Origin of the sequence: Shimazuella kribbensis DSM 45090 (genome assembly GCF_000428065.1) — a bacterium.
Classification (GTDB): Bacteria; Bacillota; Bacilli; order Thermoactinomycetales; family Thermoactinomycetaceae; genus Shimazuella; species Shimazuella kribbensis.
The window spans coordinates 1-40,940 of record NZ_ATZF01000021.1; the positions used below are offsets into that span (position 1 = coordinate 1).

The 40,940-nt window shown below is 36.7% G+C and carries 45 protein-coding genes, 2 tRNA genes, 1 rRNA gene and 1 other RNA gene; 16 read left to right on the forward strand and 33 right to left on the reverse strand.

Going from position 1 to position 40,940, the window contains the following annotated elements; genetic code table 11:
* From A3GQ_RS0119365 to ffs, 7 genes are all read right to left on the reverse strand, one after another.
* A 16S ribosomal RNA gene (locus tag A3GQ_RS0119365) occupies positions 1 to 117 on the reverse strand; the annotation flags it as partial.
* 454 nt (positions 118 to 571) lie between these two features.
* The gene (locus A3GQ_RS0119370; RefSeq protein ID WP_028778469.1) at positions 572 to 844 is read right to left on the reverse strand and encodes a pro-sigmaK processing inhibitor BofA family protein; all 273 of its coding nucleotides are present in this window, start codon (positions 842 to 844) and stop codon (positions 572 to 574) included.
* Between the two features lie 136 nt (positions 845 to 980).
* Positions 981 to 1,577: a recombination mediator RecR gene (gene recR / locus A3GQ_RS0119375; protein ID WP_028778470.1), complete on the reverse strand. Its 597-nt coding sequence runs from the start codon at positions 1,575 to 1,577 to the stop codon at positions 981 to 983.
* A 14-nt stretch (positions 1,578 to 1,591) separates the two neighbouring features.
* The gene (locus A3GQ_RS0119380) at positions 1,592 to 1,903 is read right to left on the reverse strand and encodes a YbaB/EbfC family nucleoid-associated protein (protein ID WP_028778471.1); all 312 of its coding nucleotides are present in this window, start codon (positions 1,901 to 1,903) and stop codon (positions 1,592 to 1,594) included.
* Between the two features lie 21 nt (positions 1,904 to 1,924).
* A complete protein-coding gene (dnaX, locus tag A3GQ_RS0119385) occupies positions 1,925 to 3,520 on the reverse strand; it encodes a DNA polymerase III subunit gamma/tau (protein WP_028778472.1) in 1,596 nt (531 codons plus the stop codon).
* An 81-nt stretch (positions 3,521 to 3,601) separates the two neighbouring features.
* Positions 3,602 to 4,756, reverse strand: coding sequence for a two-component system sensor histidine kinase NtrB (locus tag A3GQ_RS25015; protein WP_169818314.1), 1,155 nt, complete (start codon positions 4,754 to 4,756; stop codon positions 3,602 to 3,604).
* Positions 4,757 to 5,043: 287 nt separating this feature from the next.
* Positions 5,044 to 5,309, reverse strand: an RNA gene (gene ffs, locus A3GQ_RS26395) — signal recognition particle sRNA large type.
* 132 nt (positions 5,310 to 5,441) lie between these two features.
* Here ffs and A3GQ_RS0119395 point away from each other — a divergent pair.
* Genes A3GQ_RS0119395 through A3GQ_RS0119405 form a run of 3 tightly spaced genes read left to right on the forward strand, consistent with a single transcriptional unit; the run spans position 5,442 to position 6,886 of the window.
* Positions 5,442 to 6,050, forward strand: a complete 609-nt coding sequence (locus A3GQ_RS0119395) for an ArsR/SmtB family transcription factor (RefSeq protein ID WP_028778473.1) — start codon at positions 5,442 to 5,444, stop codon at positions 6,048 to 6,050.
* Positions 6,040 to 6,264 (forward strand): hypothetical protein, encoded by a 225-nt coding sequence (locus A3GQ_RS0119400; RefSeq protein WP_028778474.1) that lies wholly within the window; start codon positions 6,040 to 6,042, stop codon positions 6,262 to 6,264. Before A3GQ_RS0119395 ends, A3GQ_RS0119400 begins: the two co-directional genes overlap by 11 nt.
* Before the next feature lie 28 nt (positions 6,265 to 6,292).
* Positions 6,293 to 6,886, forward strand: a complete 594-nt coding sequence (locus tag A3GQ_RS0119405) for an ATP-dependent Clp protease proteolytic subunit (RefSeq protein WP_028778475.1) — start codon at positions 6,293 to 6,295, stop codon at positions 6,884 to 6,886.
* Between the two features lie 28 nt (positions 6,887 to 6,914).
* Here A3GQ_RS0119405 and A3GQ_RS0119410 read toward each other — a convergent pair whose 3' ends face one another.
* The gene (locus tag A3GQ_RS0119410; RefSeq protein WP_037465583.1) at positions 6,915 to 7,607 is read right to left on the reverse strand and encodes a TetR/AcrR family transcriptional regulator C-terminal domain-containing protein; all 693 of its coding nucleotides are present in this window, start codon (positions 7,605 to 7,607) and stop codon (positions 6,915 to 6,917) included.
* Positions 7,608 to 7,707: 100 nt separating this feature from the next.
* Between A3GQ_RS0119410 and A3GQ_RS0119415 the strand changes: the two genes are divergently transcribed.
* Together A3GQ_RS0119415 and A3GQ_RS0119420 are read left to right on the forward strand one after the other, a co-directional pair.
* Positions 7,708 to 8,505, forward strand: coding sequence for an N-acyl homoserine lactonase family protein (locus A3GQ_RS0119415; RefSeq protein WP_028778477.1), 798 nt, complete (start codon positions 7,708 to 7,710; stop codon positions 8,503 to 8,505).
* A gap of 18 nt (positions 8,506 to 8,523) precedes the next feature.
* The gene (locus A3GQ_RS0119420) at positions 8,524 to 9,225 is read left to right on the forward strand and encodes a DUF6022 family protein (protein WP_037465586.1); all 702 of its coding nucleotides are present in this window, start codon (positions 8,524 to 8,526) and stop codon (positions 9,223 to 9,225) included.
* A gap of 58 nt (positions 9,226 to 9,283) precedes the next feature.
* Here the strand turns inward: A3GQ_RS0119420 and A3GQ_RS0119425 are convergent.
* The 9 genes from A3GQ_RS0119425 to gltX all read right to left on the reverse strand — a co-directional run bounded on the left by A3GQ_RS0119425 (position 9,284) and on the right by gltX (position 15,708).
* Positions 9,284 to 9,373: transfer RNA gene (locus A3GQ_RS0119425), tRNA-Ser, on the reverse strand.
* 43 nt (positions 9,374 to 9,416) lie between these two features.
* Complete coding sequence (gene tadA, locus A3GQ_RS0119430; RefSeq protein WP_028778479.1) at positions 9,417 to 9,905, reverse strand: tRNA adenosine(34) deaminase TadA; 489 nt, start codon at positions 9,903 to 9,905, stop codon at positions 9,417 to 9,419.
* A 14-nt stretch (positions 9,906 to 9,919) separates the two neighbouring features.
* Positions 9,920 to 10,336: a Fur family transcriptional regulator gene (locus A3GQ_RS0119435; protein WP_028778480.1), complete on the reverse strand. Its 417-nt coding sequence runs from the start codon at positions 10,334 to 10,336 to the stop codon at positions 9,920 to 9,922.
* The gene (locus tag A3GQ_RS0119440; RefSeq protein WP_028778481.1) at positions 10,336 to 11,205 is read right to left on the reverse strand and encodes a metal ABC transporter permease; all 870 of its coding nucleotides are present in this window, start codon (positions 11,203 to 11,205) and stop codon (positions 10,336 to 10,338) included. Before A3GQ_RS0119440 ends, A3GQ_RS0119435 begins: the two co-directional genes overlap by 1 nt.
* Before the next feature lie 11 nt (positions 11,206 to 11,216).
* Positions 11,217 to 11,972: a metal ABC transporter ATP-binding protein gene (locus tag A3GQ_RS0119445; protein WP_028778482.1), complete on the reverse strand. Its 756-nt coding sequence runs from the start codon at positions 11,970 to 11,972 to the stop codon at positions 11,217 to 11,219.
* Positions 11,965 to 12,876: a metal ABC transporter solute-binding protein, Zn/Mn family gene (locus A3GQ_RS0119450; RefSeq protein WP_051272122.1), complete on the reverse strand. Its 912-nt coding sequence runs from the start codon at positions 12,874 to 12,876 to the stop codon at positions 11,965 to 11,967. The genes A3GQ_RS0119445 and A3GQ_RS0119450 overlap by 8 nt, the downstream gene beginning before the upstream one ends.
* 181 nt (positions 12,877 to 13,057) lie before the next feature.
* Positions 13,058 to 13,133 (reverse strand) — tRNA-Arg (locus A3GQ_RS0119455).
* A gap of 189 nt (positions 13,134 to 13,322) precedes the next feature.
* The gene (locus A3GQ_RS0119460; RefSeq protein WP_028778484.1) at positions 13,323 to 14,096 is read right to left on the reverse strand and encodes a hypothetical protein; all 774 of its coding nucleotides are present in this window, start codon (positions 14,094 to 14,096) and stop codon (positions 13,323 to 13,325) included.
* A gap of 121 nt (positions 14,097 to 14,217) precedes the next feature.
* A complete protein-coding gene (gene gltX / locus A3GQ_RS0119465) occupies positions 14,218 to 15,708 on the reverse strand; it encodes a glutamate--tRNA ligase (protein ID WP_028778485.1) in 1,491 nt (496 codons plus the stop codon).
* Positions 15,709 to 15,819: 111 nt separating this feature from the next.
* Here gltX and A3GQ_RS27370 point away from each other — a divergent pair, with 111 nt between their 5' ends.
* Entirely contained in the window at positions 15,820 to 16,044 is a 225-nt protein-coding gene (locus A3GQ_RS27370; protein ID WP_156877822.1) for a hypothetical protein, read from the forward strand.
* Between the two features lie 35 nt (positions 16,045 to 16,079).
* On the opposite strand, the gene asnB is transcribed toward A3GQ_RS27370, so the two are convergent.
* On the reverse strand, positions 16,080 to 17,924 hold the full coding sequence (gene asnB, locus A3GQ_RS0119470; RefSeq protein ID WP_028778486.1) for an asparagine synthase (glutamine-hydrolyzing): 1,845 nt from the start codon (positions 17,922 to 17,924) through the stop codon (positions 16,080 to 16,082).
* A gap of 303 nt (positions 17,925 to 18,227) precedes the next feature.
* On the opposite strand from asnB, the gene A3GQ_RS0119475 reads away from it, so the two are divergent.
* Entirely contained in the window at positions 18,228 to 18,542 is a 315-nt protein-coding gene (locus tag A3GQ_RS0119475; RefSeq protein WP_028778487.1) for a DUF3817 domain-containing protein, read from the forward strand.
* Between the two features lie 96 nt (positions 18,543 to 18,638).
* Here A3GQ_RS0119475 and A3GQ_RS0119480 read toward each other — a convergent pair whose 3' ends face one another.
* The 4 genes from A3GQ_RS0119480 to A3GQ_RS0119495 are packed head-to-tail and all read right to left on the reverse strand — an operon-like array spanning position 18,639 to position 21,897.
* A complete protein-coding gene (locus A3GQ_RS0119480; protein ID WP_028778488.1) occupies positions 18,639 to 19,271 on the reverse strand; it encodes a response regulator transcription factor in 633 nt (210 codons plus the stop codon).
* Between the two features lie 15 nt (positions 19,272 to 19,286).
* Positions 19,287 to 20,315, reverse strand: coding sequence for a sensor histidine kinase (locus A3GQ_RS0119485; protein ID WP_028778489.1), 1,029 nt, complete (start codon positions 20,313 to 20,315; stop codon positions 19,287 to 19,289).
* The gene (gene liaF, locus A3GQ_RS25855) at positions 20,315 to 21,010 is read right to left on the reverse strand and encodes a cell wall-active antibiotics response protein LiaF (RefSeq protein WP_051272125.1); all 696 of its coding nucleotides are present in this window, start codon (positions 21,008 to 21,010) and stop codon (positions 20,315 to 20,317) included. The genes A3GQ_RS0119485 and liaF overlap by 1 nt, the downstream gene beginning before the upstream one ends.
* 14 nt (positions 21,011 to 21,024) lie before the next feature.
* Positions 21,025 to 21,897: a DUF4097 family beta strand repeat-containing protein gene (locus A3GQ_RS0119495; protein ID WP_028778490.1), complete on the reverse strand. Its 873-nt coding sequence runs from the start codon at positions 21,895 to 21,897 to the stop codon at positions 21,025 to 21,027.
* Between the two features lie 143 nt (positions 21,898 to 22,040).
* Between A3GQ_RS0119495 and A3GQ_RS0119500 the strand changes: the two genes are divergently transcribed.
* On the forward strand, positions 22,041 to 22,424 hold the full coding sequence (locus A3GQ_RS0119500; protein ID WP_028778491.1) for a fluoride efflux transporter FluC: 384 nt from the start codon (positions 22,041 to 22,043) through the stop codon (positions 22,422 to 22,424).
* Positions 22,421 to 22,780 (forward strand): fluoride efflux transporter CrcB, encoded by a 360-nt coding sequence (crcB, locus tag A3GQ_RS0119505; protein ID WP_051272131.1) that lies wholly within the window; start codon positions 22,421 to 22,423, stop codon positions 22,778 to 22,780. Before A3GQ_RS0119500 ends, crcB begins: the two co-directional genes overlap by 4 nt.
* 111 nt (positions 22,781 to 22,891) lie before the next feature.
* Here crcB and A3GQ_RS0119510 read toward each other — a convergent pair whose 3' ends face one another.
* From A3GQ_RS0119510 to A3GQ_RS25025, 4 genes are all read right to left on the reverse strand, one after another.
* Positions 22,892 to 24,082 carry a Ger(x)C family spore germination protein gene (locus A3GQ_RS0119510; RefSeq protein WP_028778493.1) on the reverse strand — a complete coding sequence of 397 codons (1,191 nt, stop codon included), beginning with the start codon at positions 24,080 to 24,082 and terminating at the stop codon, positions 22,892 to 22,894.
* Positions 24,066 to 25,166 (reverse strand): GerAB/ArcD/ProY family transporter, encoded by a 1,101-nt coding sequence (locus A3GQ_RS0119515; RefSeq protein ID WP_028778494.1) that lies wholly within the window; start codon positions 25,164 to 25,166, stop codon positions 24,066 to 24,068. The genes A3GQ_RS0119510 and A3GQ_RS0119515 overlap by 17 nt, the downstream gene beginning before the upstream one ends.
* Before the next feature lie 5 nt (positions 25,167 to 25,171).
* A complete protein-coding gene (locus tag A3GQ_RS0119520; RefSeq protein WP_028778495.1) occupies positions 25,172 to 26,779 on the reverse strand; it encodes a spore germination protein in 1,608 nt (535 codons plus the stop codon).
* Positions 26,780 to 27,307: 528 nt separating this feature from the next.
* Positions 27,308 to 28,849, reverse strand: coding sequence for a class I adenylate-forming enzyme family protein (locus A3GQ_RS25025; protein ID WP_051272134.1), 1,542 nt, complete (start codon positions 28,847 to 28,849; stop codon positions 27,308 to 27,310).
* Positions 28,850 to 29,126: 277 nt separating this feature from the next.
* Here A3GQ_RS25025 and A3GQ_RS0119530 point away from each other — a divergent pair, with 277 nt between their 5' ends.
* The 4 genes from A3GQ_RS0119530 (at position 29,127) to A3GQ_RS0119545 (ending at position 31,799) form a co-directional block, all read left to right on the forward strand.
* Positions 29,127 to 29,936: an AraC family transcriptional regulator gene (locus tag A3GQ_RS0119530; RefSeq protein ID WP_028778496.1), complete on the forward strand. Its 810-nt coding sequence runs from the start codon at positions 29,127 to 29,129 to the stop codon at positions 29,934 to 29,936.
* A gap of 76 nt (positions 29,937 to 30,012) precedes the next feature.
* Positions 30,013 to 30,402, forward strand: coding sequence for a VOC family protein (locus A3GQ_RS0119535; RefSeq protein WP_028778497.1), 390 nt, complete (start codon positions 30,013 to 30,015; stop codon positions 30,400 to 30,402).
* An 11-nt stretch (positions 30,403 to 30,413) separates the two neighbouring features.
* Positions 30,414 to 30,806: an SRPBCC family protein gene (locus A3GQ_RS0119540; protein ID WP_028778498.1), complete on the forward strand. Its 393-nt coding sequence runs from the start codon at positions 30,414 to 30,416 to the stop codon at positions 30,804 to 30,806.
* 276 nt (positions 30,807 to 31,082) lie between these two features.
* Complete coding sequence (locus A3GQ_RS0119545; RefSeq protein ID WP_028778499.1) at positions 31,083 to 31,799, forward strand: hypothetical protein; 717 nt, start codon at positions 31,083 to 31,085, stop codon at positions 31,797 to 31,799.
* 207 nt (positions 31,800 to 32,006) lie between these two features.
* Here the strand turns inward: A3GQ_RS0119545 and A3GQ_RS0119550 are convergent, their stop codons facing one another.
* The 3 genes from A3GQ_RS0119550 to A3GQ_RS0119560 form a co-directional block, all read right to left on the reverse strand.
* Positions 32,007 to 32,918 carry a CPBP family intramembrane glutamic endopeptidase gene (locus A3GQ_RS0119550; protein ID WP_051272137.1) on the reverse strand — a complete coding sequence of 304 codons (912 nt, stop codon included), beginning with the start codon at positions 32,916 to 32,918 and terminating at the stop codon, positions 32,007 to 32,009.
* Between the two features lie 9 nt (positions 32,919 to 32,927).
* On the reverse strand, positions 32,928 to 33,695 hold the full coding sequence (locus A3GQ_RS0119555; RefSeq protein WP_028778501.1) for a MerR family transcriptional regulator: 768 nt from the start codon (positions 33,693 to 33,695) through the stop codon (positions 32,928 to 32,930).
* A gap of 597 nt (positions 33,696 to 34,292) precedes the next feature.
* Entirely contained in the window at positions 34,293 to 35,243 is a 951-nt protein-coding gene (locus tag A3GQ_RS0119560; protein WP_037465591.1) for a helix-turn-helix transcriptional regulator, read from the reverse strand.
* A gap of 104 nt (positions 35,244 to 35,347) precedes the next feature.
* Here A3GQ_RS0119560 and A3GQ_RS25030 point away from each other — a divergent pair, with 104 nt between their 5' ends.
* Complete coding sequence (locus A3GQ_RS25030; protein WP_245596820.1) at positions 35,348 to 35,731, forward strand: ester cyclase; 384 nt, start codon at positions 35,348 to 35,350, stop codon at positions 35,729 to 35,731.
* Positions 35,732 to 35,756: 25 nt separating this feature from the next.
* Positions 35,757 to 36,158 (forward strand): ester cyclase, encoded by a 402-nt coding sequence (locus A3GQ_RS0119570; protein WP_028778503.1) that lies wholly within the window; start codon positions 35,757 to 35,759, stop codon positions 36,156 to 36,158.
* A gap of 893 nt (positions 36,159 to 37,051) precedes the next feature.
* Here A3GQ_RS0119570 and A3GQ_RS25035 read toward each other — a convergent pair.
* The 3 genes from A3GQ_RS25035 to A3GQ_RS0119585 are packed head-to-tail and all read right to left on the reverse strand — an operon-like array spanning position 37,052 to position 38,994.
* The gene (locus A3GQ_RS25035) at positions 37,052 to 37,714 is read right to left on the reverse strand and encodes a hypothetical protein (RefSeq protein WP_037465594.1); all 663 of its coding nucleotides are present in this window, start codon (positions 37,712 to 37,714) and stop codon (positions 37,052 to 37,054) included.
* Positions 37,715 to 37,738: 24 nt separating this feature from the next.
* Positions 37,739 to 38,398 (reverse strand): GNAT family N-acetyltransferase, encoded by a 660-nt coding sequence (locus A3GQ_RS0119580; protein WP_037465596.1) that lies wholly within the window; start codon positions 38,396 to 38,398, stop codon positions 37,739 to 37,741.
* On the reverse strand, positions 38,398 to 38,994 hold the full coding sequence (locus A3GQ_RS0119585) for a TetR/AcrR family transcriptional regulator (protein ID WP_028778505.1): 597 nt from the start codon (positions 38,992 to 38,994) through the stop codon (positions 38,398 to 38,400). The genes A3GQ_RS0119580 and A3GQ_RS0119585 overlap by 1 nt, the downstream gene beginning before the upstream one ends.
* Before the next feature lie 438 nt (positions 38,995 to 39,432).
* On the opposite strand from A3GQ_RS0119585, the gene A3GQ_RS0119590 reads away from it, so the two are divergent.
* Positions 39,433 to 40,482 (forward strand): oxidoreductase, encoded by a 1,050-nt coding sequence (locus A3GQ_RS0119590; protein ID WP_028778506.1) that lies wholly within the window; start codon positions 39,433 to 39,435, stop codon positions 40,480 to 40,482.
* Between the two features lie 218 nt (positions 40,483 to 40,700).
* On the opposite strand, the gene A3GQ_RS26400 is transcribed toward A3GQ_RS0119590, so the two are convergent.
* Positions 40,701 to 40,916, reverse strand: coding sequence for a zinc ribbon domain-containing protein (locus A3GQ_RS26400; protein ID WP_425423367.1), 216 nt, complete (start codon positions 40,914 to 40,916; stop codon positions 40,701 to 40,703).
* Positions 40,917 to 40,940 lie beyond the last annotated feature (24 nt).

Consider the following 40,940-nt stretch of genomic DNA (forward strand, 5'->3'; position numbering starts at 1 on the left):
GGTTGCCCACGTGTTACTCACCCGTTCGCCGCTAGGAACCGAAGTTCCTCGCTCGACTTGCATGTATTAGGCACGCCGCCAGCGTTCGTCCTGAGCCAGGATCAAACTCTCCATGTTAGAAAGCTTGTCTTGCTCATTTGCTATTGCTAGCTTGTTAAAAAAATTAACAGGTTTGTGATCTCACTCTTCAGTTTTCAAGGAACAACTTCTTTTTTTCTTGCGTCATCCGCATTGTCGCGGCGACAAGTAATAATATAGCATGGGTGATTGTCTAAAGTCAACACCTTTTTTTATTTTATTTCTCAATCATTTATTTCATACTAAATAGCTGGAATTCTAATCTAGTGTAAGATATTTATTTTTAGACTGATCTATTCGTTATACTTGTATGAAAACAAAGAACTGCCAAGTCATAAACGAACAATATAATATTTAAGAAACTACAATAGTATCAGATTTTCTATCCTGTATTGTAGTTTATCATGATACTACTTCGAGAAAACTTAAATATATAGAGATATCCCTCTCATCATCTGAATCAACAAACCCTGCCTAAAGGCAGGGACTTTTTTTAGGGCAAAATAAATAATTTTGTTGCTACAATATAAGCCAAACCAGGAAGTCTTAAAAATCCTACTGCTATTGCAGTAAGTATGTTAATAGGCAGGGTAAAGTGAAAAGATTGTCCTATAAAATTAATCAAAAAAATGACTAAACTTCCAATTGCGGAATAAAGTAATCCTTGCCACAACCAAATCAATGGTTGTTTCACTGATCTACTAATCAGCATAAAAAAAAGCACCCCACCAATACTTGCTATGATCCACCACTTTATGTCTAACAATTAACCCACCTCTTATCCCCATAATCTTGCTTTACTTAACAATATGGGACAAGATACAAATTCATTACTCCCCCTTTTCAATTTTTTATATAAAAAAAAGCGGAGTCTATCCCCGCTGATTTACATTTTATTTTATTTATACTTCTCGTCTTCCTTCTAACGCCTTAGTAAGTGTAACTTCATCGGCATATTCCAAATCACCACCAACAGGAAGACCATGTGCAATCCTTGTAACTTTTATGCCAAAGGGTCTTACAAGACGAGACAAATACATCGCTGTGGCTTCGCCTTCCATATTAGGATTGGTTGCTAGAATAAGCTCTTTTACTTTTTCATCCGACAATCGTTCTAACAGAGCAGGAATTTTAAGTTGTTCCGGACCAATTCCCTCAATAGGAGAAATGGCACCTCCAAGGACATGATACATGCCATTAAACTCTCTGGTTCTTTCCATGGCTATTAAATCTTTGGTCTCTTGGATTACACAAATAACCGAAGTATCTCTGCTCTTATCTTGACAAATTTGGCATATATCTTGATCCGATATATTTTGACAAACCGTACAAATTTTTAAATCCCTTTTTACTTGAATGAGAGCTTGAGCAAAATCAGCAACATCTTCGTCATCCATTTTTAAAATTGTAAAAGCTAGCCGCTGCGCAGTCTTGGCACCAATACCAGGAAGTCTTTGAAATCCGTCAATTAAATTTACAATCGGCTCAGGTAAATACAACGATATTCACCTACCTAAAAAAGCCCTGGAATATTTAATCCGCCAGTCAATTTACCAAGATCTTTCGAAGTTGCATCATCTACTTGCTTTTGAGCTTCATTAAATGCTGCTATGATCAAATCTTGTAACATCTCTACATCATCTGGATCTACTACATCTGGCTGAATGGATAGATCGACTAATTGTTTTTTGCCGTTAACTGTAACTTTTATTACTCCGCCACCAGCTGTACCTTCAAATTCTTTTGCTTCTAGCTCTTGCTGAGCCTTCATCAATTGATCTTGCATTTTTTTCATTTGTTTCATCATTTGATTCATTTGTTTCATATTATCTTTTCCTCTCAAAAATTATTTTTCCACAGTAACTAAATCTTCACCAAACAAAGAGATTGCTTTCTTTACTATATCATCAGGAGCCTCAGGTTCGGAGGGGGTTGCAACAGATATTTCATTCCTACCTCTTTGATTTTCCCATTCTTCTCGTGTACAAACTTTCAACTCATAAGCTTTATGTAAAACTTTTTCCAGTTCTTGTTCAATAAGCTGTTTATTCTCTGCTTTGAGTACGGTATCCCGATGAAAAGCACCTTTCATCGCAATAGTAATGGTATGATCTGTTGTCTCGACGATTTCGCCATCAGCTAACCAAGCGTGCAAAGTCACTCGTTGCTGTTTAATGGATTGGAGAATCCCTGGCCAAATTTGACTAACAGAAGAATGTACTACTACAGAACCTTGATCTGCATGAGGATCTATCTTTTTTGGTTCATTTTTTTGCTCTTGATTCATCTTCTTTTGTGGTATTTCTATTGTACTTGTATTTGTTCCTATATGTTGCATAGACACTTGCTCTTGTGTTACTTGAATGTTGTGGGGTGTGAATGTACTCGTTTGACGTATAATGAAGAGCTCTAATAAAACTTGAGGAAATTGAACCCATTTCAATTGTTGTTGGATCAATACTAATGCATCTATCCATTGCATCAATTGATCTGTTTCATACTGCTGCGTTTTATTTCGAATTGCTTCTGAAATACTAGCCTTTTCTACAGATGTTTTTGCTAATAAGATATCTCTTGTTATGAGTAATAAATCTTGTACCACTTGATCTACTTCGATGCCATAGGTGATAAAATCATCGATTTGCTGTAAGGCAGCAGATCTGTCTTTTGTTTGTAAATAACTAAGTAGCTGAAGCAAAGAGTGCTCCGAAACTCCTCCGATAATGGAGAGCACCACGTCTTCCGTCAAACCATTCTCTGAAAAAGAAATGGCCTGATCTAAAAGACTCAATGCATCCCGAAGTCCCCCATCAGCAACTCGAGCTATTTGCTCCAATGCAGCTAAATCTGCTGTTATTCCCTCTTGTTCTACTACAAACTGCAATCTCTGTACCACATGTTGATGCGGGATTCGCCGAAATGGGAATCGTTGGCATCGGGAAATAATGGTTGCTGGTAATTTGTGTGGCTCTGTTGTCGCTAGAATAAAAATAACATGAGCAGGCGGCTCTTCTAACGTTTTTAATAAAGCATTAAAGGCTTCCGTCGTCAACATATGAACTTCATCAATAATATAAACTTTGTAACGAACTTCTGTAGGTGCATATTTTACTTTATCTCGTAGATCACGTATTTCATCAACACCGCGATTGGATGCAGCATCAATTTCAATAACGTCTAATAATGTACCCTTCGTTATCGATTTACATGATTCACATTCATTACATGGCTCGGCGGCCGGTCCGTGTTTACAATTTACTGCTTTAGCAAATATCTTAGCTGCACTAGTTTTCCCTGTCCCTCTTGGACCACTAAACAAGTAAGCATGAGAGATATGTCCTCCAGTAAGTGAATTTGCTAAGGTAGTGGTAACATGTTCCTGACCTACTAAATCGCGAAAATGTTGCGGTCTCCAAACACGATATAACGCTCGATAGGACATCAGGGAAACACCATCCTATATTTTAAATTCAACCCTCATCATACTACAACTTGCGTTCTCTTTCCAAAAAAACAACCCATCTCACGAAGAGAGGGTTGCAAGTGGCAAATAGATATGAAAGGTTGTCCCATGTTCATTGGAGTGAACTTCCATTTTGCCATTCAGTTCTCTCAGGATTTGTTTACAGATGGGTAAACCGAGTCCTGTTCCATTTTCTTTGGTTGTATAGAAAGGATCAAATACTTTCTCCATCAAGCATACTGGAATGCCTGGACCTTGATCCGTAATTTCAACCATTGCATACTTTTGAAGTTCATCTTTCCTTATGGAAATCGATAATACTCCATCACTTATCATTGCTTCAATTGCATTTTTGCATAAGTTCAAAATCACTTGTTTGATCAGTTCACTGTCTGCTTTGATTTGCAAAAAACATTCTACTTCTTGATGGAATTTCAGCTCGATATTATGTAGGGTTGCTTCACTCTGTACGATAGGGAGAATCTCATCAATTGATTCTTGAAGCATAATCGTAGAGATTTGACGATTAACAAGACGAGGCTTACTCAGCAATAGAAACTCACTTACTAAGCTGTTGATGCGGTTAATTTCTTTTAACATGATATCAATATATGCCTGTTCTTTTTGTTGACCATTCTCTTTTAACTTATGGCCAATCACTTGTAAAAAACCACGTATAGAGGTGAGTGGATTTCGTATTTCATGTGCTGTTCCAGCAGCTATTTGGCCAATTGTTGCCAGTCTATTGCTTAATTGCGCCTGTTTTGTAAGTGAATCAAATTCGGTTTTATTTTCCATCATGAAGAGATCTCCATTGAAATCAGATTCATTATTGTGAATACGTCTCCTTCGTATAAGGAAAAGATGCCTCCCTTCCGAAGTTTCCCATTCAAGTTCCATTTCATTTTGCTGTGGATGTGTATTGGTTAGGAAAGAGATGAATTGTTTGTAATTAGGTTGTGAGGGATCGAGTTGTGAAATGACGTGGTCAACGGGACGATATAATACTTCATCACGGTCTAAGCCTAGATATCGACTTGAAATGCTGTTCCATTCTACCATAGAGCCTCGATGATCAATTAACCAAATTCCAATCTGCATTTGAGAAAACAAATCGGTCATATGCTCATAGTGTGGAAACGGGTAGGAATTTACCATCGAATAAGAAGTATGATCTTCCGATCTACGAACGATACTTGCATCTACATGGATCATTGATTCCACCACACTATCACTTTCCTTGAAACCATACAAAACAACCACCAGTCCAGAAAAGAAATTATTTATCATCTTACGATCAAATAGATCAATACAGGGGTGCAAATGGTACCAAGTTTATACTAGTTACATTCTCTTTTTTTCCTTTTCTTCCTTCTTTTTTGTATATTTTTTCCATTTAAAATCAGAAAAATCAGCTCAGTGAAATTTTGGTTCACTGAGCTGATTTTTTCCGTTTTATCACTATATACATAACATGTTTTTATTGTAATGAAATATGTAAGCCGTGCACCTATCTTTGACTTATCTGTCCAAGCGGTAACTTCCCTTCCAGCTCAAATCAGGCAACCCTACGGCACACGAGTGGTCAACCTTAGTGCTGCTTCCGTCAGGACCTGACACGGTTCAGAAGTACTCGTTGCGTAGGACCCAATCGTCAACACTGTCCAGAAAGGCCAAGCCTCACACAGAATAAGCCTCAGATAGGAATTCAACCCTGCTAAGGCGGATTGCAAGTTACAGGGCACCGCCACCTCCCCATCTAGCACGGCAAAAACTATCTTATCACAAATCGAGACAAACAACAACAGGAGAAACATATCGCTTTTTATTGACAAATTATTTTTTATGTAATAAATTATTTTTACGTAGTAATCATGTTTTAAAGAAGGTGACTTCAAATATGAACCAACCTATACAAGATACATATTTAGTTGAACTGCCAGAACAAGCGTCTGCATTAATTAATCCACTTCGTGCAGAAATTTTAGCTCAACTCAAACAACCTAGTTCAGCTACAGAAGTAGCCAAAAAGTTGAACGAGACACCTCAGCGGATCAACTATCATCTCAAAACGTTACAAAGAGTCGGGTTAGTGACAAAAGTCGGATCCCGTCAAGTAAGAAACTTAGTAGAAGTTCTTTACCAGAGCATAGCAAAAACTTTTCTACTTGCTGAAACCCTTTCCATAAGCAAAGAAACCATACAAAAGATAAAAGACCAAGGCTCCTTGCTCCATCTGATACACACCTCAGAACGTATGAAAAAAGATGCCCTTATGCTCATGGAACAATCCGATGAGAATGAAGTAATACCAAGTGCTTCCTTACAGATGCAGGTAAACCTTGCTCATGAATCCATCCGAGAACAGTTTGTCGAAGATTATGTTTCGTTAGTCAAAGATTTAGTAGAAAGATACCACTCAGAAAAACAAAAAACACATCCTTATCAAGTCGTACTATCTGTTTATCCTGATTTGAACCAAAGGAGTGATCGTAAAGATGAGAAATAAAAAAGATGGGTCAAAAAACGCAGAATCAACAGTGATTTGGAAAACAACTGTGAAACCAGAAGTAAAAGGAAATATCGTGCAATTTCCAACTCATCTCGAATCGACCTACCAAGAAATACCTGTTCATCACGAAAAGCAAGTAAGGTTAAAAATAGTTTCGTCTGGATTTGGCAGAAATAACACCTTATCTACTCGTATGCAGTTGGCGGCATAAGAAATTCACTCCAGAGAGGATGATAAAAATGCATGTGCCTTATATTGTAGAACAAACAAAGCATGGTGAAAGAACATACGATATTTACTCTAGAATGCTAAAAGATCGGATTATTTTTTTAGGATCAGAAATCAATGACCAAGTAGCAAATGCGATAATTGCACAATTGCTATTTCTCGCGGCAGAAGATGATGAAAAAGATATTCATATGTATATCAATTCACCAGGAGGCTCCGTCCCCGCAGGCCTTGCGATTTTTGATACGATGCAGTTTATTAAACCTGATGTATCCACAATTGCCGTAGGTTTTGCCGCTTCTATGGGAGCTACCATATTAGTTGGTGGTGCACTTGGAAAAAGGATGGCGTTACCAAATACAGAAGTCTTAATCCATCAGCCATGGGTACAACAAATCCATGGTCAAGCAAGTGATATTGAGATACGAGCCAAAAACATGTTAAAAACCAGAAATGTGTTAAATGGAATTTATGCAGAACGTTGTGGAAAATCAATCGAAGAGATTGAAAGAGATACGGATCGTGACAACTATTTGAGTGCAGAAGAAGCTTTAGCATATGGGATTATCGATAAAATAATAACACGGAAAGATTTGAAAGGATAAGAAAGCGGCTGAAAATAGCCGCTTTTTTTCATCTATGTAATTGAGCTGTAAGCCCATCTAATAACACACCAACCCCAAAATGAAATTCTTCATCCCAATCTGGTTTCGTTATATCCATTGCTAAACGAACAAGATGGGGAAATTGATTTTTTGGCAGTGTTTCGAAGAAAGTGGTAATCGCGTCATCCTCTTGTCCTTCTGTTTCATTTGTAAGTTTCTTAATACGAAACTCTTCTGCTACAAACCCAACAACATGATTTTTCAATATAGAGGAAACCCAAGGTATCTGTCTATCAGCAAAGCCTGCTTCCGCCAAAACCCCGTATAACCATTCGATTTGAAGTAATCGATGATAACTTGCCGCTATACTTGCTGTAAAAATCTCTACTGCACTAGGATAGGTTTTTAGAGCATTACGAAAAGCATTTGACCATGCTATAAGTTGATTTTGCCAAGAAAGTGATTTATCTAACCATTCTTCCCCCATCTGTATACTTATTTTATCTGCTAGTAATTGTAAAAGTTCTTCTTTGTTCTTCACATGATAGTACAATGCCGCCGCTTTAACTTCTAATTTATTCGCTATTTTTCGCATGCTTAGCTCTTTTAAGCTCATCTGTAGTAACAATTGCAGGGCTGCTTCTACTATTCGATCTTGACTCAAAGGATGTAAAGATTCTTCTTTTGGATAACCAATTATTTTTTTAATACTTTTAGACATTTTTAACTCCTTTTAGCTTGACAAATAATCTGTATTCCTTTATTCTAACATCGTTAAAACAATTTAACACTGTTAGAAAATGAATTGGTGGTAATTTATAATGAATAAATTTGTAAAAGTACATGTAATGCACTGTGGAGATGTAAAGGTTGATCGCCGCTTAGCGTATAAGGATTCTAATCTTGATCATATACCATTTGTTGAACAAAGATCAGAGGAGCATCAACTATGGCTACCAGTATCTTGTTACTTAATCGAACATCCAAACGGAACAGTTGTCATTGATGCTGGATGGAGCGAAGATGTTCGCACTAGACCAGAAGAACATTTAGGACATGCATATAAATTTTGTCACCCTCGCTTACCTTCTGGACAGTCAGTAAAGGAACATTTGGAGTCAAAAAAGATAGCTGTAAAAAATATCGACCATGTCGTAATCTCTCATCTTGATATTGATCACATCAGTGGTATTCACCTTCTTGGTGACGCGAAGTCATTCCTAGTTAGTGAGCCAGAATGGAACTCAGCAAAATCCTTTCAAAAAGCACGATGTGAAGGAATTACGTTTGAAACCTTCTCATTAGAACCTATCCCTTTTGGTCCTTATCATCTAGGAAAAGATCTATTCCTAGATGGACTTGTCTATCTTGTGTTTACACCTGGTCACACGGAAGGATTAATTTCTGTAGTCGCTCGTGTCAAGGATGGTTGGCTGCTTCTTACTTCTGATGCAGGATACTCAGAAAAATCTTGGAACCAACTTATACTCCCAGGTAATTCAACAAATGATCAACAAGCTTTAGAATCTTTAAAGTGGATTTCTAGTTTTTCAAAAAGGGATGACTGTGTTGCAGTTATCGCCAATCACGATCCCTCTGTTAAATATGGTATCTATTAAACTAAAGGAGTAATTATTATGCAAACATTAAAACAATTTCTCTCCGAAAAAGAAAACAACTTAAACAGTATCATTCGATACGCAAAACAGTATGGAAACGAAACATGGGGAGCTGTATTACACCATAATCAGGAAGATCTACAACAAATTTTTGCAAAATATGGGGACCGTGCTTATGGAGTTTACGTACAGAAGTTTATGGAACCCATCCAGAATCAATTATTAGATGCAGGTTTTATTGTAAAGACTGGTTTCAATATGGCCGATTCAATCGAAAACTGGGGACCACCAGAAGAGAGAGAAAGGTGCATCTGGTATGTCATCAAACAAAATGATGGAACACCGCTAGGAACATTAGTATTACAACTTTATCATTCTCATACCCAATTTTCTCTTCCTAAAGCTCCTCATATTTTTTCACTGGAAGTAACGGAACGAGATGAAATTATGGACATGTTTACCTATGCCTCTACCCGCATACACGATTGGACCAGTGAAGGTTATCAGAATGCATCTGAGGATGAAATTCAAAAATGGGAATATAGTGTAGATATTAGCTTAGGAGATTACTTAAAACCTCATCGTGGGCAAATCTATGGTAGTGCCGTTGACTATGCACTTGCCAGTTGGGGACGAAATGGATGGGAACTTGTATCCATTGTTCCCCACCAAGATCGTATAATCGCTTATTTCAAAAGACCCTTACACAAAAATGCTTAAATTACAAAAAAGGACTCTGCATGTTAGAGTCCTTTTTCTTATTGCTTTGTTATAAAATTGGCAGAGAGGGTGGGATTCGAACCCACGGTAGCTTTGAAACTACACTGGATTTCGAGGCCAGCTCCTTCGACCACTCGGACACCTCTCCATAATGGTATAACATAGATATTATACACAATTATGCACAAAATTCAAGGGGAAATAGTACCTAGCTGTTTGTTTCGTTTTTTAGAAGCACGAAGGGATCGAAAAAACGCACGTAACAGATCACTGCACACATCTGGTAGCACTCCATCAATAACAGATGTCTGGTGATTAAATCTTTGATCATCTAACAACTGATACAAACTATCTACACAACCTGCTTTTGGATCTTTTGCCCCATAAACCAATTGGGGTATTCGAGATTGCAAAATTGCTCCTGCACACATTGGACAGGGCTCGAGTGTAACATATAGTGTACACTCTTCCAATCGCCAACTGGCGAGATATTCTGAGGCTTCTCGAATAGCTATAACCTCTGCATGCAGAAGTGGGTTCTGCTTCTTCTCTCGAAGATTATACCCTCTGCCAATCACTTCGTCTTGGTATACAACAATTGCTCCAATTGGCACTTCACCAATCGCTGCTGCTTTGTTTGCTTCTTCAACCGCTAAGAGCATATAATCTTCATGATTCATTCCAAACAACACTCCTAGCTTTTCATGCACTCCCCACAATGTCCGTAAATCTCAAATTTGTGTCCAGTGATTTGAAAATCTTTTGGTTCCCCTAAAATAGCATTCATCGGGCACAAATCAATAGCTGTTGTTCGTCCACAATCCGTGCAAATTAAATGATGGTGATGACTATTAGGACTACAAGCAAGCCGATATTTTTTTTCACCTGACCAATCGGTAACTTCTACAATTCCAAACTGTTCGAACAGAGACAGATTTCGATAGACTGTATCAAAACTAAGTCCTGGATATTCTTGTTGCATATATTCCAGCATCTCTTTCGCGCTTAAATAACGACCTTCGCGCTCGAAGATGTGCACCATTTGTTCTCGCTTACCTGTATACTTATAGCCTTTTTTCTTTAACATTTGTAAGGCTGTTGATGTATCCATTAGCTTTCGCCTCGCACATTCGCTTTCCTATATTGTACCATAGAATATATTCGCTTTCCGCTAATTACAATCACCAATAGAGCAATGGAAACAAGAACTATCGCTCCACCAGAAGCGATATCTAACCAATATGCAAAAATCAGACCAGCAAGGATAGAGAACTCAGCAAATAAAATAGAGAACATAGCTGTTTTCCGAAAACTGAGCGACAACTGCATACTTGTCGCTACCGGCAGTGTCATCAATGCTGAAACCAGCAATATTCCTACGACACGAATAGCCACCGAGATTACCATTGCTACCATGATCATAAACAATAAATGAATCCATTTGCCACGAATACCTGATAAGACAGCATGTTCTTCATCAAAAGCCAGTGCAAACAATTCCTTAAAAAGGAAAAGGATAAAACAAATAACCAAAACAGCGACTACACCTATCAACCATAAATCTTGTTTGTTTATTGCTAAAATATTTCCAAAAAGCAGACCAGAAATATCCACACCAAATCCATTGCCAAGTCCGATTAAAACAACACCTACGGCTATACCGCCAGATAACAAAATAGGAATTGCTAGCTCTTGATAAGAACGATAAAATTGACGAATTTGCTCGACAAATACAGATCCCAGTACAGCAAAACTCATCCCTGCATACAAAGGGCTTATTCCAGCAAATAGTGCAAAATTTTTCTGTAAAAGGAGTCCTGCTGCCACCCCAGATAAAGTGATGTGGGATAAAGCTTCTGCTATCAATGATAACCTACGAACAACCAAAAAAATCCCTACTAGAGGAGAAACCAATCCAATTATTAAACCCGCAATGAGTGCATGTTGTAAAAAGGCATACTCAAAAAAATCACTTACCACTTTTTTCCCCCCTAGTGATGATGATCAATAACTTGTACATCATGATTGTAAGCTTTCGATAAAAGCTCCTTTTCTTTCTCCACAAACAAAGACCTTGTCCCATGAAAATACAATTTTTTATTTAGACAAGCTACTTGATCTACCAAACTGGAGACCACTCCAATATCGTGTGTAACCATAATTAAAGTTAAACCATGCTGTTTATGAAGATAGTTTAGTAAGTCGTAAAATTGTTTGGTCGAGTCACGATCAATACCAACCGTAGGTTCATCTAAAATTAATAGCTTTGGTTTGCTAATCAGAGCTCTTGCAATAAATACGCGTTGTTGCTGTCCCCCCGAAAGCTGACCAATATTTCGTTTTCTAAGATCTTGTATTCCAACCTGTTCCAATACTTCATCTACTAAAAGATAATCCTTTTTCATATACCTTCGAAGAATACCTTTTTTAGATGCTAGGCCGGCCGCTACTACTTCTTGCACAGTTGCAGGAAAATCTCGTTGAAAACTATTAGATTTCTGTGATACATAACCAATATTATAATTTTGCTTTTGATCTTTCATTGGACTACCAAACAACCATACTTTTCCTTTTTTTGGTTGTAACACACCTAGAGCTATTTTCAATAGAGTGGATTTTCCAGATCCATTAGGCCCAACAATTCCCAAAAATTGACCTTCTTCTACCGAAAGAGTTACGTTCTCCAATACAATCTGATGGTGATAAGAGTAAGAAACATCCTCCATTTGCAGTAAAACATTACCCATTTGCAACACCTAATGCTTTCTTGAGATTAGCTAAGTTAGTCATCATAACCGAAAAATAATCTTCATCATTGGCAATTTCATTTTTAGACAATCCTTCTAGAGGATTTAATACAGATGCTTCAGCATGTATCTCATTTTTAACCGTTTCAGCCAACTTGTTATTGACTAAAGTTTCAAAGAAAACAACTTTTGCTTGATGTTTGCGAAGTGTATCAACTAATTGCTTCACTTCTTTCGGACTTGGTTCATCTTCTGGGCTAAGACCAGAAATAGCAACTTGTGTCAGGTTGTACTCATCTGCTAAGTACTGAAACGCAGTATGAGAAGTTACAAATTCGCGGACAGGGCTACTTAAGAGAACCTTGTACGATTTTTGCAAAGTAAGAAATTGATTATTTAATTTCTGATAATTATCTGTATACTGTTTCTTATGATTGGGATCTATTTTTATAAGAGACTCATAGATTACTTTTGCTTGTTGCTGTGCCATATAAGGATTGAGCCAAAAATGCGGATCATACACTCTGTTTTTTACTTCTGAATTTTTCGCCTTCGCCAAAGTTATCTTCTTTGAAGTATTCACTACCAATGTTTGTTGTTGATCTATATTAGGTAAAGCGTGGTTTACCCAAGTCTCTAATCCAGCCCCATTGTATAGGAATAAATCAGCTTTGTTTAATTTAATCATGTCCTTTGGAGATGGCTCAAAGTCGTGTGGTTCTGTACCTGGGGGGACGATATTTACCACATCTATCAAATTTCCTCCGATTTTCTGTGCAAAATCCTGAAGGGGGTATAAGGAGACAATTACTTGAGGTTTGGAAGAGCTAGATTCTCTTCCACAACCAACTAACAATATCGCCACAAAAACGATGGCTAGAAGCGGAATTATTCTTCTTTTCATCATGGTCCTCCAAACATCTTTCTTATTATTTCCTAATCACATACAATTATAACGGTAACGTCATTAATTGTAAATCGTAAATATTACGTTTTAGATTTAAAATGATTATATTTCCATTTCATAAAAAAACAAAAAAAAGCAGCATTTCCGCTGCAATTATGAATCAGTTATATGAAAGTAATGGCGCACCCGAGAGGACTCGAACCTCCGACACATCGTTTAGGAAACGATTGCTCTATCCGCTGAGCTACGGGCGCATAGGAGACTATTATTATAAACGAAAACGAATAGGAAGGGAAGAGGTGATGAACTTCCATTTGGTCCTCCCCTCTTCCTTTTGTGATTCATAATACAAAGAAAAAATAAAACAAATAAGAGTAATACCGATAATGATACTCTCTTATTCCAATACAAAAATCATTAAATCTATTTCCACATCATCTGATTTATCCTAGTCGTCTGCGGTACATAAATAAGCAAAGTCCGAGAATAATCATACTTCCACCAGATACAACCCATGTAAGATTATTATTTGCTGTTGTTGGCAGTTCTCCACCTTTGCAAGTAGGCAAGTTCTTTATAGTAACAGGGTAGTCTTGGTCAATTGTCTGTACAATCCATTGCTCACCTGTTTTCGTACTAGGAAGTGGTGACAATACTTTTTTATGTGCTGAAACTGCACCAGGCTCTTGGCTAAATATTTCTCCATCCCTTACTCTTTTAAACGTAAATGTAATTTTTTCGTTACTATTGTTTTTGATTCTAAGGGCAATTGTTGATTGATCTACTCGGCATACTTGTGTGATCTCTAATACTTGTTTTTTTGGAGGCAGTTCTGGTGGCGTTACTGGTGTTGGAAGACATTTTGGCAAAGATTCGATCGTGATGGGATAATCCCTTGTTAGCGTATGGACAATCCATTTCTCCCCTTCTGCTTTGCTTGGTAAGGGGGACTCAAATTTTTGATGAGGACCCACTGCACCTTCTTCCCCAAATATTTTTCCATCGCTGACTCTTTTAAAATCAAATGCGATTTCTTTGTTTGTATGATTTTGAAGCTCGATTGTAATTCTAGAAGCATCATTGCGGCATATTTGGCGAATCGTTAGCTCGGCTTTATTGGATGATTGACTGGTAGCAAAGGATTGTAAAGGTAGAAAAGAAAAGAATAAAACGGAAAGGCAAAAAAGAACAACTAGACGTAACCTTTTCTTATTCATTAAAATTCCTCCTTAGTCTAAATGTATCCAATATAAAGAAACATGTAAATATTTTTACATGTTTTACACATTCATTTATTATGTTTGCATAATCTCGGTAAAAAAGCTCCCTGATGGGAGCTTAGGATACTACTTGTTTTTGTACGTTTTCGATTCGTTCGAGCACTTTTTCTTTACCAAGCAAATATAACGTTTGATTGAGATCCGGACCATGAACCTGGCCAGTAGCAGTGGCACGAATGGGCATAAAAAGTTGCTTTCCCTTAAAACCTGTTTCCTTTTGCACTGCTTTTAATGTTTTTTTGATTTCTGCTGGTGCGTAATCTGTCAGTTGCTCTATTTTTTTAGAAAAAGCAGCCAATACAACTGGGACTTGTTCTTGTGTTAAAACTTCATTTGCTTCATCGTCATATGTGGCTTCTTCTATTGTAAAGAGTTGAATCAATGTGTTAATATCGCTAATTTGATTCATTCCCGTTTGGAATAATGCAACTAACTCACGTGTACGCTCGCCGGCTTCTTCTCCATGGAGTTCGTTCTGTTTCAAATATGCTTGATAATCATTGTTTTTTTCTAAGTATGGTTTGGTTAGTTTAATTAGTTCGTCCAAACCCATTGCCTTGATATACTGACTATTTACCCAAGCTAGTTTATCTTGATTAAAAATAGCCCCAGCTTTGTTAATTCGATCAAGCGAAAAGAGTTCCACTAATTTATCCAAAGAAAAAATTTCTTCTTCAATATATTCCCCACCAGGAGACCAGCCTAATAATGCCAAATAGTTGTTAACCGCATCTGGTAAGTACCCAAGATCGTGATACTGTTCAATAAATTGCAAAATGGTTTCATCCCGCTTGGACAATTTTTTACCGTTTTCATTCAAAATGAGTGGGATATGAGCAAATTCAGGGACTGGCTGTCCAATTGCTTCGAATAACAATACATGTTTAGGAGTATTGGATAGATGCTCTTCGCCTCGAATGACATGCGTGATATCCATTAATGCATCATCAATGGTAACAGCAAAATGATACGTAGGAATACCATCTGATTTACAAATAACAAAATCTTCAATATCGGATCTTTGAAAACTCATATTTCCACGAATATGATCTTGGAACCCGATTTCCCGATTTCCTGTTACAGCAAACCGAATAGTATGTGGGATATTCCCTGTCATCTTTGATTGGCGTTCTTCGGCTGTTAGATGACGACATTTCCCTGAATATCTAGGTGTTTGTCCGTTTTTTTGTGCAGCCTCACGTTCTGCTTCTAGCTCCTCTTTGGTACAAAAACATGGATATGCTTTTTCTTCTGCTACTAATTTATCTAAAAATGGTTGATAACTATCCAATCGCTCCATGCTTCGATAAGGTCCATATTTGCCACCAATATCTGGTCCCTCATCCCACGTTAATCCTAACCATTGAAATGCTCGAATCAATTTTTCTTCAGCATCAGCCTTGTTACGACTTGTATCTGTGTCCTCAATTCTCAGTATGTAAGATCCACCCAAACGTTTGGCAAATAAATAGTTGAATAATGCGGTCCGCGCCCCACCAATATGCAAATGTCCCGTAGGACTAGGCGCAAAACGGACTCTTACAGTCATTCCATACCCCTGCTTTCTGCTCTATAAGTGGTAAAAGTATACCATTTTCATAACGGAAGTTCCAATATATATGAATACTCGCTCCACTTTACACTCTCATGAGTGTTAAAAGTGGGGGTTTCTAACGTACCAAACCAAAAATCGGATCGTTTCACATTAGTGGAGTTGACACATTGGCGGCCTACACACGCCCAGCCCCTCTATACCGTCTGTCATGAAATTCATGCATTCGGTACTTCTTTTACACCACTTTTGATTGTGGATTCCAAACGTTTACTGTTTGGATATCGAATCGTCCATCTTAGCAGTACCTTTCAGCTTAAACTGAACGGATAGAATAAACCCTCTCAAAGAGCAGAGGGTTAAGTGGATTATTTAATGGAAACACGATAAGAGATCAACCATTCATTTAACTGCAACCAATACGCTAACAAAGCTGGTACATTCATCAATTGCCCAAACCAAGGAAAATGTTGATTACGGAGATCCGTTTGGAGAAATTTCTTCACTTTCTCTCTGTCTAACAACTGAAAAATAGGAGCGTTGTTGTTCTCTACTATCGCCTGCATTTTTTGTGTAACAAAAGTGAGATAGCCTGGGTGGTGTGTCTTAGGGTAAGGACTTTTCTTTCTTTCCATCACTTCTTTTGGTAGTAAGTGTGATACTGCTTGACGAAGTAAGCCTTTCTCGCGATTCCCCATAAATTTCATAGACCAAGGTACATTCCAGACATACTCTACTAATCGATGATCACAAAATGGTACTCTTACCTCTAATCCTGCTGCCATACTCATTCTGTCTTTCCGATCTAATAATGTAGGCATCCACCGAGTTAAACTGAGATAAAATATTTCCCGAATCCTTGCATCTTTAGCACTTTCTTCTTGTAAACGTGGGACTTCTGATAATGCTTCTTGGTAACGATTATCGACATATTCTAATGGCTTAATGTGTTCTACCAACTCATTTGTTAAGAAAGGAACGCGAAGATGGGCAAGTCTAGCCCAAGGAAATGTATCTGCATTTACAAGCTCATCACGATGAAACCAAGGGTAACCGCCAAAAACTTCATCTGCACATTCACCAGATAAAATAACAGTCAGATCTTCTTTGATCGCTTTGGAAAAAAGAAGGAGAGAAGCATCTACATCAGCCATTCCAGGTAAATCCCTGGATCGCATTGCAGCCATCAATGTTTCATATAGTTGTTCATTATCTAAAATGACATTTTGGTGTTTGGAGCCAATATGTTCTGCCATTACTTTTACCCATGGTGCATCTGAGTTGGGCTGGAATTCATTCTGCTTAAAATATTTATCATTATCCGCATAGTCCACTGAGAAAGTAGAAAGAGTCCCTCGATTCTCTTGTCTGAAGACCTTCGCCGCATAAGCTGCAAGGGCACTAGAATCTAATCCTCCAGATAACATGGTACCAATCGGTACATCAGACACCAACTGCCTGCTTACTGCATCTTGAAATAATTCTCTAACTTTTGCAATTGTAGTTGATACATCATCTTGATGAAAGTCACTAACAAGTTCCCAATAAGGGTTAATAGTCAAACCATCTCGATTAAAGCGAAGCCAATGTCCAGGCTTTAATTCATGTATATTACGGAACACTCCTACACCTGGTGTACGGGCCGGCCCCATGATAAGTAATTCATTGAGCCCTTGTTCATCAATCTCCCTTGGAACATCAGGATGAGCGAGAATGGATTTCAGTTCTGAACCAAAGAGTAATGATTTCCCCACTATTGTATAAAATAAAGGCTTTACACCAATTCGATCTCTTGCAATAAACAGCTCTTCTTTCGATTCATCCCAAATCGCAAAACCAAAAATCCCATTTAATTCTTTTGGGGCATCCTCTCTCCAGGCAGAAAATGCAGCTGGAATAAGTTCTGTATCGCACTTTGTATTAAATTGATACCCTTTCGATAACAAAGAACTTCTCAATTCATCCATGTTATAAAGTTCACCATTGTATACAATTACATACTTACGTTCTCCTATTTGCTTTACCATTGGTTGAATCCCATTTTGAGGGTCAATAATAGATAAACGCCGATGTCCCAAAGCAACATGTTCTGCAATCCAAGTCCCTGTTGCATCTGGTCCTCGATGTTCCACTTGAAAATTCATCGCATCCAAAATTTCTTTATACTTGCTAATATCTTGCTCAAAATTTACCCAACCAGTTATTCCGCACATCTTTGTTCCCACCTTTCCCACTAGGCAAGTGTCTACTCCAGCGTATGAGGAGAAAAAGGGAATGGTGACGTTTTTTCCATTTTCGTTAACATAATAGAACTACTCTTTTATACAAAGTTTTCTTCCCATGAAAAAACAAAAAATCCTACAGCTGACAAACATAACTTATAAGGAATGGAACGAACCATTTTAAAATATGTCTAAAATAGCAACTTATTTACTCATCACATTTCCTCCAAAAAAATGTGTTACCATCCTAATAAAGTATGGAATATACATCTCACACGAACGGAGTATTCTATCATGCTAAATTCAGCCCTTCAAAGATTTCGAACTGCTGCATTTATTGAAGGCTTATCTTACCTAGTACTACTCTTTGTTGCTATGCCATTGAAGTATTTTGCGGATATGCCTATGGCTGTAACCATTGTAGGGGGTGCCCATGGGGCTTTATTCGTCGCCTACATGTTGACTCTTGCCCATGTTTATTCCAAGGATAAATGGACATTCGCACAAGGATTGTTTGCGTTTATCGTATCCCTTATTCCATTTGCAACGTTTTATATGGAGACACAACTGCGGAAATACAAAAAGCCTATTTTCGGAAATAAATATTGATAAACAACAAATAATTCATCAAAAAAGCCATCCCATGTTAGGGAAGGCTTTTTCTTTAGGAAATAAGCTTTATTTAGAAAAAATACTGAAAAAAATTTACTCTACCAAATTGTTACGATAGGCATAAATGGCAGCTTGGGTTCGATCATCTAACTCTAGTTTGGAAAGCAGATTGGTAATATGTGTTTTCACTGTTTTTACAGTGATGTACAATTTATCCGCTATATCTTGATTGGTATTACCATCTGCTATAAGTTGGAGCACTTCCATCTCACGAGCCGTCAAAGATTCATGTGGTTTCTCACGATCGGAGCTTCTCATTTTCGAGATTACTTTGCTAGTTACTTTTGCCTCTAATACCGATTCGCCTTTTGCCGCGCTGCGAATAGCAGATGCAATCTTATCCGCTCTGGAGGTTTTAAGCAAATAACTTAGAGCACCTGCCTCTAAGGCCGGGTAAACTTTATCATCATCCAGAAAACTTGTAAGAACAATAATTTTAGGATTTGGTAACACTTTTACGATTTCTCTCGTAGCAGTAATCCCATCCATGCCTTCCATTAATAAATCCATCAAGATAACATCTGGCTGCGTATCTACCGCTAATTGGACTCCTGCTTTCCCATCTGAAGCCTCTCCAACAATCTCTATATCGGATTGAGTTGCGAGATAAGCCGACAACCCCATACGTACCATCTCGTGATCATCGATTAATATTACACGTATCATCTTCTATCCTCCACATTACAAGATCGGTACTTTCACATTTATTTGTGTACCTTTGCCGGGAAGAGAAAGAACCTCACCGATCCCACCTATTTCACTAGCTCTTTCGGATATGGACTTTAATCCATAACTAGACATTTTCATCTGAGATTCTTCAAATCCAATTCCATCATCAATAATCTTCAGATGTAAAAATTTACCTCTTATTACTAACCGAATATGAACCTTTTTTGCTTTTGCATGTCGCAGCACATTTGATAATGCTTCTTGAACAATCCGAAACAAATGATCTTCAATCCCAAGAGTCAAAACAGGCAAATCTTCTATTTCCCATGTAACCTGTAAGGACTGTTTTTCTTGTAACTCAACAAGTAAGTCTTCTAATCCAGTTTTTAAATTTTTCCCTTCTAAAGTTACAGGACGAAGATGCATCAACAGCGCTCTCATCTCTTGCTGTGCTTCACCTGCTAGTTTTTCAATAAACCTTACTTTCTTGGCTACTTCAGTCGTATCATGAAGATCACTTGCGCCAATTGCAGAAGACATCATGGAGATCGCAAATAATTGTTGACTGATTGTATCATGGAGTTCCCTTGCTAATCGGCCTCTTTCTTCTGTTACTACTTCTTGTTTCATTTCTGCTTGCCATTCGGTACGTTCTGTCGATAGTTTTTGGAGAGATGCTACCTGTTTTTCTATCCTTAGCGCGGTTTGATTCACATGTAACGACATACTACCTATCTCATCTGATCCCATATCTTTAATCCGGTAGGAAAAGTTGCCTCTTTCCAATTGAACAAGTGCTTCTCGTAATGGAGATAAACGATGTACTATTTTTGTACCATATAAAAATCCTATCACAATAACAAAAAGAAGCATCACCAAGATAGGAAAAACAGACCATCCCAATGCTAATAATATATCAATACTCAATTGATAATGTAGTATTGTACCTACTACTACTGCTATCAGTACGAAAAGGGTTAAGCATAATGAATACATTGCTGTTGACCACTTAAGCGAATGCTTTGGATGTTCTTTGTTCATTACAAATACCTCACCTGCACGTCAGCTAATAAAAAGGAAATAGAAATCTTTACTTTTCGATTGGCTTCTACGTATTTTTGAGATGTAGCTTGCAATGAATTATGAAAGCCCATTTTCTTTTTATCAAATACTTCGGATTCGCCAAGTAGAACAGATGTAGATAAAGACACATCCAAATCTGGCGGGAGATACAAGAAAACACGACCCGCTACACCATTTAATGTAATCGTGGTCTCTCCTTCAGGGATAATTGCCCTTGATAAATCGAGATGTATGTGTTGTATCGCATTTGTGGCGTGTAAATCAAATAGTTCAAACTGCATGTCGCCCAAGCGAAATTTGCGATACAAAGCTTGATCGTATTTAGTAAAACTTTGTTCCCAATGGAGATTTAGATCGTCTCTTGCCGTTTCATTGTCTATTCCTACTCTTTTATCTTTATTGGACCAAAGTAATTTGTAACTGGTATAGAAAAGCACAACCGATAACAACAATGTCCACAGATCTACATCTATCAAAGCAAGACCGCCAAAGATAAGCAAAAAAATCGCTACCTTGCGATAATAAAATTGCCAGCAAATAAAACTAGCAAATATCAATACGACAGGACTTACTAAAAAATCATGGAGACCAATTGCAAAAAAAAGTAGGATAACCCCAATCGCAAAGAAGAATATTCCGCCTGCTCGACGCATTTTGTCACCACCTATCAATGGATAATAAAATCACCATTCACAATCTCCGTTTCTATTTGATAATCGCCTTTGCCGGATTTTGCAGTTGTTTGTCTCGGAGATGATTGCTTCAAATCAATCGGGTATGTAGAAGTTACTTTGCCAGATTGAAGGTCCGTCTTCAATATAAATGAAGAGGATGATGGCAAATACATATCCATATTTCCAGAAATCATTTTCGTACGCACATCCCCAATCAATTTATCCAATTGTATACGAATATTTCCACTTGTAGATGCTAGGTTTATAGCCCCTGTATAATGACTAATATTCATATTACCTGAGAAAGTTTCCATATTTGCTCGTCTTGTCTGTACGCGATTTACTATCACATCTGTTGCTGTACCATTATAATTCAATGTGTCTATCTGTAGATTATGCAACGTGCATGTACCAGAACTGACTTCTGCGTTTAAATTGGATATATTCCATTTTGAACCTTTATGATTACCTACTTGAATTACTCGCGATGCTGCTGTAATATGTAAATTTACAAATTTGTCTCTAGGTATATATACCAGCAACTTTAATTCGTTTTTATTGGAGAAGGAAAACCATTTGGGTCTTAATTCAATTTTAGCTTCATTATTATCTAGATCCGCGGAAAAATCCACCTGATTGAGATCCCTGCCATTGACTATCACTTTAAGGTTTTCACCATCTACAGGTAGAATCGTCAAATCTTCACTAGTAACATCTAATCGAATCGAATTAATATCTTCCATTGAAATATTTTCTTCTAAACTTTTAGCATTTGGTACAAAAAAGTTAAATGGACTCCACCAAATAGCATGAACAAACATAGCCATACCCAAAATAACAAGAAGAACCCCTGCTATTTTTTTCATAAAAGCCTCTCCCTATTTAAATTCTATCTACAGCATACACAAGTATCAAAAAAATCAACACAAACAATAGCAGGAAATCATATAAGACCAAAGTCGTATTCTAACACAAAAACTTATTTCTTTTATGTAGATGGGGTGTGAATTTGATATATGTAACTGTTGGAATTGCTGGAGCAATTGGTGCCCTTCTCCGATATACAATCGGACTTATTATTCCTTCCACTTCCTTCTTTCATTTTCCTATCAGTACACTTCTTATTAATTTAATCGGGTGTTTATGCTTAAGCTGGTTTTTCTCATGGATTCATCGTTATGCTTTTTTCCCAGCATGGGCACACACTGCTATTATTACAGGTCTTATTGGTTCATTTACAACTTTTTCTACTTTTCAACTAGAATTCATTCAATTAATCGAGAAAAACTATTTTTACTTTGCCTTTCTCTATCTATTTTTAAGTGGTATCGGGGGTTATGTTTTTAGTCTTCTAGGGATGTATCTAGCCAAAACCAGAGGGGATGTATCATGAATTTATGGGTTATTGCACTTGGAGGAGCACTTGGAGCATTATGCCGTTTTTTGATCAGTAGATTATTTCAAAATTCCAGTGGTCGATTTCCATTTGGTACTTTTATCGTCAATATAGCTGGTACTTTTGTACTTGGATTGATAACTGGTTATCCTACCAGTAGAGTTTGGTTACTCTTTTTAGGTACTGGATTTTGCGGTGCTTTTACTACTTTCTCCACCTTACATTGGGAAATGATTCAGCTAAAACAAAAGAAACAAACCCATACCATGTGGATTTATCTCTTATCTTCTTATATTTGCGGATTTATGATGGCTACTCTGGGCTATCTAATAGGAAAAACGTACTTCTCTTAATTTGGTTAGCAAACAGGGATAACCTACTGGCTATTTTAGCATGCAATAACTAATTGAATGAGCAATCTTTGTTACACCTATAAAAAAGTCTAATAAATCGTATCAAAAGCATTACTTTTTTTTCATTTTTGTGCCTTTAGTCTCATAATCGGTAATCGTTATTTTTACATTTACTTTTATAGGTGCTTGACTAAAATGCTGATCCCAATTGGACTTCATTTTCTTCCATTCTTTTGGATACTCAATGCGTAACTGCTCCCCAAACCCTGCCACATCCGTATGGTAATCTTTTTGAAGTTTATGAATGGTTTTCATAACTATATATTTTATTTGCTTTTCGATAAGTCGTTCTGCATGATGCAAAAATTTATTATCAAATGCATCTCCTGGAATAAACCAATCTTCTTCTAAACTTCCATTTGATTCAATATTTACATCAAAGGAGACTTTATCACCTTGAATATGTGGTCGTATTTTACTTTTTGCATTTTTAAAGTAGTAGCCAACTATCTTATTTTTCTCTGTATCTATAGCTTTTACTACACCGACTTCTGCTCGACTCGTTAGCCAGTTCAACCCCTCTATTTCTTTACGATTAAGAAAACCAACTAGTTTTCCCGTTTTCCCATTGATAATTGCCCCATTAGCAATTATCATTCTTTTATTTTTCGCCTCAACGGTTTGCAAAAGAAGGTTAGATTGACTAGCTAATTTAGCCTCTACTTGGGTTAAATTCATCTCAGGTGGAATTCGTGTGGAAACAGAATGGTTTTGGGAAAGTCCAATCAACTTGATAATAGGGACCTCAGTGGGGTTACTTGCTTCAAGTATGTCTTTGGCCTTCCCTTTCCCAATAAAAACCAGTAAACTCCCTCTGATCTCTGGAGCTCTGGAATATTCAATCAATAATTTTTGCATATTCACTTTTTTCACCAGTTTTTCTCCAAGAACAACTGCCTTTAAATGATAGCTTAAAAAAGGATGTTCCGTTTTAGAATAAATGTTATTAAATGTTTGAATCGCCGAGTTACCAATCGAAGTTAAGTTTTCATATGGCTTCTGCATGGTTGCCCCTGCGTTTTGCTGGCCGGATAGTCCCTTTGGTTTCACAGATTGTACCGTTAACTGAAGCCAGTCGCGATGAATCATATCTTTTTCTTGTTCAATAGGCTCTGCTAAATCGATGGATTGCCCAATAATCATGTGCAGATCTTCGACATCTTTGTAATCCCAACAACCTGTCAAGAAGAGATAAGACAAACAGAAAAGAAGTATCTGAATCCACTTAACCTTTCGATTCATGATGCATCCTCCTGAAATGAGCAATGATAAGTAAAATAATAGTAATACCCACAACACCATAAAAAATGTATTCCACTATATCTCCCAACGTAAAAACTTCATTTATATTCGTAGGTATGGTTGCTATAAGATATATCACAGGTAACAGACCATAGATAGAATAAGAAATCTTCTTCTGAGAAGTTTGGCTCAATCCCAACGCTGCAAAATAAAAGAAGGAGGTGAAAGTCGTGAAAATTTGTAAAATCCATATAGCGAATATAAAGGATTCATAACGTTCAAAGAGAATCCCTGTTGCTTCAAATGATTGAAAAAGCGTAATGGTCGGCCATATTTCTGTAACAACCCCATCTGCAGATAATGCTCCTACCACCATAACCACGGTAACCAAATAGAATACAATAGAAGCACCAATCCCAATCAGAACTGCTTTCTTAGCCTTTTTTGGTTCTGCCATAAATGCGGTTAAGATTAATATCGATTCATAACCGGTATAAGAAAAAGTAGTTGGTTGGATTCCTTTTAACACAGGCAAAAATCCATCTCCCATCACAGGGCGCAGATGATTTAATTCGAAAATTTTCAGACCCATCAAAAAAACAAGCAGAAAAATGACGATTGTTACGGGTAATAACAGTTCATACAAACGAGCCATGGGGTTAATGCCTCCAACCACTAAATAGACACATACACTCATGATCGCAATCATCGTTACTTCAATTGGAGTTTTTACTAGCAAATACATATTGGTTACTTCTGCTAAAACTCGTATTTCTAATCCAACACTTAAAAGAAAGTAAATGATCAAAACCAAATTGAATAATTTTCCTAAGCCCTTTCCAACAACTAATTGACTATACTCGTAAATAGTTTTCTCTGGGAACATTTGGCTCAATTTTGCCATAAAAATCCCGATGATCATTACAACCATACCGCCTAGAACTACAGATATCCAAGAATCAGGAGTACCAACTTCCTCAGTAACCGTTCGAGGCAAAGTTAAAATTCCGATCCCAATAATAATAGATGTGACAGCAACCGCAGTTTGTGGAGTAGTAATTCGATCATTTGTGTTTGTTAACACATCGCTCACTTCCTTCGACTTTGGCGCTTGGTATTTTTGGTAAATAGCATTTTCGGGCGAGAATTCATCTTGAAAATTGGTGCACGAAAGATAAAATCTTTCCAGTCACCTAAACGATATGGCGTTGCAGGGGTTGCATAAGGAACACCAAAACTTTTCAGCTTAACAAAATGGATGGCGATGATCAAGAAAAATAAAATGACTCCAAACAATCCCAAGAGGGCTGAAAAGAGCATTGCACCAAACCGGAGCAAACGTAAACTAATCCCTGCACTATATTGAGGAATTGCAAAAGAAGAGATCGCAGTCAAAGATACTACTATTACCATGATCGGACTGACAATGCCCGCCTGAACTGCTGCTTGGCCAATAACCAATCCTCCAACTAAGCCAACTGTCTGACCGACTGTTTTTGGCAAACGTAGTCCTGCTTCTCTCAGAATTTCAATTGCTACTTCCATAATTAAAGCCTCGATCACAGATGGAAATGGAACACTTTCACGAGTAGCGGAGATGGAAATAGCTAACTGTGTAGGAATTAACCCTTGGTGAAAAGAGACAAATGCAATGTATATAGAGGGTAAAAACAACGAAACCAATGCTGCAAAAAAACGTAATAAACGAATAAAAGAACTTGGAATCCATCTTTCATAATAATCTTCAGGAGTCTGCAAAAACATCGAAAACGTCGCAGGAACCATTAAGGAGAAGGGCGAACCATCCAGTAGAATCCCGACACGCCCTTCCATTAAAGAACTAATAAAACGATCTGGGCGTTCTGTGTCCTGTACTTGTGGAAATGGAGATAAGTAGTCATCTTCAATCAATTGTTCAATATATCCCGATCCAGCTACATCATCAATATCAATGTTTTTTATTCTTTTTTGAACTTCTCTCACCAATTCATCATTGGCAATATCTTTCATATATACAACAACCAAATCTTTATTTGTCCGACCAACTTTAAAGTGAGTCATGGTGAGCTGGGGATCTGAAACTCGCAAGCGTAATAAAGCTGTATTTTCGCTCAATGTCTCGTTGAAACCAATCCTTGGTCCTTTTACTGTTGCCTCTGTAATAGGTTCCTCTAATGGACGAGATTTTACTTTTTTCGCGCTAATCTTAAGGGCACTTGAAGCACCTTCCAAAAGCATAATAGTAAAACCTGCATAAACGGCTTGGATTACTTGTTCGAAAGTGGTTAACTCTTCCACTCCATCTCCTGTTAAAAAGGCACGTTTAGCGATACCAATGAAACAATCATTTTCCAGCTGCTCTTCCTTACTCTCCTTTTGTTCTGAATAATACAGTTTCAACGGTTTGATAACATAGTCATTAATGAAAGTAAGATCATTTAGTCCATCAATATAAACAAGAGCTACTTGCTTTTCTGTATTGCTTAATGGAAATTCACTAAATCGCACATCGGATTGATAGCCCATTTTCTCTTTTAAAACAGCAAGATTAGAAGATAAATCATCAGTCAAGCCATTATTTGGTAAGACGTTTTTGGAGTCTGGTACATTTTGATCCGCTGATGATTGCAGCTCATTGGGATGAGGCTTTTGTTTTAATGTTTCCAACTTCCTTGCTTGGAGCTTCTGAGGTTTCATTGTTTTCTTCGAATTTGTCATTTGATAGGTTCCTCTCTACGCGAATCCTCTGACATATAATAGAAATACTAAAGGGAATAAAAAAAGAGAGAAATGCTCCTATTAACTCTTTTGTATCGGGTAGATAAGTAACTATATTTCTCCACATTGTTATCACCACTAAATATTTTGCACATTGATATGCAGCTTCATGCAAAAAACACAAATGGAATAAACAAAAAAGATAAACTTTCGATGTCCACGCTATATCATCACAATAAAAATGAGTTTCGAAAATATTTTATCCTCCATCTTCTTTCTAAGAAAATGAATGCATTTATTATTCAGAAACAAATGAATAGAATGTGTTTAGCGGAAATAAAAAAGCCTGTTTGCCAGATATTCTAGCTCACAGACCTGTTGTGTAATTTATCATTATTGTTTCGTTTGTATGTCGTTTGGAAAGATCTTTCTTACTTTTATTCCCTTGTATTAGCACGGGGAGAATGAATAGATAATCTTTAGCCAATCATAAAAACAAAATAAACATTACTTCCTAGTTATGTTTTTATCTACAATAATCGTTGCGATTGATCGTAGATCAGATTTCATTATCTTTCCTGTAGCATTTCGTGGAAGTGCTTCTAAAAATTGTATTTGTTCCACATCCGTGAAATAAGGAATACGCTCTTGGCAATAATGCAAAACTTCTTGTTTTGTGAGTTTCGAATGCGATAGTTTCACGAGAAATGCCATGGGAACATGTCCCTTATTTTTATCTGGAGCTGCTACAACTGCTAATTCTAATACCCCATCTAAATTTAAAAGAATTCCTTCTATCTCCCCTGGATATAGATTTTCACCATTGCATACTATCATGTCTTTAAAACGGTCCACAATGAACAAATATCCATCCTGATCCAATTTTCCTAAATCACCTGAATAATACCAACCATTCCGTAGCACTTTATTTGTTTCTTCCCTATTCTTCCAATAGCCTAAGAACAACTGTGGACCTCGATATACAACCTCTCCTACCATACCATTTGGCAGTTCTTCGCCTGTTAGCGGATCTACGATCTTTAACTCTGTGAAAGGGAAAGGTTTACCAACGGTATGTCTTTTCTCATCACTCATTTGGTTTGTCCAACAAGTGGTTGTCCCTGAATACTCAGTACAGCCGTATCCGTGACATATATCGATTCCATAAAGTTTAAATTTCCTGATTAATTGAGGAGAAACGATATCAGCTCCACAAATGATATATCGCAGCGAATCAATATCTTTTTCTATCCAATCCGCCTCTTCGAGCATCAGTTTTAACATGGCTGGTACGGCCATAAACTGAGTAATTCGCTCTTTTTCAATGATTGTCCAAATAAGTTTGGGGTGGAACTTTGAAATAACCACAGTAGAGCCTCTCACTGCATTAGTCACCATAAACATACAACCACTTATATGAAACATAGGTGTAATGATCAAATTTCGATCTGTCGATCTCCAATCAAAATGATTTCCAAGTACGTAGCCACTCATCCATAAATTATGATGACTTATCATTACACCTTTTGACTTTCCTGTTGTTCCAGATGTATATATCAATAAAAATTGATCATCCCCTCCTGTAGTAATGGATTTTTCCTCTGTTGATTCTCCTTCTAAAATATCTGGAAATCTATATGTATCTGACGTATTTATACCACCAAGCTGAACTTTTGTTTTAATAGATCTTATCCTACCTAAATTTTTAACTATGTCTTCAGAGCTCTCGTCGTAAAACAAAATAGCAGGTAAACTTTCTTGTAATATAAGTCGATACTCTTCCATTCCTAAATTAACATTTAATGGAAGTGCTATTGCCCCTAATTTGGCTGTTGCATAGAGTATAGTCATCATAGAAATGCCATTTTGACATAAAATTGCTATTCTTTCTTTTGGCTTCACTTGTTTTTTTTCAAGCCAATGAACAAGTTGGTTAACCTGCTGATTTAACTGCAAATAAGTAATACGACTTCCTAAATCGACTGCCGCCTCCACATGGGGTGAATTATTCGCACGATGAGTGAGAAGCTGGCCGACATTTATTTTCATAATAATCACTCCATCTGTTCTTTTGGAAGAGATATCTCTTTTCCTTCAATTCCAAATACTATATTGTGGTATAAAATTAGGATATATTTGGTTTATTAGTTGGTAGGAGATTCATTAGAAACATCAGAGATTTACCCTTGTTTTATAATATTATAAATAAATAAGTTCTTTGTCTATTGAGTTGTTAAATCGTTAGGAAAAATTTTAATTTATACTATATTTGTATACAATTTACATTAAATAGAAAATTATATCTCTTAGAGAAAGGATAATCTATATGTCACTCTATCAACCATTGCAACCCCCTAAAATAGAAAACCGAATATTAAATAGCGACTATAATTATCAAGAATTCCCACCTTCAGAAGATCTAAAAAAATACATCTCTTGTTACTGGACAATGGACTATCATCCATCTGAAGTAAGGAAATTGCATCGGATCATTCCTGATGCTTGTGTAGATATTATATTCAATTTAAATTCAAACTCTGTTGCAGAGGCAGCTTTTCTTACAGGTTTGATGACGGAATTTGAAATCGTAAATCTAACCAATTCCTACTCTTTATTGGGAATTCGTATTTTTGCTGATACTGCGCATCATTTCCTAAAACATCCAATAGCAGAATGGAGTACAAGGCATGTCATGCTTGAGGACATATATGGGGATGCTATCCTTTCTACCATAGAAGAAATTGTAACAATCTCTAGCAGGTCAAAAATGATGGAAAAAATCGAGAATGAACTAAGAAAATGGTTACGTTACAACAAGCAAAAAGTTAATCATTTATTAAACATAAGTATTCAGTATATGTATGAATATCAAGGTAATCTTTCTATTTCTTCATTAGCAAAAAAGATAAATTATAGCGAAAGAAGTATAAGAAGAACATTTCAAGAATTGTTAGGGGTTTGTCCCAAAGAATTTATTAACATTATTCGTTTCCAAAACACGTTACGTGGTCTATATACAAATCCGACAAAAAGGCTTACTGATCTTGCTTCCACCTATGGATACTATGACCAATCGCACTTCATACACCATTTCAAGCGTTATTATGGTAAGTTGCCTACTCAGATTTCATCGTGAATAATGTCCGTTTTTTACAATGAAAAATCTTTTAATCTAGATATCATATGAATGAGTAAAGGGAGGCGGATAACCAATGGAAATCAAATTTGATATGGTAGGTATTGTAGTCGAAAATATGAACAAATCATTGGATTTTTATCGATTGCTCGGATTAGAAATTCCGAAGGAGGCAAACCAAGAACCCCATGTAGAAGTGAAGCAAGGTGAGTTGCGATTGGCATTTGATACACTTGAAACCATAAAATCCATTTATGGGGAATGGGAAAAACCGACGGGGCATCGATTGGAACTAGCATTTTTATGCGAGGATGTAGATCAGGTTTATCAAACTCTAATCAATAACGGATATATTGGCTTTCGTGAACCTTGGGATGCTTTTTGGGGGCAACGTTACGCTATCGTACAAGATCCCGACGATAATCTAATTAGTTTATTTGCCCCACTTTCAAGTACTCATGAATAGGAGGGTATCACATGATAGCGAAAACATTAAGTATTACTATTGGACATCCTCCTGAAAAAGTATATGAATTTATAATGGACCCGATCAATTTTACAAAATGGACCACTTCTTTTACCCACTCCATCCAAAAAATCAAGGATGAATGGATTGTGGAAACAACCGATGGACAATTAAAACTAAGATTCATCGAAAAGAATACATTTGGAGTGGCAGATCATTATGTAACAACGGAAGCAGGAATAGAAATCTCGAACCACATTCGAGTGATTCCAAACGATTCTGGATCTGAACTAACTTTCACATTATTTCAAATCGATGGTATGTCTGATGCACAATTCTCTAATGATTATCATAATGTAGAAAGCGATTTAAAAATTTTGAAGTCCGTACTGGAAAAGAAATAGCACACAAAATGTATGTTATTTTGACTAAAACAAAAAATACTGAAAAACAGCAGCGATATCGCTGCTGTTTTTTTACATTCTTACAGAATTATAGTAGGCTGCAAGTTAACCAACAGTGGGACTAAGTCAAAAACATATCAACCTAATGATCACTATTTGTTATTTAAAAACTAATCCCCTACTTATGAATACATTCTATGATTAAAACGAAAAAAACTTTATAATTTAATACAAAGCAGAACTGATCATCTTTTTATAATTTAGAGAGGGGATAGCATGTCTCACATGAAAAAAACATCTATCTTTATTTTGATTAGTATGATCCTTCTTTCGGGTTGTTCAATTTCCACAGAAAAACACCCTCCTACAAAAGAAGTTCATACCGAACATCAAGACATAAAACGGATCACAAATGACCAACTACCAAAAGAACTAGATAAATTTATTAAAGCATTAAACGAACACAATACGAAGTTTTTTTATTTGTCTGCACCCTATATAGAAATTAATCAAATTGATTCCAAATTAAGAGAGAGCATAGCTCAAAGCAATAAAATCAATCCAGATGATGTGAAACAAATTCTTCATTTGCTAGGGATGATTCAAACCAATATTGTATCAAGTAAAACGAGTATCCAAAATACTAGTAAACAAGCAGAAGATTTAAAATCTCGAATAAATCTAATGAAAGACAGTCAACATAAAGATTCTGCATTAAAATTTATGGATGATACCATTCATAACTTGAACACACAAAAAAAATACCTAGAAAATGCGGTGAAAATCGTCCCTATCGATAAAACGTTCTACGAAACCTTTCTGCAAAACGGCTACTCCAAACGCCCTTTAGAGTATCAACAACTAGCAAATCAAGACCGCGAGCTACTCACCCTAGCCAAGCAAGAAGTCATGAATTTGAATGCTTATTGGAAACAGATCAACAAAACTATTTTTTTACGTAAAAATGAGCAAGTGATCTTCGTATTTGTTTAATTTAGGATAATTATATTTTCTTTCCATGTAATCGTATAACAATCCCATCGTTTCATTCTACACCTATCTATTTTTATTTATTTGTTGATGTAAATTCAACCTGAAATCCTTTAGCCTCCTATTCGATACAGTAGGAGGCTTTTTCTTATAGAGAAAGACCAGATGACTACTATAATGGAAATAAAATCAATGGAGAAATGCATTAAATCAGTTCCACGTATTCCATAGTTCCAGCAGTGATTGTGGAGGTGCATTGATAATCCCATGGATTAGGATTAAAATCCATACATTACGAAAACGAGCCCAAAGATAACCCAAAAAAATACCAGTTACCCCTTGATTAGATATAACAGTAGCAAGATCTGTATTCCATTGACCCGTCCCTTGGATCGTTATATGCCAGATTGCCCATAGAATCGATGTGAATAATATAGCAGGCCAAGTACCTATTAGAAGCTCTAAACGTGTTTGTAACCACACACGATAAAATAGCTCTTCTAATAAACTATTAATGAGAAAACTGAATGACAATATGATAATAAATGTTATCGGATCTGCTATTGAATTTGTACTTGTACTCTTAGTAGAGAATACCGAAAAGTAGGATAAATAAATCCATACAACCGTAATGAGTAATGGACTAACCCATATCCATCGCTTTAAAGAATGAGGCCGGCCTCGCTTCAGACCAATAGTTGGTTCCGTTTTAAATATACGAATCATCACCCATGGAATGATAAGCAAAAAAGCAAGTTTGATTCCAACATACCAAAGTTGAAAGGAAGGACTCTTGTCGTCAACTAACAATAGAGAAATAGGAAACAGAATTGCTCCTGTCAAAAATATGACGGATGAAACAGTCAGTTGTTGTTTGGGAAAATCACTGATCGGATTATAGTCCGGAAGATAAAAGGGAATGATCCGAATAAGCAAGATACAAACGAATGATGGAACCCATATATTCCATATTGGAATGGTATCTTGATGATCAGCTGAATATCGTATACTTGTTTCTCCATTCCACACTAACCATCCTATTGCCACAATTATGGTCATCACACTGACCAGTCCAATCACCTGTCCCCAACCTCGGTATAAAACCATTTTCTTCGAATTCATCTATTTGTTTCACTCCTGTTGTTGGTAATAAAACTCAAACATTTTATCTATATAACGGAATAATTCATGATCCAATCCATAAATGATAGGGGGTTGGTTCTCTTTTGGCTTAATTAGACTCCAATACTTTTCCATCAGCCCTGTATTTCCTTGGAATAATGAAATCATTTGTAAATCCAATCCTTTAGCAAACTCTTGCATCATTTTATCTGATGGGGATTTATGTCTATTTCGTTGAATTGCCTCTATGCATTCAATGATCTTCACTAGTCGAGGATCGTTGCTTCCAAATACAGGTAACTGTTCTAATGTTTTCTGTTCATCGTCTGTAAAAAGTTGATCAGGAAATGTTGCTGGGATCACACCATTTTCCATCTTTCGGTCCTCCAATGATTGGATTAATTCGAAAATCTCTCCTGCATTGATTTGCCCAGTTACTTGAATGGCGTGAACTGTCGTTTGCAAGTAATATTGCTTACGTTCCAACTCTTCTTTTTCTTTTTGAATCAACTTAATCTGCTTCTGTAATGATTGAACCCACATCTTTCCGTCTGAGTCACCAGTTGTTTTTCTCACTATTTGTTTGATTTGTTGAAGGGTAAAGCCAATCGATTTCAATAATCGTATTTCCTGTAACTGTAATAACGAGCTGTAATCATAATAGCGATAGTGTTTATCATCTACTTTCGTTGGTTTTAACAAACCAATCTCATCGTAATAATGTAGAGTCCGTCTACTAATATTTGCTTTGGTTGCTAATTCACCTGTACGGAACATGGAATCATCTCTCCCCAAAAATAGTATGCATTATCACGTATACGTGAAGGTCAATACAAAATATTATCTCTAATCATAACTCAGGAAATCTCTCTACATTGTTACGGACTCCTGTGTGATCAAAAAATAAGAAACTATCCCAATAGTAGATAGTTTCTAGCGATACATTGATCTATAAAATTTATTTTTAAAGAACAACATTCCGACAAACTAGTATTATAATCTTGCATTGCTTTATGTTTAATGTCTGAGGTACTTATACTACTCCGTTGCAGCCTCAATAAGAACAAATATATTCTCTCGGAACTATAACAACATCTTCTGTCTTTTTAAATCTAATATATTCTAAATACAAATTTTATCACTAATCAGTTATCGAAAAACCTTGGTCTTCCATCATTTGCATAGGGTCATCATGTGTAATGGTGAAAAGCATCAAAGGATTGGATCCACCATTTTAATAACGAGTTACCATTTTTGGTGACCTTATTACTTACATACATACCTCAAAAGATATTTGTACCACTCTTTCTATTTTTAACCTAACAGTCATTCCATTTAAAATGCAGAAAAGTCATCTATGAATGGATGACTTTTTTACTTTATCGTATATCTCTCTATCAACTCAAAAAGTATCTTCTTGATAAGATCGACCAACGCTGCTGGACTCTTCACCTCCGCTTTATTCCCCAAACCAATAAAAAAATGTGCTAAAAATGGTGCATCCATCATTTGAATCTGATTGTCGATCCAACCTGTCCCATCTTCTCGAATATTCACTTTAAAACGAGAATCTAACACGCCTTCACATCGGAGAACCCCTTCCTTATTTAGTTCTACCTGCAAACGAACTTTCTTTTCCTTTGGAATCACTGTTTCACGATTTCCCAAATGAATCCGTTGAAGATCCATTGGTTTATGAGTCGATGTTTCAGAAACAGAAAGAATTTTATCACATCGAAACAACCGAAAATCATAACGAGCAAAACAATAAGCTGGACAATACCATAACCCACTGTTGGCATAAATGCCGATGGGTTGAATTTCTCGATTCGATATCCCTCTACCTGAGGCATAATCAACGCTGATCACCCTTTGCTCTATCGCCGCCTCAAGTAACACAGATAAATAGGGAGATTTGGTCTGCCGAGTAGGTGTTAAAAAATCAAATCGGTTTTTCATTTGATCGATCCTGTCTTTTACATCAGATGGTAAGTGAGCATAAAACTTTTTAAGTGCTGACAGGGATTGCGTTTCAAAAGGAAGAGCTGAAAAATGTCGTAAGGCATGACTAGCAAAAAAAATAGCAACTGCCTCCTGCTCTGTAAAAGCAATCGGAGGCAATACTCTTTCATTTAAAACCTGATAGCCACCATGACGACCTACTTCGGAATACAAAGGAACTCCTAGTTCGCTTAATTCCTGCAAATCTCTTAAGATCGTCCTAGTTGATACATTGAATTCATATGCTAGCTCTTGTACCGTAAACTTTCGCATTCGATTTACTGTCATCATTAATTCAATCATTCTCTTTGATTTAGCAGACATAAATAACATCCTTTTATTTCGAAAAATACGACAGGTTTTGTCACAATATTACTCTATTATGAAAGACAAGCCAAACAAAAACACTGACAAAAGGGAGATGTTATATGATGAAATCTATCGAACAAAAACATATGGACACAATTACAGCTTTTATCAAAAATCCATCCAATGAAAATATCTTGAATCAAACCAATCAATTTTTTACTAACCAATTGATCGAGGCTTTTGTGGATCGTACCTATGAAGTTGTAGAAACATTCACCAAAGGGGAAAAAGTTATTGCTCGTATCCTCATCACAGGAACACACAGAGGAATGTTTGCAGGCAACACGGCTACAGATAAAACGGTGAAAATCACTCAATTTCGTGAGTTTCACGTTGTGGATGGTGAAATTATTAATCAACATGGTTGGTTTGATACAGGAACGCTCTTACCACAAATAAAAATCGAATACCTATTAAATTCAAAACAATCCAAATCTATATGAAAAACAACAAAGGGGATATAAACCAATGGAATCCTTAGAAGAAAAAAACGTAGAAGTAGTATCTAAATTTATCGATGTATTTTGGAATGATAGTGATTTTGATGCAACAGAACGTTTCTTGTCTGAAGATTATCAAGAATTATCTTATGGATCAAAAGAGGGTTTAAAAAAATTTGCTAAAACTATCTTAGATGCATTTCCAGATAAACAATACTCTGTCGAAGAAATCATAGCCCAAGGAGAAAAAGTACTTGTTCGAATGGAAGTAAGAGGTACCCATGAGGGAGTGTTTTTTGGAACAGCACCTACTGGCAATCAGATTGATGTCACATTATACCGCCGTTATCGTGTAGTAGATGGAAAAATTACGGAACATCACGGGTGGATTGATATGGTGACCATGTGGAGTCAAATTCGCGGATCTTAACTTCCAATCGTCTACAAAATAAAAGGAGGAGTACAAGAGCTGGAAGAGTATGTCCACAAGTGGAAGGTTGGATAAATAAATTGCAGATCAAAAGGGAGAAGGCTAATATGAGCTAATTGATTTCGCTGAGAACAACTTGCTTTTTTTCGGGGAACCAAATAGTGAAGAGCCAGCGAAAAAAATTAACAGCCTAGATTAGAGATAGGAAATCTAGATTCAGAATAGTAAAATTAATATTCCTCTGTTGCAACATGAGACAGAGGGCTTTTGTATTAACATTGGTATGTTGATAAATCAAAAAAGAAGCTGTGAAAGGCACTAAAACAACTTCTTTTTTTGAGAATAATCACAATTGAAATGCAGCAGTTTATGAAAGAGAGGTTGATGTTCCTTTATCAATTACTACATAAACAGAAAACCTAGTTACAAAATAAGAATATCAAGAGGCCGGCCTCGCGAGACAAGAGTTGGGAGTCAAAACATATCAAATGGATTCACGCGATGAGAATACTATTATATAACTACAAAATATCTAGATAAAATCTAAAACATGGCAATTACTGTTCAGCCACTTCCCTATCTAGATGTCTTTGGACGAAACATCTAGTAAACAGAAATACAAGAATGCGAAAAGGAAGCATTTAACTTATGGCAAAAAAATACTTTTTTGAAACATAATATAAAGGATGGTATTTGCTGAACCATCGTTTTCTCTGTTGTATTTATAATCCAAAAGAAAATTATTTACATATGATTTAAAAAAATCATAATATTACCTTTTCTAATAATAGTGATTAGTTTAACAAGTAACACTATATACAAGGTTTAATTTTTAAAAAACAAACTGCTATAAACTAGAAAAACAATCTATTAAAAATGAATTACTTAGAATGTTACAACTTAGGTTTTCGAATCATCGCGATACTGACAGCAAGCACCCAGAAAAGAAATAAACTCGCAACAAATGCCGTATTCCCCCATCCTACAGCACTGTAAAAATCACTCTCGTCTGTCCCAAAAAACAGAGAAGGAATAAATAACAGATTTGTAAAAGCTATAACCCATGCCATCCACCCAGTCCAAATAGGAAATATTCGTGTTTGGAAAATAACATAACCCATAACAAACATATAAACACTCGTTAACGCTCTCCCAATTGTTCCATACAATAAAAATGCTCCTGCTGCAAGTGGTCCATCAACCGTCGCATCTGCTGCACCACCCGCATGATAAACAGCTCCAGCCTGTAAGGAATGTGACACGAACGTTATAGCTATATATATCAATGCTGCCCCTAAAATGAGCATAGCATGCCAATCATAACTTTCATTTTTCTTGCGAATCAAATGTTGAATTCCTATGAAAAATACAATCAAAAATAACATTGCAATTACACTTAACAAAATACGACTTAATATATTCCATACAGGAGGTGTACCCGAATACATGAAATATAGTGGAATTTCGAGCAAAATAATCATTGTAAAAGCTAAAATCCCAGATATAGAAGTGTACCTTTTAATACGTTGTTCACTTTGTAATGTTAATGTAGCCATATTCATTTCGCCTCCTAAAATAGTTTACTTTGTTGAATTTATATCCAACACCATAATTTGCTGCTGTAAATTTTCTCCATTCCATCCTCGCATGCCGGAAATGACAAGAGGCTCCCCATGTTTGCGAAATCCCATTTTCTTGAAAAATTTTATTGCTTGTGTGTTTTGGCTAATAGTACTTAAATGACATCCTGAGGAGTTAAATTTTTTTAGACGTGTCAACCAATTATCTATCAATATTGCTGCTAGACCTGTTCCTCTAGCACTGGGTAATAAATTGATATGCAGATGAGCAGGCCATCGTTCATCAATGAACCCCCCTTTAGCAGACTGTTTGTGTTTCCAATCGTCTTTCATAGCTCGAAATAAGAAGTCTGCTGTTCCTAGTCGAAAAAACAATCCATATTTAACGATTTTGGCGTACATAATTTTCTCCATTTCTGGCCCTGTTGAAGTTGACAAACAGCCTGTCAAATAGCCAACAACTTTGTCATCCATTGTCGCCACAATTATATTATTCGGCTCTTGATCTATATAGTAAGACATCCATATTTCAACAAAAGACTGCTTGTGCCTCCAAAAGTTTTTGGCTGACTCGCCCATATAGCCTGTGAGATAACAAATTTCCTGAATTGCCTCCTTATCACTCTCTTCGTATTTTCTAATAACGCTTTTTATAATCATCACTCCTCTATGATTAGATATGCGAGCACCATTTCTGGACTAGGGCAAATAAATTTATCTTTTAGTGACAGTTTCATCATTGCTAGTCCATGAAGGGTCGAAAAAAATAATAAAGTCATCTGGTACGGATCCCCAACTCTCAACTCTCCATTCGACTGTCCTCTCTTTATGAGCCTAGTCATCTGATCAAACAAAGCCATATCATACTGCTCTAACAACTGAGGAGAAATTTCACCAGACAACAAGGAATGTGTGATTAAAACCAAGTACTGTGCAGTTTGATTATTTCGTTTCAATTCATCCAATAAAGTATTAGCCAATTGTTTTAGCACCACTGAGGGAGAATCTTCCGATTTCAATATTTCTTCTATATCATTCATCCCTACGACCGCTGTTTCTACCAGCACCGAAAATAAATCTTCCTTCGTTTTATAGTGCCTATACATCAATCCGGTACTGACACCAGCTAGTGTAGCGATCTCCTGTATTCCTGTAGCGCCTAACCCTTTTTGCGAAAATAATTCCAATCCAGCTGTAATAATTTTGTTATTGGTAGCAAAACGCATTTGCTCGTACTGCTCCTTGGATCTTGGCACGAAATTACACCTCTTTATATTGAATGAAATATTATTCATTATAAAACGCGAACTCCCCTTTTGTCAATATTCATACAAATAGAAAGTATCTCGCAAATATATATAGTAACTATGACTCAAAATTAATGATATATAGGGAATAGATTGACATGGAGTTAGCATATTCGCGGGTGATCAGGGCAATTATAGTGTAAGGTATTATCTCTATAACGGCAAAAATATTGGTTGGCGTTCAATTGAATATTACCGGCTCGTGACCACAAATGGGAAACAGAATTAGGAACTCCATCCTTCTACCTATAGTTTCCTTGGTATATTAGCAGTAAATCTTTTATTTTATAGGTTATTTCATCAAAATACATTTAATCTAGTATTTAAATTTCTGGTTCTGTTTCATATCATTGAAGTCAAACACAGCTTTGGAAGTGAGGGAGTTATATGAATTCAAATCTATTACTAGAACCTGTAAAAATTGGGAAATGGCATCTTCGTTCTAGAGTTGTTATGGCGCCGATGACAAGAAGTTTTGCAGATGATACTACTGGAGAAGTAGGTTCCAATATAGTCGAATATTATCGTAAACGGGCTGCTGATGGAATAGGACTTATTATAACTGAAGGAATCAATCCAAGTCGGAGAGCAAAAGGTACTTTTGGAATTCCTGGACTCTATACAAAAAATCAAATCGAGTCTTGGAAAAGAGTAACTGATGCTGTTCATCAAGAAGGTGGCATGATAGTGGCTCAGCTCTGGCATGTAGGCCGACTTACCCATCACGAATTAACAGGAGGTCTACCTCCACAAGCACCTTCCCCCATTCGTGCTAATGGGCTTGTTCATCGCTTACGTAAGCCTTATGAAATACCAGAGGAAATGTCATGGATGGATATACAAAATGCCATGGATCAATTTGCACAAGCAGCGCAAAATGCCTTAATTGCAGGTTTCGATGGTGTTGAAATTCATGCGGCACATGGCTACTTAATTGATCAATTCAATACAGATATAACGAATACTCGATCAGATCAATATGGAGGAGATCAATCGAAACGATTAACATTTATGAAAGAACTTTTGACTTCAGTTATTCATGAAATCGGACCAGAGAGAACGATTGTTCGTTTTTCAGAAATAAAAGATGATATCCCTGAGTTTAAATGGAATGATCCTGAAAAAAGCCTGTCTGCTTTTATCCAAGTGTTCAAAGAGGTTGGCCTTTCCATATTACATCCTTCAACCAATCAGTTCCGAGAAACTATGGTCAATCAACTCACTTTTCACCAGCTTGTACGTAAGCACTGGGATGGAATCATTATCGGGGTTGGCAATCTGGACTCAGATACAGCTTCGCAAGCAATAAATGAAGGGACAATTGATGTAGCAGCTTTCGGTCGTCCGATACTTGCCAATCCTGATTTTATGCATCGTTTAAAAAATAAATTACCAATGGAATCTTTCCAACCATCTGACTTAAATCATTTGATTTGACATCCTCTCCTACCTAAAATCCTGACGGATTTTTGAGGAAGGAGATTCCAACGGATTTCCACTGTGTAGGAAACAGTAGTCAGTGTCGAAGGTGGTTACCGTTACCTCCTCACAGTCCATTCTCCGTTTCCAAAAACGAAAACCGGTAGTGAATCATTGGTTAGGTGTATAGCTCAGTCAGGAGCCTTACAAAAGACATGGAATCTTTTGCAGCGGGGTTAAGCCGCAGTGAAAGGAATAGGTGGTCTTGTGGAGATAACAAAACTGGCATTGACATCCGCATTTTGTTTNTGNCCACAAGNGCATTTATATAAGGAACCCCTGCGGTTCCTTTTTTCCGTATGACCACAATTCGAACATTCTTGGCTTGTTTTGTAGGGATTTACTTTTTGTACCTCTAGCTCGGCTAGCTGCGCTTTGTAATTAAGTTTTATTTCTAAGTCAAAAAAAGCCCAAGA

Excerpts from the sequence above, each read along its gene's own strand:
- A3GQ_RS0119380 (WP_028778471.1), bottom strand. The coding sequence starts at position 1,903 with ATGAAACAAATGAATCAAATGATGAAACAAATGAAAAAAATGCAAGAT.
- dnaX (WP_028778472.1), bottom strand. The coding sequence starts at position 3,520 with ATGTCCTATCGAGCGTTATATCGTGTTTGGAGACCGCAACATTTTCGC.
- A3GQ_RS25015 (WP_169818314.1), bottom strand. The coding sequence starts at position 4,756 with ATGATCCATGTAGATGCAAGTATCGTTCGTAGATCGGAAGATCATACT.
- A3GQ_RS0119395 (WP_028778473.1), top strand. The coding sequence starts at position 5,442 with ATGAACCAACCTATACAAGATACATATTTAGTTGAACTGCCAGAACAA.
- A3GQ_RS0119400 (WP_028778474.1), top strand. The coding sequence starts at position 6,040 with ATGAGAAATAAAAAAGATGGGTCAAAAAACGCAGAATCAACAGTGATT.
- A3GQ_RS0119405 (WP_028778475.1), top strand. The coding sequence starts at position 6,293 with ATGCATGTGCCTTATATTGTAGAACAAACAAAGCATGGTGAAAGAACA.
- A3GQ_RS0119410 (WP_037465583.1), bottom strand. The coding sequence starts at position 7,607 with ATGTCTAAAAGTATTAAAAAAATAATTGGTTATCCAAAAGAAGAATCT.
- A3GQ_RS0119415 (WP_028778477.1), top strand. The coding sequence starts at position 7,708 with ATGAATAAATTTGTAAAAGTACATGTAATGCACTGTGGAGATGTAAAG.
- A3GQ_RS0119420 (WP_037465586.1), top strand. The coding sequence starts at position 8,524 with ATGCAAACATTAAAACAATTTCTCTCCGAAAAAGAAAACAACTTAAAC.
- tadA (WP_028778479.1), bottom strand. The coding sequence starts at position 9,905 with ATGAATCATGAAGATTATATGCTCTTAGCGGTTGAAGAAGCAAACAAA.
- A3GQ_RS0119435 (WP_028778480.1), bottom strand. The coding sequence starts at position 10,336 with ATGGATACATCAACAGCCTTACAAATGTTAAAGAAAAAAGGCTATAAG.
- A3GQ_RS0119445 (WP_028778482.1), bottom strand. The coding sequence starts at position 11,972 with ATGGGTAATGTTTTACTGCAAATGGAGGATGTTTCTTACTCTTATCAC.
- A3GQ_RS0119450 (WP_051272122.1), bottom strand. The coding sequence starts at position 12,876 with ATGAAAAGAAGAATAATTCCGCTTCTAGCCATCGTTTTTGTGGCGATA.
- A3GQ_RS0119460 (WP_028778484.1), bottom strand. The coding sequence starts at position 14,096 with ATGAATAAGAAAAGGTTACGTCTAGTTGTTCTTTTTTGCCTTTCCGTT.
- gltX (WP_028778485.1), bottom strand. The coding sequence starts at position 15,708 with ATGACTGTAAGAGTCCGTTTTGCGCCTAGTCCTACGGGACATTTGCAT.
- asnB (WP_028778486.1), bottom strand. The coding sequence starts at position 17,924 with ATGTGCGGAATAACTGGTTGGGTAAATTTTGAGCAAGATATTAGCAAG.
- A3GQ_RS0119475 (WP_028778487.1), top strand. The coding sequence starts at position 18,228 with ATGCTAAATTCAGCCCTTCAAAGATTTCGAACTGCTGCATTTATTGAA.
- A3GQ_RS0119480 (WP_028778488.1), bottom strand. The coding sequence starts at position 19,271 with ATGATACGTGTAATATTAATCGATGATCACGAGATGGTACGTATGGGG.
- A3GQ_RS0119485 (WP_028778489.1), bottom strand. The coding sequence starts at position 20,315 with ATGAACAAAGAACATCCAAAGCATTCGCTTAAGTGGTCAACAGCAATG.
- liaF (WP_051272125.1), bottom strand. The coding sequence starts at position 21,010 with ATGCGTCGAGCAGGCGGAATATTCTTCTTTGCGATTGGGGTTATCCTA.
- A3GQ_RS0119495 (WP_028778490.1), bottom strand. The coding sequence starts at position 21,897 with ATGAAAAAAATAGCAGGGGTTCTTCTTGTTATTTTGGGTATGGCTATG.
- crcB (WP_051272131.1), top strand. The coding sequence starts at position 22,421 with ATGAATTTATGGGTTATTGCACTTGGAGGAGCACTTGGAGCATTATGC.
- A3GQ_RS0119510 (WP_028778493.1), bottom strand. The coding sequence starts at position 24,082 with ATGAATCGAAAGGTTAAGTGGATTCAGATACTTCTTTTCTGTTTGTCT.
- A3GQ_RS0119520 (WP_028778495.1), bottom strand. The coding sequence starts at position 26,779 with ATGAAACCTCAGAAGCTCCAAGCAAGGAAGTTGGAAACATTAAAACAA.
- A3GQ_RS25025 (WP_051272134.1), bottom strand. The coding sequence starts at position 28,849 with ATGAAAATAAATGTCGGCCAGCTTCTCACTCATCGTGCGAATAATTCA.
- A3GQ_RS0119530 (WP_028778496.1), top strand. The coding sequence starts at position 29,127 with ATGTCACTCTATCAACCATTGCAACCCCCTAAAATAGAAAACCGAATA.
- A3GQ_RS0119535 (WP_028778497.1), top strand. The coding sequence starts at position 30,013 with ATGGAAATCAAATTTGATATGGTAGGTATTGTAGTCGAAAATATGAAC.
- A3GQ_RS0119540 (WP_028778498.1), top strand. The coding sequence starts at position 30,414 with ATGATAGCGAAAACATTAAGTATTACTATTGGACATCCTCCTGAAAAA.
- A3GQ_RS0119545 (WP_028778499.1), top strand. The coding sequence starts at position 31,083 with ATGTCTCACATGAAAAAAACATCTATCTTTATTTTGATTAGTATGATC.
- A3GQ_RS0119550 (WP_051272137.1), bottom strand. The coding sequence starts at position 32,918 with ATGAATTCGAAGAAAATGGTTTTATACCGAGGTTGGGGACAGGTGATT.
- A3GQ_RS0119555 (WP_028778501.1), bottom strand. The coding sequence starts at position 33,695 with ATGTTCCGTACAGGTGAATTAGCAACCAAAGCAAATATTAGTAGACGG.
- A3GQ_RS0119560 (WP_037465591.1), bottom strand. The coding sequence starts at position 35,243 with ATGTCTGCTAAATCAAAGAGAATGATTGAATTAATGATGACAGTAAAT.
- A3GQ_RS25030 (WP_245596820.1), top strand. The coding sequence starts at position 35,348 with ATGATGAAATCTATCGAACAAAAACATATGGACACAATTACAGCTTTT.
- A3GQ_RS0119570 (WP_028778503.1), top strand. The coding sequence starts at position 35,757 with ATGGAATCCTTAGAAGAAAAAAACGTAGAAGTAGTATCTAAATTTATC.
- A3GQ_RS25035 (WP_037465594.1), bottom strand. The coding sequence starts at position 37,714 with ATGGCTACATTAACATTACAAAGTGAACAACGTATTAAAAGGTACACT.
- A3GQ_RS0119580 (WP_037465596.1), bottom strand. The coding sequence starts at position 38,398 with ATGATTATAAAAAGCGTTATTAGAAAATACGAAGAGAGTGATAAGGAG.
- A3GQ_RS0119590 (WP_028778506.1), top strand. The coding sequence starts at position 39,433 with ATGAATTCAAATCTATTACTAGAACCTGTAAAAATTGGGAAATGGCAT.